Source organism: Arthrobacter sp. zg-Y750, assembly GCF_020907365.1.
In the GTDB taxonomy this organism is placed as follows: Bacteria; Actinomycetota; Actinomycetes; order Actinomycetales; family Micrococcaceae; genus Arthrobacter_B.
This window is the reverse complement of the sequence record NZ_JAJJOC010000016.1, coordinates 225526-281398: the sequence shown is the minus strand read 5'-3', so window position 1 is coordinate 281398 and position 55873 is coordinate 225526. Positions and strand designations below refer to the sequence as shown.

The 55873-nt window shown below is 67.0% G+C and carries 53 protein-coding genes (2 of these 53 running past the window's edge); 25 read left to right on the top strand and 28 right to left on the bottom strand.

The window, feature by feature from the left end:
- The 3 genes in view from LOC57_RS12200 to LOC57_RS12190 are tightly spaced (at most 23 nt apart) and all read left to right on the top strand, a layout consistent with a single transcriptional unit that may run on beyond the window.
- A protein-coding gene (locus tag LOC57_RS12200) for a long-chain-fatty-acid--CoA ligase (RefSeq protein ID WP_229960018.1) crosses the window boundary here: on the top strand, window positions 1–1292 show its 3' portion. 484 nt of this gene lie to the left of the window's left edge; 1292 of the gene's 1776 nt are visible here — the last part of the coding sequence; the start codon falls outside the window, past its left edge; its stop codon occupies window positions 1290–1292.
- A gap of 16 nt (window positions 1293–1308) precedes the next feature.
- Window positions 1309–2472: an AI-2E family transporter gene (locus LOC57_RS12195; RefSeq protein ID WP_227913481.1), complete on the top strand. Its 1164-nt coding sequence runs from the start codon at window positions 1309–1311 to the stop codon at window positions 2470–2472.
- Window positions 2473–2495: 23 nt separating this feature from the next.
- Window positions 2496–3071: a helix-turn-helix domain-containing protein gene (locus LOC57_RS12190; protein WP_227913480.1), complete on the top strand. Its 576-nt coding sequence runs from the start codon at window positions 2496–2498 to the stop codon at window positions 3069–3071.
- Here LOC57_RS12190 and LOC57_RS12185 read toward each other — a convergent pair.
- The gene (locus tag LOC57_RS12185) at window positions 3068–4750 is read right to left on the bottom strand and encodes an FAD-dependent monooxygenase (RefSeq protein ID WP_229960016.1); all 1683 of its coding nucleotides are present in this window, start codon (window positions 4748–4750) and stop codon (window positions 3068–3070) included. The genes LOC57_RS12190 and LOC57_RS12185 overlap by 4 nt on opposite strands.
- Window positions 4751–4906: 156 nt before the next feature.
- On the opposite strand from LOC57_RS12185, the gene speB reads away from it, so the two are divergent.
- The 4 genes from speB to LOC57_RS12165 all read left to right on the top strand — a co-directional run bounded on the left by speB (window position 4907) and on the right by LOC57_RS12165 (window position 9844).
- Window positions 4907–5875, top strand: coding sequence for an agmatinase (gene speB / locus LOC57_RS12180; RefSeq protein ID WP_229960014.1), 969 nt, complete (start codon window positions 4907–4909; stop codon window positions 5873–5875).
- On the top strand, window positions 5872–7542 hold the full coding sequence (locus LOC57_RS12175; protein ID WP_227913477.1) for a thiamine pyrophosphate-binding protein: 1671 nt from the start codon (window positions 5872–5874) through the stop codon (window positions 7540–7542). The genes speB and LOC57_RS12175 overlap by 4 nt, the downstream gene beginning before the upstream one ends.
- Window positions 7543–7637: 95 nt before the next feature.
- Window positions 7638–8156 (top strand): MarR family winged helix-turn-helix transcriptional regulator, encoded by a 519-nt coding sequence (locus LOC57_RS12170; RefSeq protein WP_227926727.1) that lies wholly within the window; start codon window positions 7638–7640, stop codon window positions 8154–8156.
- 41 nt (window positions 8157–8197) lie between these two features.
- A complete protein-coding gene (locus LOC57_RS12165) occupies window positions 8198–9844 on the top strand; it encodes an MDR family MFS transporter (RefSeq protein WP_231700795.1) in 1647 nt (548 codons plus the stop codon).
- Window positions 9845–9856: 12 nt separating this feature from the next.
- Here the strand turns inward: LOC57_RS12165 and LOC57_RS12160 are convergent, their stop codons facing one another.
- The 6 genes from LOC57_RS12160 to LOC57_RS12135 all read right to left on the bottom strand — a co-directional run bounded on the left by LOC57_RS12160 (window position 9857) and on the right by LOC57_RS12135 (window position 16037).
- Window positions 9857–11119, bottom strand: coding sequence for an FAD-dependent oxidoreductase (locus tag LOC57_RS12160; RefSeq protein ID WP_229960012.1), 1263 nt, complete (start codon window positions 11117–11119; stop codon window positions 9857–9859).
- Entirely contained in the window at window positions 11056–11790 is a 735-nt protein-coding gene (locus tag LOC57_RS12155; protein ID WP_229960010.1) for a class I SAM-dependent methyltransferase, read from the bottom strand. The genes LOC57_RS12160 and LOC57_RS12155 overlap by 64 nt, the downstream gene beginning before the upstream one ends.
- Complete coding sequence (locus LOC57_RS12150) at window positions 11787–12983, bottom strand: type III polyketide synthase (protein ID WP_227913472.1); 1197 nt, start codon at window positions 12981–12983, stop codon at window positions 11787–11789. The genes LOC57_RS12155 and LOC57_RS12150 overlap by 4 nt, the downstream gene beginning before the upstream one ends.
- 65 nt (window positions 12984–13048) lie before the next feature.
- Window positions 13049–14719: a RecQ family ATP-dependent DNA helicase gene (locus tag LOC57_RS12145; RefSeq protein ID WP_229960008.1), complete on the bottom strand. Its 1671-nt coding sequence runs from the start codon at window positions 14717–14719 to the stop codon at window positions 13049–13051.
- 54 nt (window positions 14720–14773) lie between these two features.
- Window positions 14774–15553, bottom strand: a complete 780-nt coding sequence (locus LOC57_RS12140; protein ID WP_227913470.1) for a cytochrome c oxidase assembly protein — start codon at window positions 15551–15553, stop codon at window positions 14774–14776.
- On the bottom strand, window positions 15546–16037 hold the full coding sequence (locus LOC57_RS12135; RefSeq protein WP_229960006.1) for a DUF2243 domain-containing protein: 492 nt from the start codon (window positions 16035–16037) through the stop codon (window positions 15546–15548). The genes LOC57_RS12140 and LOC57_RS12135 overlap by 8 nt, the downstream gene beginning before the upstream one ends.
- Window positions 16038–16116: 79 nt before the next feature.
- Between LOC57_RS12135 and LOC57_RS12130 the strand changes: the two genes are divergently transcribed.
- Window positions 16117–16410, top strand: a complete 294-nt coding sequence (locus LOC57_RS12130) for a DUF503 domain-containing protein (protein WP_227913468.1) — start codon at window positions 16117–16119, stop codon at window positions 16408–16410.
- A gap of 53 nt (window positions 16411–16463) precedes the next feature.
- Entirely contained in the window at window positions 16464–18956 is a 2493-nt protein-coding gene (locus LOC57_RS12125; protein WP_229960004.1) for a Tex family protein, read from the top strand.
- Window positions 18957–19012: 56 nt separating this feature from the next.
- Here LOC57_RS12125 and LOC57_RS12120 read toward each other — a convergent pair whose 3' ends face one another.
- The 3 genes from LOC57_RS12120 to LOC57_RS12110 are packed head-to-tail and all read right to left on the bottom strand — an operon-like array spanning window position 19013 to window position 20501.
- Window positions 19013–19273, bottom strand: coding sequence for a hypothetical protein (locus LOC57_RS12120; RefSeq protein WP_229960002.1), 261 nt, complete (start codon window positions 19271–19273; stop codon window positions 19013–19015).
- Between the two features lie 28 nt (window positions 19274–19301).
- Window positions 19302–19991, bottom strand: a complete 690-nt coding sequence (locus tag LOC57_RS12115; protein ID WP_227913465.1) for an HAD family hydrolase — start codon at window positions 19989–19991, stop codon at window positions 19302–19304.
- Between the two features lie 48 nt (window positions 19992–20039).
- Window positions 20040–20501 (bottom strand): very short patch repair endonuclease, encoded by a 462-nt coding sequence (locus LOC57_RS12110; protein ID WP_229960001.1) that lies wholly within the window; start codon window positions 20499–20501, stop codon window positions 20040–20042.
- 127 nt (window positions 20502–20628) lie between these two features.
- On the opposite strand from LOC57_RS12110, the gene LOC57_RS12105 reads away from it, so the two are divergent.
- Window positions 20629–20865 (top strand): YegP family protein, encoded by a 237-nt coding sequence (locus LOC57_RS12105; RefSeq protein ID WP_227913463.1) that lies wholly within the window; start codon window positions 20629–20631, stop codon window positions 20863–20865.
- 80 nt (window positions 20866–20945) lie between these two features.
- Here the strand turns inward: LOC57_RS12105 and LOC57_RS12100 are convergent, their stop codons facing one another.
- The gene (locus LOC57_RS12100; protein WP_227913462.1) at window positions 20946–21089 is read right to left on the bottom strand and encodes a hypothetical protein; all 144 of its coding nucleotides are present in this window, start codon (window positions 21087–21089) and stop codon (window positions 20946–20948) included.
- A gap of 190 nt (window positions 21090–21279) precedes the next feature.
- Between LOC57_RS12100 and LOC57_RS12095 the strand changes: the two genes are divergently transcribed.
- From LOC57_RS12095 to LOC57_RS12085, 3 genes are all read left to right on the top strand, one after another.
- On the top strand, window positions 21280–22950 hold the full coding sequence (locus LOC57_RS12095) for an FAD-binding dehydrogenase (RefSeq protein ID WP_229959998.1): 1671 nt from the start codon (window positions 21280–21282) through the stop codon (window positions 22948–22950).
- Window positions 22951–23063: 113 nt separating this feature from the next.
- A complete protein-coding gene (locus tag LOC57_RS12090; protein ID WP_229959996.1) occupies window positions 23064–23747 on the top strand; it encodes an FMN reductase in 684 nt (227 codons plus the stop codon).
- 98 nt (window positions 23748–23845) lie between these two features.
- Window positions 23846–24763, top strand: coding sequence for an NAD(P)-dependent oxidoreductase (locus tag LOC57_RS12085; RefSeq protein WP_229959994.1), 918 nt, complete (start codon window positions 23846–23848; stop codon window positions 24761–24763).
- Between the two features lie 35 nt (window positions 24764–24798).
- On the opposite strand, the gene LOC57_RS12080 is transcribed toward LOC57_RS12085, so the two are convergent.
- On the bottom strand, window positions 24799–25251 hold the full coding sequence (locus LOC57_RS12080; RefSeq protein WP_227913458.1) for a MarR family winged helix-turn-helix transcriptional regulator: 453 nt from the start codon (window positions 25249–25251) through the stop codon (window positions 24799–24801).
- A gap of 64 nt (window positions 25252–25315) precedes the next feature.
- Window positions 25316–28630 carry a DEAD/DEAH box helicase gene (locus LOC57_RS12075; protein ID WP_229959975.1) on the bottom strand — a complete coding sequence of 1105 codons (3315 nt, stop codon included), beginning with the start codon at window positions 28628–28630 and terminating at the stop codon, window positions 25316–25318.
- A 149-nt stretch (window positions 28631–28779) separates the two neighbouring features.
- Between LOC57_RS12075 and LOC57_RS12070 the strand changes: the two genes are divergently transcribed.
- Window positions 28780–30474, top strand: coding sequence for a hypothetical protein (locus LOC57_RS12070; RefSeq protein ID WP_229959973.1), 1695 nt, complete (start codon window positions 28780–28782; stop codon window positions 30472–30474).
- Window positions 30475–30496: 22 nt separating this feature from the next.
- Here LOC57_RS12070 and LOC57_RS12065 read toward each other — a convergent pair whose 3' ends face one another.
- Window positions 30497–31372 carry a sulfite exporter TauE/SafE family protein gene (locus tag LOC57_RS12065; protein ID WP_229960086.1) on the bottom strand — a complete coding sequence of 292 codons (876 nt, stop codon included), beginning with the start codon at window positions 31370–31372 and terminating at the stop codon, window positions 30497–30499.
- A gap of 123 nt (window positions 31373–31495) precedes the next feature.
- Complete coding sequence (locus LOC57_RS12060) at window positions 31496–32932, bottom strand: DUF2252 domain-containing protein (protein ID WP_229959971.1); 1437 nt, start codon at window positions 32930–32932, stop codon at window positions 31496–31498.
- Window positions 32933–33064: 132 nt separating this feature from the next.
- Here LOC57_RS12060 and LOC57_RS12055 point away from each other — a divergent pair, with 132 nt between their 5' ends.
- Complete coding sequence (locus tag LOC57_RS12055) at window positions 33065–33643, top strand: GNAT family N-acetyltransferase (protein WP_229959969.1); 579 nt, start codon at window positions 33065–33067, stop codon at window positions 33641–33643.
- 3 nt (window positions 33644–33646) lie between these two features.
- Here LOC57_RS12055 and LOC57_RS12050 read toward each other — a convergent pair whose 3' ends face one another.
- Window positions 33647–34432: an alpha/beta fold hydrolase gene (locus LOC57_RS12050; RefSeq protein ID WP_229959967.1), complete on the bottom strand. Its 786-nt coding sequence runs from the start codon at window positions 34430–34432 to the stop codon at window positions 33647–33649.
- A gap of 257 nt (window positions 34433–34689) precedes the next feature.
- On the opposite strand from LOC57_RS12050, the gene LOC57_RS12045 reads away from it, so the two are divergent.
- Window positions 34690–35553: an NmrA/HSCARG family protein gene (locus LOC57_RS12045; RefSeq protein WP_227913452.1), complete on the top strand. Its 864-nt coding sequence runs from the start codon at window positions 34690–34692 to the stop codon at window positions 35551–35553.
- 9 nt (window positions 35554–35562) lie between these two features.
- On the opposite strand, the gene ppk2 is transcribed toward LOC57_RS12045, so the two are convergent.
- Complete coding sequence (gene ppk2 / locus LOC57_RS12040; RefSeq protein WP_229960084.1) at window positions 35563–36525, bottom strand: polyphosphate kinase 2; 963 nt, start codon at window positions 36523–36525, stop codon at window positions 35563–35565.
- 281 nt (window positions 36526–36806) lie between these two features.
- Here ppk2 and LOC57_RS12035 point away from each other — a divergent pair, with 281 nt between their 5' ends.
- A complete protein-coding gene (locus LOC57_RS12035) occupies window positions 36807–37811 on the top strand; it encodes a GmrSD restriction endonuclease domain-containing protein (protein ID WP_229959965.1) in 1005 nt (334 codons plus the stop codon).
- 187 nt (window positions 37812–37998) lie between these two features.
- Here LOC57_RS12035 and LOC57_RS12030 read toward each other — a convergent pair whose 3' ends face one another.
- Both LOC57_RS12030 and gluQRS read right to left on the bottom strand, forming a co-directional pair.
- Window positions 37999–39783 (bottom strand): glycoside hydrolase family 15 protein, encoded by a 1785-nt coding sequence (locus LOC57_RS12030; RefSeq protein WP_229959963.1) that lies wholly within the window; start codon window positions 39781–39783, stop codon window positions 37999–38001.
- A gap of 35 nt (window positions 39784–39818) precedes the next feature.
- Window positions 39819–40739 (bottom strand): tRNA glutamyl-Q(34) synthetase GluQRS, encoded by a 921-nt coding sequence (gene gluQRS, locus LOC57_RS12025; RefSeq protein ID WP_229959961.1) that lies wholly within the window; start codon window positions 40737–40739, stop codon window positions 39819–39821.
- Window positions 40740–40878: 139 nt separating this feature from the next.
- Between gluQRS and LOC57_RS12020 the strand changes: the two genes are divergently transcribed.
- Complete coding sequence (locus tag LOC57_RS12020) at window positions 40879–41163, top strand: hypothetical protein (RefSeq protein WP_227913448.1); 285 nt, start codon at window positions 40879–40881, stop codon at window positions 41161–41163.
- Window positions 41164–41176: 13 nt separating this feature from the next.
- Entirely contained in the window at window positions 41177–41542 is a 366-nt protein-coding gene (locus LOC57_RS12015; RefSeq protein WP_227913447.1) for a hypothetical protein, read from the top strand.
- A 29-nt stretch (window positions 41543–41571) separates the two neighbouring features.
- On the opposite strand, the gene LOC57_RS12010 is transcribed toward LOC57_RS12015, so the two are convergent.
- Window positions 41572–42957, bottom strand: a complete 1386-nt coding sequence (locus LOC57_RS12010) for an amino acid permease (RefSeq protein WP_229960082.1) — start codon at window positions 42955–42957, stop codon at window positions 41572–41574.
- A gap of 321 nt (window positions 42958–43278) precedes the next feature.
- Here LOC57_RS12010 and LOC57_RS12005 point away from each other — a divergent pair, with 321 nt between their 5' ends.
- On the top strand, window positions 43279–44154 hold the full coding sequence (locus LOC57_RS12005; RefSeq protein ID WP_229959959.1) for a DUF4352 domain-containing protein: 876 nt from the start codon (window positions 43279–43281) through the stop codon (window positions 44152–44154).
- A gap of 51 nt (window positions 44155–44205) precedes the next feature.
- On the opposite strand, the gene LOC57_RS12000 is transcribed toward LOC57_RS12005, so the two are convergent.
- The 4 genes from LOC57_RS12000 to LOC57_RS11985 are packed head-to-tail and all read right to left on the bottom strand — an operon-like array spanning window position 44206 to window position 46017.
- The gene (locus LOC57_RS12000; protein WP_229959957.1) at window positions 44206–44643 is read right to left on the bottom strand and encodes a VOC family protein; all 438 of its coding nucleotides are present in this window, start codon (window positions 44641–44643) and stop codon (window positions 44206–44208) included.
- A 2-nt stretch (window positions 44644–44645) separates the two neighbouring features.
- Window positions 44646–45137, bottom strand: a complete 492-nt coding sequence (locus LOC57_RS11995; protein WP_229959955.1) for an SRPBCC family protein — start codon at window positions 45135–45137, stop codon at window positions 44646–44648.
- Window positions 45137–45643: an SRPBCC family protein gene (locus LOC57_RS11990; protein ID WP_229959953.1), complete on the bottom strand. Its 507-nt coding sequence runs from the start codon at window positions 45641–45643 to the stop codon at window positions 45137–45139. The genes LOC57_RS11995 and LOC57_RS11990 overlap by 1 nt, the downstream gene beginning before the upstream one ends.
- Window positions 45640–46017, bottom strand: a complete 378-nt coding sequence (locus LOC57_RS11985; RefSeq protein WP_229960080.1) for an ArsR/SmtB family transcription factor — start codon at window positions 46015–46017, stop codon at window positions 45640–45642. Before LOC57_RS11985 ends, LOC57_RS11990 begins: the two co-directional genes overlap by 4 nt.
- 201 nt (window positions 46018–46218) lie before the next feature.
- Here LOC57_RS11985 and LOC57_RS11980 point away from each other — a divergent pair, with 201 nt between their 5' ends.
- The 5 genes from LOC57_RS11980 to LOC57_RS11960 all read left to right on the top strand — a co-directional run bounded on the left by LOC57_RS11980 (window position 46219) and on the right by LOC57_RS11960 (window position 51108).
- Window positions 46219–46629 (top strand): hypothetical protein, encoded by a 411-nt coding sequence (locus tag LOC57_RS11980; RefSeq protein WP_229959951.1) that lies wholly within the window; start codon window positions 46219–46221, stop codon window positions 46627–46629.
- Window positions 46630–46701: 72 nt separating this feature from the next.
- Complete coding sequence (locus LOC57_RS11975; RefSeq protein WP_229959949.1) at window positions 46702–47571, top strand: MBL fold metallo-hydrolase; 870 nt, start codon at window positions 46702–46704, stop codon at window positions 47569–47571.
- 69 nt (window positions 47572–47640) lie between these two features.
- Window positions 47641–48906, top strand: a complete 1266-nt coding sequence (locus LOC57_RS11970) for an NRAMP family divalent metal transporter (protein ID WP_229959947.1) — start codon at window positions 47641–47643, stop codon at window positions 48904–48906.
- Window positions 48907–49040: 134 nt separating this feature from the next.
- The gene (locus tag LOC57_RS11965; RefSeq protein ID WP_229959944.1) at window positions 49041–50258 is read left to right on the top strand and encodes an NRAMP family divalent metal transporter; all 1218 of its coding nucleotides are present in this window, start codon (window positions 49041–49043) and stop codon (window positions 50256–50258) included.
- 25 nt (window positions 50259–50283) lie between these two features.
- Window positions 50284–51108: a putative hydro-lyase gene (locus tag LOC57_RS11960; RefSeq protein ID WP_229959942.1), complete on the top strand. Its 825-nt coding sequence runs from the start codon at window positions 50284–50286 to the stop codon at window positions 51106–51108.
- 41 nt (window positions 51109–51149) lie between these two features.
- Here LOC57_RS11960 and LOC57_RS11955 read toward each other — a convergent pair whose 3' ends face one another.
- From LOC57_RS11955 to LOC57_RS11940, 4 genes are all read right to left on the bottom strand, one after another.
- Window positions 51150–51812, bottom strand: coding sequence for a GntR family transcriptional regulator (locus LOC57_RS11955; RefSeq protein WP_227913437.1), 663 nt, complete (start codon window positions 51810–51812; stop codon window positions 51150–51152).
- Between the two features lie 91 nt (window positions 51813–51903).
- Entirely contained in the window at window positions 51904–53649 is a 1746-nt protein-coding gene (locus LOC57_RS11950; protein ID WP_229959940.1) for an acetyl/propionyl/methylcrotonyl-CoA carboxylase subunit alpha, read from the bottom strand.
- A complete protein-coding gene (locus LOC57_RS11945) occupies window positions 53646–55523 on the bottom strand; it encodes a carboxyltransferase domain-containing protein (protein ID WP_229959938.1) in 1878 nt (625 codons plus the stop codon). Before LOC57_RS11945 ends, LOC57_RS11950 begins: the two co-directional genes overlap by 4 nt.
- Window positions 55520–55873, bottom strand: partial view of a LamB/YcsF family protein gene (locus tag LOC57_RS11940; protein ID WP_229959936.1) — the 3' portion only. It continues 405 nt past the right edge of the window; 354 of the gene's 759 nt are visible here — the last part of the coding sequence; its start codon lies off the right edge, out of view; the stop codon is at window positions 55520–55522. The genes LOC57_RS11945 and LOC57_RS11940 overlap by 4 nt, the downstream gene beginning before the upstream one ends.

The window sequence follows — 55873 nt, the reverse complement described above, 5'->3', positions numbered from 1 at the left end:
CAATGCCCCTGTCCAACCGGATCGCGCTGAAGCTGCCGGTCCCCAAGGCGCGTAAGGCCCGCGCGGCGCTGACCGTGGACACGAAGCCCCGCAGCGGGTCCCGGAAGGTGCTCACCTGGAAGACCCTGCTGAACAACCGGCCGCTGCGCCGGCGGTATCCGCGTCCCGCGGCCGGTGACCTTGCCGCCATCCAGTACACCAGCGGCACCACGGCAGACCCCAAGGGTGCCATGCTCCTGCACTCGAACCTGATGGCCAACGCTGCCCAGGGTGTCGCGTGGGCGTCGGGCCTCCGGCTCGGCGAGGAAACCTTCTACGCCGTGCTGCCCATGTTCCACGCCTACGGGCTCACCCTGAGCTTGACCTGCGCCATGAAGACCGGGTCACGGCTGGTCCTCTTCCCGAAGTTCGACGAGGACCTCACCCTGCAGGCGATGAAGAAGTCCCCCGCCACGTTCCTGCCGGCGGTGCCGCCCATCTACGACCGGCTGGCAGCCGCGGCAGCAGAACAGGGCGTCTCGCTGCGCGGCATCAGATTCGCTATTTCCGGGGCCATGAACCTGCCCCTGGAAACGGTCGAAACCTGGGAAGCGGCCACCGGCGGACACCTCATTGAGGGCTACGGGCTGACCGAAACTTCCCCGGTTGCCCTGGGCAACCCGTTTAGTCCTTCCCGGAAGCCGGGCACGGTGGGTGTGCCGTTCCCGCTGACGGATATCCGTGTTGTGGACCCCGAAAACCCGGCCATGGACGTTGCCCAGGGCACGCCCGGCGAACTGCTGATCCGCGGACCGCAGGTGTTTGACGGTTACTGGAACAAGCCCAAGGAAACGGAAGCGGTCCTGCTCAACGGCGGCTGGTTCCGGACCGGCGATATTGTCTCTGTGGATGAGGACGGGTTTGTCACCATCCGCGACCGCATCAAGGAACTGATCATCACCGGCGGCTTCAACGTCTCACCCTCCGAGGTGGAGGAGGCGCTGAAGCGCCACGACTCGGTTGAGGACGCCGCCGTGGTTGGACTGGCCCGCTCAGGCGGCGGCGAGGATGTGGTTGCTGCAGTTGTGGTCAAGCCCGGAAGCGGCTTCAACGCCGAAGGGTTGCGGACCTACGTCCGCAACGAGCTGGCCGCCTACAAGGTCCCGCGCCGCATCGTGGAGATCCAGGAGCTACCCAAATCCCTGATCGGCAAGGTCCTGCGGCGCCACGTCCGCGACAACCTGCAAAACGGCGGCCACCCCGCCACCCCAGACGAAGGTACTGCCCCCACCAACGCCCAGAACAATGCCTGAGCGGAAAAGAGCGGACATGAGCGCATCACAACCGGACCAGACGGAACGGCACCCCGACCACACCAGGCCTGCCCGGTACTGGAGCGGCGCACTTGGCCATGCCGGCCAGCGCTCTGCCCAGATCCTGTTGATCCTGCTGCTGGTATCCGTCGCCGTGTACGGGCTGATGCAGATCACCCTGGTGGTGATCCCGGTGCTGCTGGCCCTGATCCTGGGTGCGGCTATTGCCCCGTTCGTCAACTGGCTGCGGCGGAAGGGCTGGCCCAGCGCCTTGGCCACAGGCCTTTCCTTCCTGCTCCTGCTGGCCGTCTTCGGCGGACTGATCACCGGGATTGTCTTCGCCATCCGCAGCGAATGGTCCTCACTGGTGGATCAGGCCGTGCAGGGCTTCGAAAAGCTCTATGACTTTGTGGAGAACGGGCCGCTGCCCATAGATGACAACATGCTGCGCAGCGCGCGTGACAGTGCCATTGACTTCGCCACCAGCAGCACCGTCAGCAACGGCGCGCTTGCAGGCCTCTCCGCAGCCACGTCCTTCGCCACCGGTTTCCTGCTGATGGCCGTGGTGCTGTTCTACTTCCTCAAGGACGGGGACCGCATTTGGGCCTTCTTCCTGCGGCTGTTCCCGGACGACCGGCGGGACAAAGCCCGTTTGTCCGGCTTCCGGGTCATGGAAGTGCTGGGCGGCTACATCCGCGGAACCGCCATCGTGGCGATGGTTGACGCCGTGTGCATCGGTGCGGCCCTGTTCTTCCTGGGTGTGCCGCTGGCCCTGCCCTTGACCGTCATTGTTTTTGTCGGGTCGTTCATTCCGCTGGTCGGTGCCACGGCGGCCGGTGTCTTTGCCGCGCTGATTGCCCTGGTGGCCAACGGTCCCGTGGTCGCCCTGATTGTGGTGATCGTGATCATCCTGGTGAACCAGCTGGAAGGCAACTTCCTCCAGCCCGTGGTGATGGGCAAGTCGCTGAGCATCCATGCCCTGGTCATCCTGCTGGCGCTGACCGCCGGCACCATCCTCGCCGGCATCATCGGTGCCATCTTGGCTGTCCCCATCGCCGCCGTCGGCTGGGCCGTTATCAAGGTGTGGACGGGGGAGGACACCGGCGAGGACATCGAAGAAGCCGGTGAGATCCCAAACCCGGAGGACCAGCCCGAAATGGAATCGGCCGAAAAGCACTGACCCGGAAAGGATCCGCGCCGACCATGAAGGCCCTGCCTGTAGAACCGAGCAACGCACCGGTGGCCATCGGCGTGCGGATCCGTTCCGCCCGCCAGGCGCGGAGGATGACCATCGGGCAGGTGGCTGAGGCCACCGGCCTGACCAAGGGATTCCTCAGCCGGGTGGAGCGGGACCTCACCTCGCCGTCCGTCGCGTCATTGCTCACCCTGTGCCAGGTGCTGTCCATCTCCATCGGCGAGCTGTTTTCCGCGCCGGAGACCCACGTGACCCGCTGGGACGAGGCCCCGAAGATTCACTTGGGCGGGGAGGGCATTGAGGAACGGCTGCTCACCGCGCGCACCGAGCGCCGGGTGCAGATAGTGCGCTCCGTCATTGAACCGGGCGGTTCCGGGGAGGCGGACCTCTACTCGGTGGACTGCGACGTCGAGGTGCTGCACGTGGTCCAGGGCACCTTCGAACTCATCCTGGGGCACGAGTCCATGGAACTGGGCACGGGCGACACCGTGACGTTCCCCGGGCGCGAGCCGCATTCCTGGCGCAACCCGTCCCGGGAAGAAACCGTTGTGCTCTGGACCCTGGTCAGCCCCGGCGGTTCCTAGGCGCTGACAGCGGTGCTGTCGGCGGTCCCGGTCAGGTCCTCGAGGTATTCGACGGCGCTGCTTAGGTCCCGGCCTGCGGAACGGTAGCCCACATAGCCGTCGGGGCGGACCACGAGCAGTTCGGCCCGGCGCGGGCTGAGGCCCAGGCGGTGGAACGCCAGCCCGCTGACATCCTTGATGATGCCGGCGTCGTCCGCAATCAGGCTGCTGCCGGCGGTGAGCTGCCGGACGTTCAGCAGGCCCGCGAGCTGCGGCAGGGCAGCGGCGAGCCGCGCCGGTGCGTCCTGCGGCCAGCCGGGCCCGCAGAGGAGCACGGAGAAGCCGGGCGTGGCCAGGAGGTCCTGCAGCCGGCGCTCCCGGTCCTGGTAGATGACGTCGGCGTCGGGCAGCCGGTCACCGGGGCGGGGTCCGCGGGACAGCGCTGCCGGGAACCGTGAGGCTCCGGAGTCCACCACGCTGCTGCCGCGGTAGTTGACATTCAGCTGGGACATGGAGCGGAAGAGGCGGGAGCGCAGCCCGTCCCAGGCCATGGCCTTGGGGGCGACGGCGGGCAGCAGCTTGGTGCGGGGGAGCTTCTTCAGGCCGTTGCGGCTGGTGGCCAGCTTGAAAACGCGGTCCGTGGTGGAAACGACTTCCTGGCCTACGGGCCGCCGCTCGGCGTGGTAACTGTCGATCAGCTCTTCGCTGGCCAGTCCGCGGGCACCCAGTGCGAGCTTCCAACCCAGGTTCAGGGCGTCCTGGATGCCGGTGTTCATGCCCTGCGCGGCCACGGGGGAGTGGACGTGTGCGGCGTCGCCGGCCAGGAACACGGAGCCCCGCTGGAAGTATTCCGCCATCTGGTGCGACAGCCGGAAAGTGCTGATCCACTTCGGATCGCGGACGGTCAGCTGTCCGTGCGTGAAGGTGTCCGCCATGCCCTGGAGGGTTTCAAGCGTTGCCGGACGATGCGGCGGCTTGATGCCGATCATCCGCCAGGTGGCCGGTCCGCCGAGCGGGAACAGGAACAGGAAACCGTCTTCGGTGGGGTAGGAGTGCACCGTTTCGGGTTCGGCGCCGTCAATTTCGACATCGGCCAGGATGAAGGTGTCGGGGTAGGCCCCGCCGCGCCAATCCATGCCGGCCTTGGCACGGACGGTGCTGTCGGCCCCGTCTGCGCCGACAACGTAGCGCGCACGGATGCGTTCGATTCCGCGGTCCATCCGCTGGATCTTGGCTTCCATGCCGGCAAAGGGATCCTCGGGGTCCAGCCGCTCCAGGTCCTGCAGTTCCGCTCCGCGTTCAATCCGTACGCGGCGGGAGAGCAGGTACTGCGTCAGGATCCGTTCGGTTTCCGTCTGGGACAGGAACAGCAGCTGCTGGAAAGCAGTATCGTCCATGCCGGTGTCGAACAGGTCCACTTCCAGCGTTTCCTCGGGCAGGTGCAAGTGCAGCTGCCGGACGGGACGGCCGGCTGCCGCCAGTTCAGCGCTGACGCCGAAGGGCCGCAGTACCTCCAGCGTGCGGGGCTGGATGGCGATGGCACGGGATTCGGTGCCCGGGCTCTGCCGCCGGTCAATGATGCGGAAGCTCGCGCCGAAGGCGCTGAGTTGGGCGGCGAGCGCCAGCCCCGTGGGGCCCGCGCCCACAATCAGGACGTCGACGTCGTAGTTCGGGTCTGCGCTGTTATCGTGGGCCGCCATGCCTTCAGCCTAGTCTTGACCGCGAGCGCAGTTCCACTTTAGCCTTTCGGTAAACATTTGATTACCTGCGGATAACCGCGGGTAACCGCCGCACACAACCGCCGCACACCACCACCGCACCGGGGCAAGGACGCCCCGGGGATCCCGGAGACACCCATGGATGAGCTTCCCCGCGTCAGCGCCAACGGCAACACCGGGCCGGTGGACGCGGCGCGGATCCCCCGGTATGCCGGAGCGGCGACCTTCGCGCGCCTGCCGCGCCTGGACCAGGTGGACCGTGCCGAGGTGGCCGTGGTGGGGGTTCCCTTCGACAGCGGGGTGTCCTACCGGCCGGGGGCGCGTTTCGGCGCCAACCACGTCCGGGAGGCCAGCCGCCTGCTGCGCCCCTACCACCCGGCGCTGGATGCCTCGCCGTTCGCGAACCTGCAGGTGGCCGACGCCGGCGACATGGCCGTGAATCCCTTTGACATCAACGAGGCCATCGAAACCATCCAGCAGCACGCGCTGGACCTGACGGCGTCCGGAAGCAGGCTGCTGACCCTGGGCGGTGACCACACCATTGCCCTGCCGCTGCTGCGTGCAGCATCCGAACGGGCCGGGCAGCCGGTGGCGCTGCTGCACTTTGATGCCCATCTGGACACCTGGGACACCTACTTCGGCGCCGAATACACCCACGGAACGCCGTTCCGCCGGGCGGTGGAGGAAGGCATCCTGGACACCGAGGCAATATCCCATGTGGGCACCCGCGGGCCCCTCTACGGCAAAAAGGACCTTGAGGAGGACCGCCGGTTCGGGTTCGGCATTGTGACCTCTTCGGATGTTTTCCGGCAGGGGGTGGATGAGGTGGTGGACAGGCTGCGCAGCCGCATCGGCACCCGTCCGCTGTACGTGTCCGTGGACATTGACGTCTTGGACCCGGCCCACGCGCCGGGCACCGGCACTCCGGAAGCCGGCGGCATCACCAGCCGGGAACTGCTGGAGATCCTGCGCGGACTGCGCGGCCTGAACCTGGTGGGCGCCGACGTCGTCGAAGTAGCTCCCGCCTACGACCACGCCGACATTACGGCGGTGGCCGCCTCGCACGTGGCCTATGACCTGATCACCCTGATGGGACTGTCCGCATGAGCGCCGACGCTGCCGCCAACCCTTCCGCTGCGTCCTCCGCACCCGTGCGCAACGGCGGGGACCTGGTGGTGGAAACCCTTGAAGCACTCGGTGCCACCACGGTCTTCGGGATCCCCGGCCAGCACGCCCTGGGCCTCTTTGACGCGCTGTCCCGCTCCCGGCTGGAGTTCATCTCCTCCCGGGTGGAGAACAATTCGGCGTTCGCCGCCGACGGCTTTTCCCGGGCCACCGGGCAGGTGGGGGTGCTGTTCCTCTCCACCGGGCCGGGCGCGCTGACCTCCCTGGCCGGGCTCCAGGAAGCCTATGCCACCGGTGTGCCGATGATCGTGGTGGCCAGCCAGCTTCCCATTGACGGCCTGGGCGCCCGCCGTCGCGGCATGCTGCACCAGCTTGATGACCAGAAGGCATCGGCGGCCAACGTCACCAAGAGCCAGCGGCTGATCCAGCACGCCTCCGGCATCCCGTCCGCTATCCAGGATGCGTGGACCGAGGCCATTTCCGCACCGATGGGTCCGGTGTGGATCGAGGTGCCGCAGAACGTGCTGCTGAATCCGGTGATGGTTCCGGCCGTGGAAGATGCGCTGGCCGAGCCGTTCGACAACCCGCCGCGCAGCGAGCTGGTGAAGGAGGCTGTCCGCTGGCTCGGTGTTGCCCGGCGTCCGGCAGTTATTGCCGGCGGCGGCGTGCGCCGCAGCGGCGCCGAAGCCCAGCTGCTCTCCATTGCCGGGAAACTCCATGCCCCGGTGATCTGCACCCCCGGCGGCAACGGAGCCTTCCCCTGGAACCATCCGCTGTCGCTGCAGTCCTGGGTGGAGGACCGGCACACGACGGACGTGCTGGAGGACGCCGACGTCCTCCTGGTCATCGGTTCCTCCCTGGGCGAGGTGACCTCCAACTACTTCACCATGGCTCCGCGTGGCCGGATCATCCAGATTGACGCCGAGCCCCGGGTGCTGGAGTCCAACCGGCCGGCACTGGGTATCCGGGCCGACGCGCGGCAAGCACTTCAAGCACTGGACCAGGCGCTGCCGCAGGCCGCCGTCCTGCCGGACTGGCACGGCCAGGCGGCGGAGGACCTGGTGGCCGAAACCCTGGCGCGGGTGCAGTCGAGGCTGGACAGCCAGGATCTGGGCATGGAGCGGCAGTTCATGGCAGATATCCGGGCGGCCGTACCCGAGACGATGCAGACCTACTGGGATATGACCATTTCCGCCTACTGGGCCTGGAGCTGCTGGGACGCTAAGGCCGGGGCCTTCCACTCCGCCCAGGGTGCCGGCGGGCTGGGCTACGGCTTTCCGGGGGCAATTGGCGGAGCCGTGGGGCTCGGGGAACGGGTCCTGGCAGTATCCGGGGACGGGTCGGCCATGTACTCAATCGCGGAACTGGCTACCGCCCGGCAGCATCACCTGCCGGTGACCTGGCTGATCGTGGACGACGGCGGCTACGGCATCCTGCGCGAATACATGGAGGATGCCTTCGGCAAGGCCACCGCCACGGAGCTGGCCGGGCCCGACTTCGTCAAGCTGGCCGAATCGTTCGGCGTCCCGGCCCGCCGTTGCGCTCCCGGCGGAATCCGTACGGCCCTGGAAGAATCTTTCGCTGCGGAAGGCCCCAACGTGGTGGTGGTGGAGGCGCGGATAGGCCTCTTTGCTCCCACCCACCTCTGACATGACACAAAGCGGTTTAGTTAGTTGACCTAGGTAAACAATGTTCGTATAGTTGCCTAGGTCAACTATCAATATTGTTTCGGAGGCGGCCTGCTTTGCCCGTACAGCAACACACGGCAGAAGAGCTGGTTCGCAGTGTTTTTGCCCTCCAGCGTTCGCTGCGGGCCCTCACCCACCACAGCATCCTCGACGGCGGTCCCGGCATCGCGCTGCAGGGCGTCATGCGGATGATCGGCGAAGACGGTGAGCTGCGCGCCACTGAACTGGCCGCGAAACTGGGAATCGGCGCCGCTGGACTGAGCCGGCATGTCGCCGAACTCGAGGAGCTCGGGTACGTCCACCGCCGCCCCCATCCGCAGGATCGCCGGGCCAACCTGATCCGCCTCTCCGAACTGGGGGAGTCCGTCCTCGCCCAGTCCCTGAACCGGCGGGCCGCCGTCCTGCAGCAGACGCTGTCGGAGTGGTCCGAGGAACAGGCCCAGCTGGCCTCCGAGTCCATCGGGGCGCTCTCCGAATCCCTCCTTACCTCCATCCGTACGGCCGCGCCGGGCACCACCGGCCCCGCCGTCGGAACCTCCACACACCTATCTCCGCAGGAGCAAGCAACTAAGTGAGCGAAACAAAAACCGCCCGGAAGAAACACGTCCCCGGGGAAATGAGCCACCGCCAGATCCTCCAGGCCCTCACCGGCCTGCTCGCCGCACTGTTCACGGCGATGCTGAGCACCACCATCGTGGCCAACGCGCTGCCCACCATCATGGGCGAGCTGCACGGCACCCAGACCGACTTCGCCTGGGTCGTCACCGCCGCACTGCTGGCCAACGCGGTCAGCACACCCATCTGGGGCAAGCTCGCTGACCTGTTCAACAAAAAAGTACTGGTGCAGCTGAGCATCATCGTCTTCGTGGCCGGCTCCGTGCTGGCAGGGTTCTCCGAATCCATGCCGCTGCTGCTCACCGCCCGGGTAATCCAGGGCCTGGGCATGGGCGGCCTGACTGCCCTGGCGCAGGCGATCATCGGCTCAATCATCCCGCCGCGCGAGCGCGGCCGGTACTCCGGGTACATGGGTGCGGTCATGGCCGTCGCCACCGCCGGCGGCCCGCTGCTGGGCGGCTTCATCGTAGACAGCCCGCTGGGCTGGCGCTGGACCTTCTTCCTCTGCGTCCCGCTCGCCGTCATCGCGCTGATCCTGCTCCAGTTCACCCTGCGCCTGGAACACGTGCGCCGTCCGGCCCGGATCGACTGGCTCGGATCCATCCTCCTCACCGCCGGTGTCTCCCTGCTGCTGATCTGGGTTTCGTTTGCCGGCAAGGAGGACTACTACGAGTGGGCCTCCTGGGAAACCGCCGCCATGGTGGGCGGCTCCGTGATCCTGCTGGCACTGCTGGTCCTGGTGGAGTCCAAGGTTTCCGAACCCATCATCCCGCTCAAGATCATCAGCCAGCGCACCACCGCGCTGGCCATCCTGGCCTCCGTGGCCGTGGGTATCGCCATGTTCGGTTCCACCACCTTCCTGGGCCAGTACTTCCAGTTGGCCCGCGGCTTCAGCCCCACCGAAGCCGGACTGCTGATGCTGCCCATGATCGCGGGCAACCTGCTCGGATCGGTCGGTTCCGGCCTGCTGATCACCCGCTTCGGTAAGTGGAAGCGCTTCCTGGTCATCGGCACCATCCTGGTCATCATCGGCACGGCGCTGGCCGGCACCATCGACCATGAAACCCAGATGGTCCTGGTCAGCCTGTTTATCTTCGTCCTCGGTGTGGGCATGGGCCTGCTGATGCAGAACCTTGTCCTTGCAGTCCAGAACACCGTCAAGGTCACGGAGGTTGGCTCGGCCAGCGCCTCCATCGCCTTCTTCCGCACCGTCGGCGGCGCCATCGGCGTTTCCGTGCTGGGTGCCGTGCTCTCCAGCTCGGTCAGCCGCCGGGTGAGCGAGGAACTGACCAACGCCGGCATCCCGACCAGCGGGGGCACCACCGCGACGCTGGACCTTGCCCAGCTGCCGCCGCAGATCCAGGAATTCTTCCGCATCGCATATGCCGAGGGCACCGCGGACATCTTCCGGATTGCCGCTGTAGTCTCCGTGGTTGCGCTGGTGGCCGTGCTGTTCATCAAGGAGCAGGCCCTGCGCCGTACCCTGGACGTCAAGCCGACCACCGGCAACCCGGTGGAACCGGGCCTCACCGGCGGTACGGAAATACTCCAGACCGGGGCCATGTCCGCCGTGCAGGCTGACGATGTCCAGGCCAAGGACACCATGGCAACGGACGCCCCCGCGGAGGATGCCGCAACCCGGAAGTAACTCCCGCGGCACCTACTGCATGGTGAAACGCCGTGCCACCGCGTTGCCCAGCGCCGGGACCTGGAACACCCGTTCCAGCCCGGCGTTGCGCATTGCCAGCACAGGTGCCGGCAGCGGCCGACCCAGGACCATGTTGGTCCGGGCCTGCGCGGAGGCAATCACCGCGTCGCGCCGCCGGCGCCGTTCAAACTCCCGCAGCTCCGCTCCCACCGGCCGGCCGCGCAGGGACGCGGCAATCAGCGGGGCCAGGGCGGCGGCGTCGAGCCAGCCCAGGTTCATGCCCTGCCCGCCGATGGGACTGATCTGGTGGGCGGCATCGCCCACCAGCACGGTCCGGCCGCGGACCAGCCGGCCCGCCCTGCCGATGCGCACGTCGAAGGCACTGAGCATCGAGTTGGCCCCGGCATCCAGCCGGTATCCGGTGCGGCGCAGAACCACGGCGGCCAGCATTTCGGCCGTGGCACCGCGCTGCAGGCAGTCGGTGTGGGCCACCCACCGGCGCAGCCCGCCGGGCAGGGGAAAGGATTCCACGATTCCCTCCGGCTCCAGATACAGCACTCCCAGCGGCCCGTCACCGGTGTGGTCCGGAAAGTCGCCCATCAAATAGGTATCGGCAAGCTGCCGGGAGGACCAGCGCGTGCCAAGCGCGGTGCGGACGGCGGACCGGGCGCCGTCGGCCGCCACCAGCAGGGATGCCCGCGTGTTGAACGGCTTCCCGCCGGAGCGGCCGCAGACCCGGACGCAGCGTCCGTCGTCGGTAAAGGACTCCACCCGCGCGCCGCGTACCAGCGCCGTTGGGTCCAGGGCGCGCAGGCGTTCCTCGAGCAGCTCCTCGGTGCGGATCTGCGGCAGCGTCAGGACAAACGGATACTGTGCCGAAGCGGCGGCGAAATCCAGCCGGGCAACCGTCCGGCCCGCGCTGCGGGCCTCACCGTGGGTGATCCGTACGCCTTCGGCGGTCATGGCATCGGCGATTCCGGCCCGGGCGAGGGACGCCAGGGCCGGCGGGTGGACACCGATGGCACGCGAATGCCGGCTGCGCCCGGTCCGCTGTTCCAGTACCTGGACGGTGATGCCCGCCTGCAGCAGCAGGACAGCCAGATAGGCTCCCACCGGTCCGCCGCCCACAATAACGACGTCGGACGCCGCCCGGGGAACGTGTGCTGCGGTCGCCTGCGGCGCCGGGGCGGGGGAGAGCTGGTGCACCGTGATCAGGACTCCCTGGCCAGCGCCGGGATCCGGGACGGCGGCGGATGGACCAGCAGGTTCTGCCACGGCCGGTGCTGCACGCCCTGCCAGCCGGCCGGAGTTACCTCCGCCAGTTCCGCCGCCGTGAAACTGCGCCGGATGGAGGTCAGCCCGTCCCGGCGGATGAATGAGCCGGGGAAAAACGGCCAGGTCCCCACCGAAAACAGCACGTACGCCCACCGGCTGCGCTCAATGTCGCTGTGCAGAATCAGCCTGGTGGCGAGTTTTTCCGAATCGGCCAGCAGGGCCTCCAGTTCCCCCGCACCGAGGTGATGGAGCATGTGGTTGGAGATCACGACGTCGTAGGACCGACCCTCCGCAACCAGGTCGGAGCTGAATGCCTGCCGGTAGGCGAGCCCCGGCACCGGGGGGCGGGCCGAGGCGAAGGCGTGCGCCCGCGGATCCGGGTCGATCGCCGTGATGTCCAGCGCGAAGCCGTCCCGGCGCGCCCAGCGGGCAAGGCAGCGGGGCACGTCCCCGCCGCCGGAACCGATATCCAGCAAACTCCCGCCGCCGCTCTCCCGGAACAGCGGGCGCAGGTACCGGACGTAGTTGCGCCGCCATCCCGATACAACGGCGTTGATCAGCCAGAAGCGGGCGTAGGTGCGTTCCAATTGCCGGGGATCGGCGTCGGGCCGGTCCATTTCTTCCACGGCATCCACGGCGCGTTCAGCCAGACACGGGAGCACACCCGTCATGCAGGGACGCCTACCGCCGGCTGCTCAGCGCGTTCTCCGGCCACCGCTGCCGCCGGCTGGACCGGCACGCCGACCCGGGTGAACAATCCTGTTTCCACGGTCAGGCCCGGGCCGAAGGCCATGGAACAAATCCGCTCGTTGCCACCTGCAGAGGGCAGATCCAGGATGCGTTTGAGGACAAACAGCACCGTAGCGCTGCTCATGTTGCCCACTGTGCGCAGCGTTTCCCGAGCCGGGAACAGCTGTTCCTCGCTCAGTTCGAGCTTGGCCTCCACCTTGTCCAGGATGCTGCGGCCACCGGGATGGATGGCCCAGTGCTCGATCTCCCGGTACGGCAGAGTTCCCAACGAATCGTCGTGGGCGAGCAGCGGGTCAAGGGCGCCGACAATGTGGTCGTCGATGATGTGCGGAACATAGGTGCCCAGCACCATCTCGAAGCCTTCGTCGCCGATGTTCCAGGCCATGGCTTCCTCACCCACCGGGGTAAGGATGGTCTCGAAATGGTCCAGTTGGATGCCGGGGCCCTCGGGCAGGTCATCGCGGGCAGTGATCACCGCGGCGGCGGCGCCGTCGGCAAAGAGCGAGGACCCCATGATGGCATCGGGGTCATTGGAGGTGCGCACATGCAGGGAGCAGAGTTCGGCGCTGACCACCAGCACCACGGCGCCGGGATCGGCCTCGCAGAAGGACTTCGCGGCGCGCATGGCCGGGAACGCGGCATAGCAGCCCATAAAGCCCAGGTGGTATCGCTGGACGGAGGGGTCCAGCCCGAGCGCCCGGACCACTTTGTAGTCCGGGCCGGGGTTGAAGAACCCCGTGCAGGAGACGGTGATGACGTGCGTGATGTCCGCCGCCGTCACTCCCGGGGCGGCCGCCAAGGCCTTGGTTGCGGCCTCGATGAAAAGCTTGGTGGCCTGCACTGCGAAAATGTCGTTGCGAACCTTGGTGCTGGGCTTCAGCAGCAATCCGCTGCGGGCGTCGTAAAACACCGGATGCTCGGAGGTGTCGGTGAGGGACAGCTCGGCCAGTGCCGTGCGGCGGGTGTCGATGGCCGCGGAATCGAAGCAGGTGCGGACCAGCCGTTCACCCAGCCGGGTCAGGCCCGGCTGGGTGGCGAAGCAGTCACGGACTTCAGTCTGCACCAGCACAGTGGGGGGAATTGCAGTTTCCAAGGACCTGAGGGTAACCGTCATAGTCCATTCTTAGGGGACTGTGACCCGGCACACAATGGTTGGAGTGCTGCAAAGGTTGCCGTGGGCTACTGGTTTAGCGGCTGCAGCAGGTCCTTTTCCAGTACAAGGTCCACCGACAGGGTCTTGTAGCCCTCCGCTTCAAAAAGCACCGTGACGGTCTCATCCTCGTAACTCATCACGACGCCGGGTCCCCACTCGGTGTGCGTCACCGGGGACTGCAGCGGGAACGGGAGGTCCGCCGCATCGTCCGGGGACAGCTCGGCCAGGTCTTCCGGGGCGACGTCCGCCGCGGCAGCGGCCTTTTCGCAGTTGTCGCAGTTCCCGCAGGGATCGGGCATATTCTCCCCGAAGTAGCCGAGCAGGAACTGGCGGCGGCAGCCCGAGGTCTCGGCGTACTGCCGGGCCATATCCACCCGCGACTGGTCGATGTTCTCGCGCCGTTCGGCGTACTCGGCGGCGGCGGATACCGCCTCGTCCGGGCTCATGGTGCCTGCCTTGTAGCCCTTTTTGCTGGCTGTGACGGCCCCGGCCTCGTACAGCAGGTTCAGCAGGCCAGCGAGTTTCCGCGCGCTGAGGTTCAGTGTTTCCCGCAGCCGGGCCTGGCTGATGGTGCCGTTCTGTGCCCGGAGCACCGCGAACAACTGCCGCAGGTCGTCGTCGCTGGGCCGGTTGCTGGCAAAGAAGCGACGCAGGCCCAGGTCCTCCGGCCGGTAGTGCAGGATGGCGGTGGCGGGTTTGCCGTCCCGTCCGCCCCGGCCGATTTCCTGGTAGTAGCTGTCCACTGAATCCGGGATCCCGGCGTGCACCACGTACCGGACGTTGGGCTTGTCGATGCCCATGCCGAAGGCCGTGGTGGCCACCACTACGTCCAGTTCGTCAGCCAGGAACCGGCGGTGGACGTCTTCCCGTTCCCCGGACGGCCGGCCCGAATGGAAGGCCGCTGCCCGCAGGCCCGCCTTTTCCAGGTCCTCGGCGTATTGCTCGGCTTCCTTGCGCGTTGCCACGTACACCAGGCCGGGGTGTTCCAGGTCCGGAACACTGTCCACCACGGCGCGCCGCTTGTCCTCGGACTCCACGTGCATGCGAACCGCCAGGTGCAGGTTGGGCCGGTCAAAGCCCTGGGCTATCAGGAACGGGTCCTTCAGCTGCAGGACGCCGGCAATCTCGGTGCGCACCGGCGGAGCGGCGGTGGCAGTGAGGGCAACCACGGGTTTCCCGAGGGTCTGGACCAGGGCGCCGAGTTGGAGGTAGTCCGGCCGGAAATCATGGCCCCACGCAGAGACGCAGTGCGCCTCGTCGATGACCAGCAAGGACACATCCAGGCTCTTCAGGCGTTGTGCCACGTCCTCCTTGGCCACCTGTTCCGGCGCGAGGAACAGGAACTTGGCCCGCTGCTCCTCATCCGGGTCCTCAACTGCGGCCCACGCGTCGTTGATCTGGGCTTGGGACTGACCGGAGTTCACTACATACGCACGGGTGCGGCCCGCGGCAGCGTTAATGGCGTCTGCTTGGTCGCGCTGCAGTGCGACCAAGGGAGAAATAACGACGGCGACACCCGGCAGGGCAAGCGCCGGAACCTGGTAGACGGCGGATTTGCCGTGTCCGGTAGGCATAACGCACAGGACATCCCTGCCCTGGGCTACGGCGGTCATGGCTTCGAGCTGCCCTTCGCGGGGCGTCTCCCAGCCGAAGACCTCCGACGCTGTCCGGATCAGGGTTTCCCTGGTGACGTTCATGAATGACCCTTCAGCGAACCGAACCGGCCAAAGCCGGTATTCAACTTAGTAAGCTTACTGAGGACCGGATATGGATGCGATTCGTGCCCGTGGGCGGGACCACTGGAACCACTGGCGGCATAGGAGCAGAACCAGCACCAGTTCCAGGACCGCACCGCCGTAGTACATCACCAGGGCGCCCTGTTCCGCCGCGGTCGCGCTCACGCCGGGCGGCGGATCAGCATAAATGCCCTTGGCCAGGATGTTGTGCGCGGCAATGGACAGGACCAGCACAATGGCCCGCAGCCGGTAGCCGGCCCGGTGCGGTGAGGGATCCCGGCCGATGATGGCGGCGGTAAACAGATACCCCGCAGCGAGCAGATGGAACGTCACCAGCCAGTGCACCGGCATGGACTCCTGCATGGCCTGCAGCAGCGGGGTGCGGAACATCAGGAACATTCCGCCGGTATTCAGCACGGCCGCGGTAACGGGGAAAGCCAGGAAACGGACAAACCTGCTGCGCAGCAACCGGGACAGCCGCCGGGCCGGAAAGACGTCAAGGCTGCGCAGCGCGAGCGTGAAGGGACGGGACAACACCAGCAGCAGCGGCGAGACCATCCCGGCCAGCAGGTGGGAGAAGCTGAGTATGGCGAAATCCGTATGCGCCAGTTCGGCCAACGGGTTCAGCACGGTCACCAGGACCGCCCCCACGCCCAAGGTGAAGCACAGGGTCCGGTACCAGGGCCAGCTGCCCGAGCGCGGCGAGAGCGCTCCGGCCCAGTAGGCCACCAAGGCAGCAACCGCGGGGATGAAGAACAACGTCTCCGCGGCGAAGCCTCCGCCGTGGTTATGCATCGGCCGTGGTTTCTGCCATGCCCGGGGGAACGGCGGCACGGGTACGGTACGTCAGCCATGCGCCGGCAACGATCAGCAGCACCGCCACCGAGTTCCACACGGTGTCATAGGCCAGCAGATCCACCTCGTACCGGATCTGGTGCAGGCCCATGAGTTTGTGCTGCACGGTGCCGTCATACAACTGGAAGGCTCCGGCGCCGAGCAGGACACCGCCAATCCAGCGCGGCCACAGGAGCTGGTGCCAGCGGCGGAGGTCGGCGAACAGGAACAACCCGGCCACCACGGCAAACCAGCCAAAGGCGTGGAACAGTCCGTCCGAGAACAGGCCCACCGAGGTGGTGGAGCGGTCATAGAAGTGGTGCCACTGCAGCAGTTGGTGGAAGACCACTTCATCCATGAAGGCAGCCAGCCCAATTCCAAACAGGAGACCGGAAACCAGATTGCGTGGGCGGGGAGACCTGCGGGTGTGGTGCTGCGTTGCCATCTTTTGAACATAACACCGACCGGGCGGCGGCTGCAGGCGTGCGTGACAAGGCCGGTGCGCTGCGGCAAGGATGGATACCATGTGGATCGGCGCGCTGGAACTGGACCTGCTCCTGGGGGATGTGCATTCGCTCAAGGGCAAACGCTCGGTGGTGCGGCCCATCCTCGCTGAGCTGCGGCGGAAGTTTGACGTCTCCGCCGCGGAGGTCGGGTCGCTGGACCTGCACCGCCGCTCGGGTTTGGGTGTAAGTGTGGTGTCGGCGGACAGGTCGCATGTGGTGGAGGTGCTCGATGCCGCGGAGCGACTGGTGGCGGCCCGGCCGGAAGTGGAGCTGTTGAGCACCCGGCGCCGGCTCTTCACCGAAGAGGACTAACCGCCCCGGCCGGCCGCTCGCCACAAGCGGGTGCATGGGGAAGAATTGGGCGGGTGAGTCTAAGCAGCGTAGAACCCGTCGCCCACCTATCCGCATCGGACGAGCAGGTCATTGCCCAGCTCGCCTCGGAACTCGGCGTTGCGCCGTGGCGGGTCCGTGCTGCCGTGGAACTGCTCGACGGCGGTGCCACGGTGCCGTTTATCGCCCGGTACCGCAAGGAGGCCACCGGCACCCTGGACGACGCACAGCTGCGGGACCTGGATGAGCGGCTGCGGTACCTGCGCGAACTGCAGGAACGGCGGCGCACCATCCTTGAGGCGATCGATGCCCAGGGCAAGCTGACCCCGGAGCTGAGGGCCGCCGTCGTCGGGGCTGAAACCAAGTCCCGGCTGGAGGACATCTACCTGCCTTACCGGAGCAAGCGGCGCACCAAGGCGCAGATTGCCCGGGAAGCGGGACTGGAACCGCTGGCGGATACCCTGCTGGCGGATCCCGGCCGCGTGCCGGAAACCGAGGCAGCAGCGTACGTGCGCGACGGCGTGCCCGACGCAGTAGAGGCGCTCGCCGGCGCGCGGGCCATCCTCATCGAGCGTGTGTCCCAGGATGCGGACCTGCTGACCGAGCAGCGCGAGAAGCTGTGGCGGCAGGGGCGGATGCGCTCGCAGGTCCGGCCCGGCAAGGAAACCGAAGGCCGCAAGTTCACCGACTACTACGACTTCTCCCAGTCGCCCTCCGGGATGCCGTCGCACCGGGTGCTGGCACTGCTGCGCGGGGAGAAGGAGGGCATCCTGGAACTGGCCCTGATCGAGGGGGACCCGGCGGATGCCGAGGCGCTGGCCGGCGCGCGGGCCCGTTATGAACGCTCGGTGGCCGCGCGCCTGGGGGTAGCGGACCGGGGGCGTCCGGCGGACGCCTGGCTGATGCAGACGGTACAGCTGGCCTGGCGGCGGATCCTGGCGAAGTTGTCCGTGGACCTGCGCGTCCGGCTGTTCACCGACGCGGAAACCGAAGCGGTCCGGGTCTTCGCTGCGAACCTGCGTGATGTGCTGCTGGCCGCGCCCGCCGGCAACAAGGCCACTATGGGCCTGGACCCGGGCCTGCGCACCGGGGTGAAGGTGGCCGTGGTGGACGGCACCGGCCAAGCGGTGGCCACCGACACCGTGTACCCGCATGCCCCGGCGCGCAGCTGGGACGAGGCCCTCGCAGCCCTGGCCGGGCTGGTGAAAGCGCACGGGGTGGAACTGATTGCGATTGGCAACGGCACGGCATCGCGTGAAACGGACAAGCTGGCCGCCGAACTGATCAAGCTGGTGACAGGCGTGCGCAAGCTGGTGGTCTCGGAAGCCGGAGCATCGGTGTATTCCGCATCCGCGCTCGCTTCTGCTGAATTGCCCGGCATGGACGTTTCCCTGCGCGGTGCCGTGTCCATTGCCCGCCGGCTGCAGGACCCGCTGGCCGAACTGGTGAAGATTGATCCCAAGTCCATCGGAGTGGGCCAGTACCAGCACGACGTGACGCCGGCCAAGCTGGAGCGCGCCCTGGATGCGGTGATCGAAGACTGCGTGAACGCGGTGGGCGTAGACGTGAACACCGCGTCGCCGTCGCTGCTGGCACGGGTGGCCGGCGTCGGGCCGCTGCTTAGCGAAAACATCGTGGCCCACCGGAACGCAAACGGTCCCTTTACCCGCCGCCGGGACCTCTTGAAGGTGCCGCGGCTGGGGGCAAAGGCGTATGAGCAGTGCGCCGGGTTCCTGCGCGTGAGCGGGGGATCGGAGCCGTTGGACGGCACCAGCGTCCACCCGGAGTCCTATCCGACTGCCCGCAGGGTCCTGACCGCCGCGGGTGCCACCATGAGTCCGTCCGGGGCGTCCCTGGACGGCCTGGATCCGGCGGCGTTCGTGGACGATCACGTGGGCCTGCCCACCGTCCTGGACATCATTGCCGAACTGCGCAAACCCGGACGCGACCCCCGCCCGGCCTTTGAAACAGCGGCCTTCTCCGAGGGGATCGAGAAGATTTCGGACCTGCGGCCGGGCATGGTCCTGGACGGGGTGGTCACCAACGTTGCCGCCTTCGGAGCCTTTGTTGATGTGGGCGTGCACCAGGATGGATTGGTGCACATTTCCGCCATGTCCACCACCTTCATTTCCGACCCACGGGAAGTGGTTAAGTCCGGGCAGGTGGTCAAGGTCAAGGTGATGGAGGCGGATCCGGAGCGCAAGCGGATCTCGCTGACCCTGCGGCTCGACGACGACCCTGCAGACCCGGCCGGGAGCCGGCCGCGGCGCGGGCAGGGAACGCAGGGACAGGCATCACAGGGACAGGCATCACGGGGGCAGGGCCCGCGGGCAGCAGTGCCCGCGCCGGCAGCGTCCCGCCCGGGGCCGGTTTCGGCATCATCACCAAAGGCCAAGGCATCCGAGAAGGGCGGCGCCAAGGCCACAGCCCAGGCAGCTCGGAAGGGTGCAGCGCGGGTTAGCAGGGCAGAACCGGCACCGGGCGGTGCCATGGCCGATGCCCTGCGCGCCGCCGGCCTGTTGAAGTAGGCCGGCAGCGGGCTGGCAGCGGAGCCCGATCCCTGAGCCCGATCCCGCTGGGAGGATCAGCCGGCGTCGCCCGGCCGGTCCTCATCCAATCCGCCGTCCAGTTCCGCGTCCCGGGGGTCACCAGACGCGGGCACCGTACCCGCGGCATGCGTGCCCTGGTCATCGCGGATGTTGCCGGCGGAGTGGGCCTTGTGGCCCGGAGTGCGGGGTTCGCCGGTGGGGCCGGGCTGGGGCGCGCTGGGACCGAGCGGATCTTTTGCGCCGTTCGCCGGTCCCTCCGAATCTGCCCGGCCGTGTTCAAGGGGTTCGCGAGCCATGAGGGGTCCTTCCTTGGCTGGGGTGGTCCTAGTCCTGGAGCAAGGTGCGCAGGAGGCTGTTCTCCAGGTCCGCAAGCAGTGCCCGGGGGTTCTCATAGATTTCTTCGGCTCCTGCTTCGAGCAGTTCGGCTTCGCTGGTGCCGCCGCAGGTGAGGCCGATGGTGGGAATGGAAAGCTTGCCCGCTGCCTTCACGTCCCACACCGAGTCACCCACAAAAACGGTATTTGCCGCTTCCAGTCCGCCGGACTCCAAAGCTGCTTCCAGAATGTCGGGGGAGGGTTTGCTGGCTTCGGCATCCCCGGAGCTGGTCGCACCGCTGATGGCCGAATCGGCGTCGATAACGGTGCGCAGGAACTTTAGTTCAGCTTCGGATGCTGACGAGGCCAGGACTACGGTGAGGTCCTTATCCGCGCAGGCCTTCAGGAGGTCGCTGGCACCGTCGAAGGAACGCAGTGCGGGCCACCACGTAGAGAAAATGGCGCCGTGTGTGGCGTCCATTTTTTCGTCCTCGTCCTTGTTGCGGTCCTCGCCCAGCAGATGTTCCACGAGCTTGTCCCCGCCCATGCCGATGGCCCGGTGAATGGCGGACATGGGCACATCGTGCTCCATTCGGCGGAAGGCCTGCCACCAGCAAACCGCGTGCAGGTAGTTGGAATCCACCAGGGTTCCGTCCACATCAAAAAGGACGCCCCGTTTGCCGTTAGCCGAACTGCCCATGCCTGCCGCCTCCGTAGTACTGGTTGCTGTAGATGTCTGTGGTCGAGTCTAGTGCCGTGTCTCGGGGCTCGGGGCCGGTGCTGCCCCGGGCGGGCCCAGAAAACGGCGCAATTGCTGCTCCAGGACACTCCGGTCACGGAGTTCGCACTCCCAGACCACCAGGGCCTCCCAGCCGGCCGCTGCCAGCCGGTCCCGTGCTGCGGCGTCGCGCTCCACGGTCCGGTTCCGCTTGGCCGCCCAGAACTCGCTGTTGGTTTGCGGAGCGTGCCGGCCGGCCGGGCAGGAGTGGAAATGCCAGAAGCAGCCGTTGACGAACAGGACTTTGCGGCGCCCGGCGAACACCAGGTCCGGCTTGCCGGGAAGGCGTGTTTGGCCGAAGCTGCCGTGCAGCCGGAACCGGTAGCCGGCGGCGTGCAGGAGGCTGCGCACCAGCAGCTCGGGCTTGGTGTTTTTGCTGCGGATGCGCGACATATTGCGGCTGCGCTGTTCGGGGCTGACGGTATCGGCCATGGTTCCAGTGTAGGAACCGGTTTCAGTTTGGTTTCAGGCTACGCGGATTTAGGGGAGGGGGAGTTGCAAAGCCCTAAGGTGGCTTACTATTAGAGGCACTGATAGACCCCTTACAAGGAGGTAAGTGATGTCGGGCTACTTTAAGCTGGTGGACGCCCACGAAGGCAGCTACCGGATCAAGCTCATTTCCGGCGACGGAACGTTGATGGCTGTGTCCACCACCTTTGACACAAAGCAGGACGCAGCGGCAGGAATTGCGCAGCTGCGGGAAATTGCCGGAACGGGCCCCGTGGTGGACCAGAGCCATGATGCAGATGTGCTGGACGCTGCGAAGAACTCAGGACGCAAGGCAGCGGCGAGTTAAGTTAACGAAGACACGGAACAGGCCCCTGCGCCTCCCCAAAAGGAGGTGCAGGGGCCTGTTCCGTGTCTAGGGTGTCCCGCTCAGCTCTGCCCTTCGTCGCCTTCGGCGGCTTCCTGGGAATGTTCGCGCTGTTCGTTCTGCTTCGTGCTGCTATCGCCCTCGGAGGCCTCCTGGCCGTGGGTCCGGTTGGAGTCCTTCTCCTCATTGGCGCCCTGTTCGCTCATGCGATTCTCCACTTCTTTCCTGGCCGGCACCGGCAGTCGCCGGTTCTCCTAGGAGCGGCCCTACCCTCCAGTCTAAGAACCGCGGTACGGATGCAACAGGTTGGGCTCATCCGGTGCGCCCCATGAGGGCGCCGGACACCGTGCCAAGCAATGCTGGCCTGTACCGGGTGCTGCCGGTAGCGTGAGCCGGATGCAGCCAAAAGACGCAGACGTCATTGTTGTTGGTGCCGGACTTGCCGGCCTGGTAGCCACCGCTGAACTGGTGGATGCCGGGCGCACGGTGATCCTGGTGGAACAGGAAGGCCAACAGAGCATAGGCGGACAGGCCTGGTGGTCCTTCGGCGGCCTGTTCCTGGTGAACTCGCCCGAGCAGCGCCGGCTCCGTGTACGGGATTCCGTGGAACTGGCCTGGCAGGACTGGCAGGGCACCGCCGGCTTTGACCGCGAGGAAGACTTCTGGCCGCGTAAGTGGGCCGAGGCCTATGTGCATTTCGCGGCAGGGGAGAAACGGGCCTGGCTGCAGCAGATGGGGCACCGGCTCTTTCCCGTGGTCGGTTGGGCCGAGCGCGGCGGGTACGGTGCCAGCGGGCCGGGCAACTCGGTGCCGCGCTTCCACATCACCTGGGGGACCGGGCCGGGAATCACCGCGCCGTTCGAGGCCAAGGTGCGCGACGGCGTCGAACGCGGCCTGGTGCGCCTGGCGTTCCGGCACCGGCTCGATGACCTTGTCCTCACCGGCGGCGCCGTGACCGGTGTGCGCGGCACAGTGTTGGAACCAACGACGGCGGAGCGGGGCACTGCGTCCTCCCGGGCAGCCGTTGGGGATTTTGAGTTCAGCGCATCCGCAGTGGTGCTTACTACCGGCGGGATCGGCGGGGACCACGACGCCGTCCGGGCAGCATGGCCGGACCGGATGGGACCGGCACCGAAGAACATGCTCAGCGGCGTGCCCGAACATGTGGACGGGCGCGGGATCGGCATTGCGCAGGCGGCCGGCGGGCGGGTGATCAACCCGGACCGGATGTGGCATTACGTGGAAGGCATCCGCAACTGGAATCCGGTGTGGAAAAACCATGGCATCCGGATCCTTCCCGGCCCCTCGTCACTGTGGCTGGATGCGGCCGGGGACCGGCTGCCCGTGCCGCTTTTCCCGGGGTTTGACACCTTGGGGACATTGGAACACCTGCGCCGCACGGGCTCCGACTACAGCTGGTTCATCCTTAACAAGGCCATCATCCGCAAGGAATTCGCCCTCTCCGGTTCCGAACAGAACCCGGATCTGACGGGAAAGTCCATTCGGGATGTGCTGAAGCGGGCCACAGCCGGAGTGCCGGCCCCGGTCCAGGCCTTCCTTGACTATGGGGAGGACTTCATTACCGCCAATTCCGTGGAGGAGCTGGTGGCGGGAATGAATATGCTGGCCAAGGATTCCTCCGCACAGGGCGAGGCGCCCCAACTTTCCGCGGACGCGGTCCGGCGTGAAATCGAGGCCCGTGACCGGGAGATCCGGAATCCCTTCAGCAAGGATTCGCAGGTGACGGCCATTGGCGGTGCCCGCACCTATCTGGGTGACCGGCTGATCCGCACGGCCGCCCCACACCGGATCCTGGACCCCAAGGCCGGGCCCCTGATTGCCGTACGGCTGTCGGTGCTGACCCGCAAGACCCTTGGCGGGCTGCAAACCGATCTGGAGTCGCGGGTGCTGGGCCAGGACGGCGCGCCGGTTCCGGGGTTGTTCGCAGCTGGGGAGGCCGCGGGCTTCGGCGGCGGCGGAATGCACGGGTACCGGTCCCTGGAGGGGACGTTCCTGGGCGGCTGCCTCTTTAGCGGCAGAGCTGCCGGGCGGGCTGCCGCCGGGTAGCTGCCGGGCCTCCGTCGGCATCGGTACCGGACTGCCAAGGCGCCACCCGGAGGAATAAGTGGTGTCGGACCGGGGTTGACCACTACATGCAAACGCATGTGGAGGAGGACCGGATGGTTGATCTTGTTGTGGTTTCGGGTGGCTTGGGCGTTCCGTCCTCGTCACGGATGCTTGCCGATTCCCTGGCTCAGGCGGCACGGGAGGAGATTGAAGCACGGGGCCGTCAGGTGACGGTCTCCACATTCGAACTCCGCGAATACGCCGTTGATATAGCCAACACCATGGTCACCGGTTATGCGCCGCCAAAATTGGAAGCCCTGATCAGCAAGCTGGTGGCCGCAGACGCGGTCGTGGCAGTGACGCCGGTCTTTACGGCGTCCATGAGCGGGCTCTTCAAGTCCTTCTTCGACGTCATCGACAACAAATCCCTGGACGGCAAACCGGTCCTCATTGCGGCCACCGGCGGCAGCGCCCGGCATTCCATGGTGCTGGATTACTCCATGCGGCCGATGTTCAGCTACCTGCGGGCACGGGTTGTCCCCACGGGTGTGTATGCCGCCCCCGGGGACTGGGGTGCAGGCGAAGCAGGTGCCGGGCCCCTGGATGACCGGGTGCACCGTGCCGCAGGGGAACTTGCCGCGCTGATGGGGAACGTCCCCGGAGGTACGGCCCAGCAGTCCGGGAACTCACAGCCTTCCCCGGTCTCCCAGCCGGCTCCCTCCCCGCGCGAAACCGCCCAGCAGTTGCCGGCGTCGCTGCCGTTCGAAGAGATGCTCGCGCAGATCCAGCGCAAGTAAACCGTTCGGGACCACAAACCGATCCGGCACCTGCCGGGGCGGTAGGTGCCGCGCCTATACTTCTGGGACTGTCAGCTCACGCGGAACGGGGTCCGTTCATGGAACCGAGCGTTGTTATCCTTCCGGAACCTAGGGACTACCTGGTCAATGCCGTGCAGGCCGGCGGCGGAGTGGTTGCACCGCTCTCGGAGGCAACCAGGGGGCTGGTCCTGACCGAAGGGCTGTCCCAGGATGCCCTGGAAACGGTCTTGGCCGAGCATCCCGGCATAGCGTGGATACAGCTTCCCCTGGCCGGGGTGGACCAGTACGAGGACCTGATGCAGCGCAACCCCGACCGCCAGTGGACCAGCGGCAAGGGTGCGTTCGGCCAGCCGGTGGGGGAGTTCGCCCTGGCGCTGGTCCTGGCCCTGCTGCGATCTGTGGATACCTTTGCCCGGGCGCAGAGCTGGGGCAAGCCGCAGGGCACCTCGCTGCACGGAAAACGCGTGGTGATTGTGGGGGCCGGAGGTGTGGGCAGGGAAATCCTTCGGCTGGTGTCGGCGTTCACCGAACACATCACCATCGTCCGCGCGCACCGCCAGCCGGTACCGGGGGCGGAGAAAACCGTCACCGACGAGGGTTTGGACGACGCCCTGCGGGAAGCCGATGTCCTGGTGCTCGCAGCACCCATGACGGCAGGAACCGAGCATCTGCTGGACGCCCGGCGGTTGGCCCTGCTGCGGCCCGACGCGTTCCTGGTGAACATCGCCCGCGGCCCGCTGGTGGAAACCGCGGCACTGGTTACCGCCCTGGCGGAAGGGAAACTTGCCGGGGCGGCACTGGATGTCACTGATCCGCAGCCGCTGCCGGACGGGCATCCCCTCTGGTCCGAACCCCGGGCTTTGATCACGCCGCATACCGGGGAAACACAGGACATGATCCGTCCGCTGTTCACTGCCCGGGTGGAGCGCAACGTACGGAACTTGGCGGCGGGGTTTGTCTTGGAGGGACTGGTGGACGTCCGCGCCGGTTACTAGGAACGCACGTTGCTAGGAGCGAATGTCCGCCGGACTCAGGTATCCACCCTCGGCCCGGAGGCGACGTCGCCGTCCCAGCCCAGGTTCCGGGCCATCCGTTGCAGCACTGCCAGCAGGGCGGTGTATTCCTCGGCGGCGATATCCTCCGTCATCAGCTGCCGGATCCGGTCCACGGCGCCACGCAGGTTCTCCAAGCTGCGGCTGCCCAGATCGGTGAGCTGGTACTGGCCGTCCTCAAGTGCCACCCAGCCGGACTCGCGCAGTTCTTCAATGAGTTCTTCGGAAGTGCCGGCCTCCACAGCAGGGAAAAACGGCCGCAAACCGTCCGACAGCTGTTTCTGGGTGGCCGGGCCATCCACCAGCAGGTTCATCATCTGCCACTGCCGGCGGGTGACGCCGTGCTCTTCGAAGCTGGCACCGAACTGGTCATCAACCAGCTGGTCGACAAGCTTGAGCCAGAATCCGATGGGACGCTCCTGAGTGGCCATCACTCCACTGTACAAATCAATGCCCGTCCCGGGAAGGACATGGGGCGGCCGGGGACCGCAGCACCTATTGCAGCAGAGCCCGGATGTCCTCGGCTGTGAGCGCTGAACTGAAAACGGCGTCGTCGTCCATCACCGAGGTGAACAGCTTCGCCTTCTGCTCCTTCAGCGCCATCACCTTCTCCTCGATGGTGTCCCGGGCGACCATCCGGTAGACCATGACATTGTTTTTCTGCCCGATCCGGTGGGTGCGGTCCACGGCCTGGGACTCGGCTGCAGGATTCCACCAGGGATCGAGCAGGAAAACGTAGTCCGCCTCGGTCAGGTTCAGGCCGAACCCGCCGGCCTTGAGGCTGATCAGGAACACAGGTGCCTCGCCCTCCTTGAAGGAGGCAATCAAGTCGGCACGGTTGCGGGTGGAGCCGTCCAGATAGGCGTATTTAATGCCTGCCTCATCCAGCCGTTCCGCTGCCTTCTTCAGGAAGGAGGTGAACTGGCTGAAGATCAGCGCACGGTGGCCTTCAGCGGTAATGTCGTTGAGCTGCTCGAACAGCACATCCAGTTTGGCTGACGGGATGCCTTCGTATTCCTCCTCCACCAGGGAGGCATCCAGGCTGAGCATGCGCAGCAGGGTCAGGGACCGGAAAACAATCATCCGGTTCCGGTCCATGTCCTGGATCAGGCCCATGAGTTTCTGGCGTTCGCGCTGCAGATGCGTCTCGTAGATCTTCCGGTGTTTGGGGTGCAGCTCCACTTCAAGGACCTGTTCCTGCTTCTCTGGCAGGTCCTTGGCGACTGCTTCCTTGGTACGGCGCATCAGCAGCGGCCGGATCCGGCTGCGCAGCCGGGCCAGCAGGTCGGGGCTGTCACCGCGCTCGATGGGCCGCTGGTATTCGTCCGCGAACTTGCGCGCAGACGGGAACAGGCCCGGGGCCACAATGGCGAACAGTCCCCACAGTTCCATCAGGTTGTTTTCCATGGGCGTGCCGGTGATGGCCAGCTTGAACGGCGCCGCCAGGTCCCGGGCACACTGGTGCACGCGGGTTGCGCGGTTCTTCACGAACTGCGCCTCATCCAGGATCAGCCCGTCCCATTCGGTCTTCCGATAGGCGGCGAAGTCCAGCCGGAACACGGCATAGGAGGTGATGACGACGTCGGCGCCTGCCACCACCTCGGCCAGCGGCACCTTGGACTTGGCAGTGGTGTCGCCCACGGTGACTACCTTCAGGCCCGGCGTGAACCGCGCCGCTTCGGATGCCCAGTTGGGCACCACCGAGGTGGGGGCAACCACCAGGAACGGACGGACCGGCTGCCGGTCCTGCTGCTCCCGGGATTGCTTTTCGCGGGCGTGGGCCAGCAGGGCCAGGGTCTGCAGGGTCTTGCCCAGGCCCATGTCGTCGGCGAGGATGCCGCCCAGGCCGTGGTCCCAGAGGAACGCGAGCCAGTTGAAGCCTTCATGCTGGTACGGGCGCAGGTCCGCCTGCAGACCCGCCGGCAGCGGCACCGGGTCCACGCTCTTCAGGTCCAGCAGGGCGGACACCGATTCCCGCCAAGCTGCGGCTTCCTCGGTTTCTTCCGCGAGCTCTTCCAGCTCCGCCCACAGCCCGGCCTGGTAGCGGCTGATCCCCAGTTCCCCGGTGTCCCATTCCTGCAGTCCCTGCGCCTCGTTGATCAGGGCATGCAGGTGCTCGAACTCTGGGCGGTCCAGGGACAGGTAGGTGCGGTCCACCAGCAGGAGCTTGGTTTTGCCCTGCGCGATGGCCTTGAAGATATCCGCGAACGGCACCAGCCGGCCTTCCACGGTGACCATCACGGACAGGTCGAACCAGTCCCGGCGTTCAGTTTCCACGGTGGTGATTTTCAGCTTGGGTGCTTCGAGCAGTTCCCGGTAGTCCGGGCGTTCGCCGAAGATGTCCACCCGCAGGCCCTCGATCTTTTCCAGGTCGGGAAGGACATGCTCGGTGAATTCCGCGGCTTCGATGCCGCGCAGGGTGCGGTTCCGCGGCACTGCGGACATGGTGCTGCCGGCTTCTGCCAGCAGCACGCCCTCGGCGGGGATATCGCGGTAGGTGGTGTCGGCGTCGTCCGCCGTTGCGGCTTTGCCGGTGAGCGGCAGCCGGGTCACGGTGCTGCCGTGCCGGTATTCCCACTCCCAGCCCAGCACCAGTTCATCGTCGGCGCCGAATGACGCCGACAGGACCAGCACCGGCGGAGATATTTCGGGAAACTCGACGGATTCATCGCTGCTGGTGACGGGCAGGACCTGCCGCAGCCGCGGATAGAACTTCTCCAGGAATACCGGGGCGTCGGCTTTGGGAACCGTGACGGGAGCTCCCTGCAGGAGCAGGCCCTTGTCCTGTTCGGTCAGGGTTTTGGCGGTGGGCGCCAGCGTGACGGTGTTCTGCGCGGACCGGACGTAGATGCCGTGGCTGCCGATAATGCCGGCGGCTTCCAGGGGAACCGGAGTGCCGTCGATTTCCAGGGTGGGCAGCAGCCGCAGCGGAGCCGGTGTATCGCCGCCGGCCGCACGGACGTCCAGGGACAGTACGGCCAGTTTGCCCACCCGGATGTCCATGTCTTTCTTGCTGCCCACAAACGGGATCCCCAGCCGTGAAGCTTCCTCCAGAAGCTGCCAGAGCAGGGGATTGGCGAAGTCGTCCAGGTACAGCCAGGAGTCGTTCTGCCCGAAGTAGCTCACGCCGTTGGAGCGGTGCAGGGCCGGGAACTGGGAGAACCAGCGGTGCTGGTCCGGGTCCAGCCGCAGGCCGTAAGTCTGATAGCTGATGTTGCTCCAGGCCAGATTGTTCTTGACCCAGTTGCCCTTGGTATTGCGCACCACCGGCCGGACCCCCAGGCGGAAGGGAGTGGCCCGGTGCCGGCTGCGCGGCGCCGGCGCACCCCAGCGCGAATCAGCAGCCGCCACTACGTTGCGCAGTTCAAATTGCAGTGCCAGCGGAGTGGTTTCGGCGGGCCGTGCTGCTCCGGCCAGGTCCGCGTCAATGAGGGTCTGCAGCGACTGCTGCCAGGCCGGGACGGACGGGGTCGGAGCCGGGGAGGATAGTTCCTGCCGGGCCAGCAAGTGGTCCATATTGCTTTGCAGGGCTGCTGCCGCCACATGCTTGCAGTCAAAGCCCAGCGGGCAGCTGCAGTGGTTGTCCAGCAGCCGGTAATCCCCTTGGCGCTTGGCGCCGAGCTGCAGCAGGGTCCGGTAGGGAACCGCTGCGGTGCCGCGTACCTGCGCGCGCAGCACTTCGCCCTGGGCATCCCATTCAAGGGCCTGCACGGCGCCGCTCCTGGCGTAGGTCTGGCCGCGCTGGAACGCCGAGCCGCCAACCACGCGGATGACGTCGGTGACGTCGACGAGCGGGAGGGTTTCGGGCATGGTTTTATCGTCTCACGCAGCACCGACGGTTTGCGCGGCCGGCCCCGCAGGCCGGTTTGGAGCCTTCCGGGGTGTCGTGCCTACGATATTGGTAACGCGGGTCACAATGGCGTGATCTGCGTGCAAAACATCTGACGGGGGACAGTGTTGTGGCTGGACTAATCAAGAACCTTCGCTTTGCCTTCCTTGCGGCCGCCGTCGTGGTAGCGGCCAGCGCCTGCTCGGCAGATGTAGCGGAGGACCCGGCAAGCCAGGCTCCGGCGGCAACACCCTCGTCCACGCCACAACCCGCCACCGGCCCGGTAAAAGCGGAATTCGGCGGCGTGGACGCTGCCGTCGGCGGGGACCTCGGAACCATGGCAGGCGCCGGAAACACCCAGCAGTGTGCCGTGGCCGTCAATCTCCGGGTGCTTTGCTACAGCTACGGCCTGGACGGCAGTGGGGCTGATTCCCTCCTCTTTGGGGGAATCCACGGGTTTGAGCAGTACCGGGACCCCCAGGCCTTGGATAAGAACCCGCCTGCCCCGCTCCAGGGACTGCCGGCCGAGGCCCGGATCGCGACTGTGGAACCAACCGACCGGGGCTTTGTGCTCGCCTATGGGGACGGGGTTCACCATGCCCTGCTCCACACGGATTTCAATGGAGCCACCCTGTGGACCCTCGAAACCGGACGGGTGCTGGACCTGACGGTCACGGACACGGCCGTCCTGGTGTCCACTGAAGCAGGTATGCAGGCTGTTGACCTGGGCACCGGAACAGCTTCTCCGGCCAGCGGATCCGTACTGCTGGGGTACAGCTACTCCCTCTCCGAATATGCCACCTACCAGCCCGCTGCCCACGGGCTCTCTGCCGCGGACGGTGGAGCCCTGGTGGATCCCCGCCCCATGTACCAAAAAGTGCTCAACGACTGCCTGAGCGCCGACTGCCGTGAACCGGCGATCCTCCTGGCCGACGCCGGCCACGTCCTGCTTCGCGTTACCGCCGCCGACGGCAGCGGAGAAGTGCAGGCGTATGACGCCGAAGGCCGGCTGAGCTGGGTACTGCCGGGACTGCCCTCCACCGCTGCAGGTTTCCAAGGTGCGTATGTTTTCGGATTTGATGACCCTGCGGTGGGGTTGCTGGCAGTCAACGCCCAAACGGGTACCGAGATCGGCAAGGAAGCGTTGGGCGGTCACGGCGCGCAGGTGCTCGGTGTTGTCGAGGCGGGGGTCTTGGTGCGTTTTGGCATCGATCCCGTGGGGAGCTATGACGCCCGTACTGCCGTGATTCCCTTGACGGTCACCGAGGGCCCGCTGCCGGCAGTGACCGCACCGTCGCCGTCGGCCCCCGGCGGGGAGGCGGGGCTCCCTGCCGGCTGGACGCAGTACGACGCCGAGGGGGATCCGTTCTCACTGGATCTGCCCCAGGGGTGGAGCATTGCGTACGCGCCGGGCCCCGGCGATCCGGGGCCCATGCGCAGCACATATGTTGTGAAGGACGCGGAAGGGGACGAGTCTGCGAGCATCATCACGGGGATGTCCGGATTGGGCGGGGCCTGCCCGTACTTTGTCAGCGGACCGGTTCCCGAGGTCACCACTGCTTTGCCGCACCTGAACAAGGTCGCCAAGCGGGTTGGGACTGCACCGGCGTACCTGGAAACGCAACGGCAGGACAACGGCGCATTGAGCCTTGCCGTGACGGACCGGCTGCCGCATCCGAACATTTGTCCCTTGTACACGGCCGCCGAGATCGGCGGTCTGGGGGCGGTAGGGTTCACCGGCACCGTGGATCCGGAGGAAGTGGGCACAGCGAAGGAAATGCAGCTGCGCAATGTGATGCTCTCGCTGCGCCGCAGCGAGGGCTGACGGAGGGGCCGGAAGGGCAGCGTTACCGGGCTGCACGGGCGCCCTGAACAAAGGCGTAAACATTGGCCGTGAACTCCGCCGGCGCCGCCAGCCGGACCTGGCCTTCGTAGGCTCCGGCCTCCGGCGGGGCAGCCTGCCCGACGACGGCGGGCAAGCTCTGGACCGTCACCCAGGCGGCAACGAGCAAGACCAGCACGGCGAAGATCCTGCTCACCAACCGGTCATCCAGCCGGCGGGACAGCCGTGCTGCTGCCAGTGAGGCTGCCACCGCCACTGCCGCGAAGGCCAAGGTCAGCGTCCAGTCCATGCCCAGGCCGGCCAGATGCGCGGAAAACCCCGAGGCGGAATTAATGGTGATTACCGCCAGCGACGTTCCCACGGCCTGCTGCAGCGGAACCCCCAAGAACATGGGCAGCGCCGGAATGAGCAGGAACCCGCCGCCTACCCCGAGCAGGCCGGTGAGGAAGCCGACGGCCAGGCCCACTGCCACTCCGCGGAGCAGCGGACCCCGGACCGGCACGGCGGCTGGCCGGGCACCGGGAATCCTCCGCCCGGCCAGCAGCATCCTGATCCCCGCCACCACCATGAGGGCCGCAAACAGCAGCATCAGCGCATCGGGGTCCAGCCGTTCGCTCAACCCAGCACCGGCCCAGGACGCCGGAAAACCTGCAATGCCGAGTACGGCCACCAGGGTCCAGTTGATCCCGGTGTGCAGACGCGGCAGCAGCCCGGCCAGCGAGGACAGGCCCACCACAATCAGGGAGGTGGGCACGGCGTCGTCGGGCGGCAGGCCCACCAGATAGACCAGTGCCGGAACAGCGATGATGGCCCCGCCGGCACCGACCAGGCCCACCACGGTTCCCACCACGACGGCGACCGCCGCTCCCAGCACGAACATGGAGTCCACGCTCCCACGCGCGGCCCGGCAGGCACAGTAACCGCCGTCGTCGGGCCGGACGCCGTGCGATCTTATGGAGGATAGATGTGATTTAGCCGGCGGTTCGGTGTTCCCCGGGCACGGCTAAACCCCTTCCACCGCACGGAGCCGCCCGGATTGCACGGCGGAGGCGAAGGCGGAGTAGTCCTGTTCGTTTTGGGCGGCGTACCGTGCGCAGAAATCGGTGACGGCGTCGTCGAACTTTTCGCTTTTGCCCAGGTAGGCGGCAATCGCGATGGGATCCCCGGACCTGGCATGCGCCCGGGCCAGGGTCCAGCCGCAGGTGCGGGCGTAAAGCTCCATGCCGAAAGGCTTCATCGCCTCGACAACTATCGAACCCTTCATATCCCGCAGTTGGCGCCAGTAGAGGTAGCGGTTGTCCTGCACGCCCCGGGTCCAGCCCAGGAAAATATCGCTGGCTGCCTGCATCATGCGCTGGCCCTGCACCACCCGGGCACCGGGCTGCCGGTACTTGCTTTTGGGCAGATGGTCTTCCAGGACGGACCGGGTGGCTTCCTTGACCTGGAGAAACAGTGGATCACCCGAATCGCGGCCCTGCAGCAGGACGATGAAGCCCCGCGTGCCCACGCTGCCCACCCCCACTGCCTTGCGGGCGACGTCGACCACCTCGAAGCGCTCGAGGAGCCGGCGCCGATCCTCCTGCAAACTCGCCCGGTAGGACCGCAGCTGGTCCCGGATGGCGGTTTCCATTTCCTCCGCAGTCAAACCCCAGGAAACTTGGAGCTCCCGAAGGGGAACGATAACCGGCGGCTGGCTGAGAATCCGGTACGTCCCGTCCACCTCTTCAGCCAGCTTCGACTGTGCCTGCAGGCTGTCCCGGGACCGTGCCTTCCGGATGGTCTCTTCCGCCGTCTTTCGGGCGTGTTTGGCGGCCTTCTTATCCGCCTTGCCCTTGCCGGCACCCGCCGCCTGCCGGATCGTTTCCAAAATGTCCTTTTCAGCAAGGTGCGCGTACCAGATATCCATCGTGTCCATTTGGGCGAAGTCCCGCATTGCTTCCCGGTAGGACCGGACCGCTGCACGGGTCACCGTGCGGGTGTCTTCTGCGGAGAACCCGTTGTTTTGGGCTGCGATGGTGAAACTCGCGGCCATCCGCAGGACGTCATACTCGAACGGCCCCGGAAGTGTCTCGTCGAAGTCGTTCAGGTCGAACACCAACGCCCGCTCGGGGGAGGCGAAGACTCCGAAGTTGGACAGGTGCGCGTCCCCGCACAACTGGACTGTCAGGCCCGCGCGCGGCATGTCCTTGAGATCGGTGGCCATGACCTTGGCCGCGCCGCGGTAGAAGGTGAACGGCGAGGCGAGCATCCGGCCGTGCCGCACCGGCACCAGATCGGGGTCACGGGTGCGGTTTTGTGCTTCGATGAGCGCCACGGGGTCCGGGCGGCCGGAAGCGGGACCCCACCCCTGATGCGTTGAGACGGGGACCGTCCTTCGGTGGTCCTTGCCTGCTGCCGCACGTTCCGCGACGGTTGGACGCTGGGTTTGGGTGCTTTCCATGGTCGGCGACCTCTCTGCAGCGGTTCGCTGCGCCCATCGGTCAGGTCCTGCGGGGTCAGGTTACCCGTCCGCTGTCTTCCCCGACCAGCACCGGTGCGCCGCAACCTCTGCTGCCCGGGATAGTATCGCCGCGTGAACAACATCAGTGATCTGCAGAATTGGTCCGCCGCACTGCTCGCGGGCGAACGGGTCCGCTTCCGCGAGCTGCGCGAGCCGGACCTGCCGCATCTGGCCGAGTGGTGGAATGACCCCTCCCAGTCCGTCCTGCAGCAGAACCGGGTGGCCGCACGGCCGGAGGAGTCGGCGGCGGCCATGTTCCGGACCTGGAGCAAAAACGATTCACCCTCGGGGTTCGGCTACAGCATCGTGAACCCCGCCGAACGGCTGGTGGGGCACATCAGCGTCTGGGGCATCTCCGTTCCCGAGCGGATTGCCACCATGGCGATCATCATCGGTCCGGAATTCCAGAACCAGGGGATGGGCCGGGAAGCGATGCAGCTGGGCCTGCGGATTGTGTTCGAGGAAATGGGAGCGCATAAGGCGGAACTGCAGACCTGGTCCTATAACGAGCGGGCGCTGCACCTCTACACATCACTGGGGTTTATCGAAGAGGGCCGCCGCCGTGCTGCCGTGTTCCACCGCGGAGCGTTCCACGACCAGGTGCTGCTGGGCATGCTGGAGCAGGAATACCGGGCATCCGCCGCCGGGTAGCGGCTAGCGGAGGAGAGCGGGCGACGGCGCAGGGATGCTGGCCAGCCAGTCGTCCACGAGCGCCGCAACCACTGCGGGACGCTCCATGTACACGTGATGCCCCGCGGCGTCGAGCACTGCGAACGTGCCGCGCACATAGTGGTCCCGCAGCGCCAGACCGTCCTCATACCCGGTCACGTGGTCCTGCCGCCCGAAGATATGCAGCGACGGCGCCTCGAACGGTTCCGGATACGCAGCCTCCGGTTCCCGGCGCAGCGCGTAGTCCGCGGCAATCCGCTCCGTCATCTGCTGATTCGTCCCGCGAAGGCCGGGAAGGACAAACTCGTTGAAGGCGGCAAGGGTGCCCGGAGTCTGGATCACCGCTACGTCCCGGAAATCGTCGTCGACTGCATGCTCTGGAACATCTGCACGGATAACGGCGCGTGCCGGGAGCACCCGCTTGCTGTGGTCGGCCGTGAACACCGCCCCCAGAGTGGCCAGCCCGAGCACCTGGCTGCGCATCGTGTGCGCCGCATGGCGGGCGATCATGCCGCCGAATGAATGCCCGATGATCGCGAACGGCTCCTCTCCCAGGCGGTGCCGAAGTTCATTTACGACGCCGTCGGCCACGTCCTGGGCACTGGCGGCAGATCCCGGAACCGCCTGTTCGGTCCACGGCAGGTCTAGGTAGATACGCCGCCACGAGCTGCCGGCCAGCGAGGCTTCGAGGGGCAGCATGCTGCGGTGGTCCAGCTCGAACCCGTGCACCAGTACCAGCGGCCTGCCCTGTCCAACCTCATGTGCTATCACCGGATCATCCTAGGGCAGTGGCGGAAAATCCCGCGGTTCGTCCGTCCATACACTGCCCGCTTCCTCCATGGTGCGGCGCATAATCTGGTCCATGGCAGCGCGGGCGGTCTCCGGATCGCCGCCGGAAATCGCCCTCCATAACCTGCCGGTAGCCACCCGTTTGTTCCCACTCAGCGGGCGGCGTAAACCATTGAGTATTTACGGCCGCAGCCATAGCGTGACCGGAACAAACCCAGCTCGAAAAAGGAGCCGTTCCAATGTCCACTGACAATTCTGAGCTGTACGGCGTTTTCGCCGCCACCGGCAAGCAGGGGTCCGCCACTGCGCAGGCCCTGTTGGAGCAGGGTGTCCGGGTGCGGGCCCTGGTGCGGCGGCCGGAGTCTGAACAGGCCGGGGACCTGGCGGCCCGCGGCGCCGAAGTGGTCCTCGCGGACCTCGACCGGCCGGAGACACTCGGCCCGGCGATGGACGGGCTGGACGCGCTCTGGTTCATGACCACCATGAATACCCCGGACGGTCCGGCCGGGGAAGCGCCCATGGCCAAGGCGCTCGGCGACGCCGCTGTGGAGGCCGGCGTCGGGCGCCTGGTCTTCAGTTCAGTAGACGGTGCCGAGCGGAACAGCGGTGTCCCGCATTTCGACAGCAAATACGACGCCGAGCAGTACCTGCAAGGGCTGCCGATTGGCCTCACTGTGGTCCGGCCGGTCTTTTTTATGGAGAACCTGCCCTACCTCGCTGCCGTCGAGGACGCCGAAACCGTCCTGCGGATGCCGTTGCCGGACGGGATCCCGCTGCAGATGGTGGCGGTACGCGACGTCGGCCGGGTTGCGGCGGCGGCACTGCTGGATCCGGCGGACATTCCCGGCGGTGCGGTGGGGGTTGCCGGGGATGAACTGACCGGCACCGAAATCGCCAGCGTCTTGGGTGCCGCTGCCGGAATGCCTGGCCGTTATGAGGCCCTGCCATTGGAAACCCTGGCGGGACAAGCAGACTCGCAGGCAATGTTCCGCTGGTTCGGGCAGTTGCCGGCCTACCAGGGGGACTTCGAAGCCACCAACACCCTTGCCCGCGGTGCCCTGGACCTGGACAGCTGGCTGGTGTCCAACGCGGTGCGTCCCTAGCGGGCCGGGTCAGGCTCCGGCTGCGGCGTTGCCCTGCGGCCGGACCACCGGGAAGCTGCCGTGCGGCTCCTCGTCCTCCTCGAAGTGGCTGGAGGCGCGACCCACTATGAGCGCATCCGGAGCATGCGCCACGGTCTTGTCCTTGTTCGGATAATCCACCGTGTTCAGCACATGGCGCATGGCCTCCAGCCGGGCACGCTTTTTGTCATTCGACTTGATCACCGTCCACGGGGCGTCTCCGGTGTCGGTGTAAAAGAACATGGCTTCCTTGGCCTGCGTGTAGGCGTCCCACTTGTCCAGGCTCGCCAGGTCGGTGGGGGAGAGCTTCCACTGTTTCACGGGGTCGGTTTCCCGGGCAGCGAACCGGGCAACCTGCTCGGCCCGGCCCACCGAAAACCACAGTTTGTGCAGCAGTGTGCCGGAATTGACCAGCATGCGTTCCAGTTCGGGGACTTCGCGCATGAACTCCAGATACTGCGCCGGCGTGCAGTAACCCATCACGCGTTCCACCCCGGCGCGGTTGTACCAGGAGCGGTCCATCATCACTATCTCCCCGCCGCTGGGCAGGGTGCGGACATACCGCTGGAAGTACCACTGAGTGACTTCTTCGGAAGTGGGCTTTTCCAGGGCCACCACGCGGGCGCCGCGGGGATTCATGTGTTCATTGAACCGTTTGATCGCGCCGCCCTTCCCGGCGGCGTCGCGCCCTTCAAAGATGAGGAGCATTTTCTGCCCGCTCTCTTTGACCCAAAGCTGCATTTTCAAAAGCTCTATCTGCAACAGCCGCTTCTGCCGGTCATAGGTCCGCCGGCTGAGCTTGGTGTCGTAGGGGTAGTTCTGCCGCCAGGCGTTCTCATCAACCTTGATCTTGACCTTCTTGGCCTTGCTGTTCAGCTCCTGGAGCTCGTCCAGTTCCTGGGCGTAGTCCTCCGTGACGGCCACCCGCTGGCCGTTGCCCTCGGCCGCGCCCAAGCTGCGGCCATCCCGTTCGGCCAGCTGCTCGGCCAGTTCCTTAACTTCTTTGGTGCCGTTCTTGTTGGTTGCCACGACATCTCCCATGACATGTGCCCTGTGGGTGACCTCTGCCCTACGGGTTCGGTCCTTCCGAAACTACGCGCACCCGCGGGCATATTGGAAGAGGGTTCCGGCACCCCGCAGCGCGGCTCCTGCGCAGTTCGGCGCGGCTCCGGCGCGGTTCGGCACGCGGCGCGCCTGAGCCGATGCCGGGAGGCCGGCGCCGATAATGGAGGGCGATGACTTCACTACGCACCAAAGTCCTGTCCCTTCTTGCCCTGCCCGCGGTCCTGCTCGGCGCCGCCGGCTGCACCCCAGCCGCGGATGCCGGTCCAGGTGCCTCGCCGTCGGCAGCAACTGCCACGGCCACTGACACCGCTTCCGGCGTCCCGGCCCCTGCGGAGCCCGCCGCGCCGCCCGCCGCATCCGATTCCGTGGTTGCCGCCGGAACAGCGCTGGAACAGCTGACATCAATTCCGATCAAGGGCCGCGCCCCGAAGACCGGGTATGACCGCGAGCAGTTCGGCCCGGCCTGGGCAGACGTGGACCACAACGGCTGCGATACCCGCAACGACATCCTTGCCCGCGACCTGGTGGACGTGGTTTACAAGGACGGTACGCAGGAATGCGTGGTCGCGTCGGGCACGTTCCAGGATCCGTACACCGGCACCACCATCAGCTTTGTCCGCGGCAACACCACCAGCACCGCGGTGCAGATTGACCATGTGGTGGCGTTGTCCGATGCCTGGCAGAAGGGCGCCCAGCAGCTTTCCGCCGAGGAGCGCCGGATGCTGGCCAACGATCCGCTGAACCTGATGGCGGCAGACGGCCCGGCCAACGGCGCCAAGTCCGACGGCGACGCCGCCACCTGGCTGCCCGCCAACAACGCCTTCCGCTGCGAATACGTGGCCCGCCAGACTGCGGTCAAAGCCGAATACCGGCTGTGGATGACCCAGGCCGAGCACGATGCCATCGCCACCGTCCTGTCCAGCTGCCCGGAGGAGCCGGTGCCGGTGCGGGCCGGTACCGCTGCGGTGTCCACCGGAGCTGGGGCTGGTCCGGCCGCAGACGAGGCCGCCGCTCCCGCAGCGCCGGCACCAGTTGCGCCGGCGGCAGGGCCCGGCACCGGGTACGCCAACTGCGCGGCGGTCAAGGCGGCAGGGGCGGCACCCATCCGGGTGGGCGACGCCGGCTGGGACCCGAAGTTCGACCGCGACGGCGACGGCGTGGGCTGTGAGTCCTGACTCCGGGCGGCCCGCCTCCTGTACAGGCAATGCGGCCTGGCGGGCCTGTGAACCGCATCAGCTGTACAGAAGGTGCAACGGCCTCTCCGTGTGGCCGCATCAGCTGTACAGAAGGTGCAACGGCCTCTCCGTGTGGCCGCATCAGCTGTACAGAAGGTGCCCCACTAAGCCCGGGCGGGGTCCTTCGCTAGTCCCTTTCTTCGCCCAGCGTCAGGGCAGCCGTGATCAGGGCCAGATGGGACAGGCCCTGAGGGAAGTTGCCCAGGAAGGCGGAGTCTTCTTCGGCGATCATCTCGGTGTACAGGCCCACATCGTTGGCCAGCGGCACCAGCTCATCCATCAGGGTGGCGGCTTCCTCCCGGCGGCCGACGCAGTCCAGGGCCGCAGCCATCCAGAAGGCGCAGGCCACAAAGGTGCCCTCTTCCTTCTCGGCTCCGCTGAACCTGTACAGCAGGGGCCCGCGGCCCAGTTCACCGCGCAGCGCATCCAGGGTGGAGGACATCCGCTCGCCCCGGTCAAAACCGCTGATGGCGTGCAGCAGGATGGAGGCATCCAGCTGGTCGGTGCCGGGGTACCAGACGTAGCTGCCGCGTTCCTCGGACCAGCAGTTGGCATCCACCCAGTTCCGGATCCGCTCCATCTCGGCCCGCCAGCGTTCCGGGTTACCCGGAATCTGGCCCAGATCCGCCAGATGCGAAGCGCAGCTCAGCGCGTGCCAGCAGCCCAGCTTGGAGGTGGTGTAATGCCGCTCCTCATCCAGCTCCCACATTCCGGAATCGCGCCGCTGCCAGACGTCGCAGGCCAGGTCCGCGAGGTCCGCCAGATAACGGCCGGTGCCGGTGTCCAGCACATGCCCGGCGTCCACGTACATCTGGACAATGTTGAACAAGTCCCCGAAAACGCCCATCTGCAGCTGAGCGGCGGCGTCGTTCCCGTTGACCACCGGTCCGATGCCGCGCCAGCCGGGCATATCCAGCACCTCGGCGTCCTCGGCACGGCTGCCGTTGAGCCGGGTAAACACCTTCAGGTCCGAGCCCTGTTCCCGCACGCTTTTGAGCATCCCGGACACCGCCGCGTGTACTTCCTCGCGCAGCCCGAAGCGGATCATGGCGTGCAGGGTGTAGGCCGTGTCCCGCACCCAGGCGTACCGGTAGTCCCAGTTTTTGCCGCCGTGCACGTTCTCCGGCAGGGACGTGGTGGCAGCAGCGGCAATCGCGCCGGTGGGGCTGTGCAGGAGCAGTTTGAGGGCAAGGGCACTGCGTTCCACCGCGTCGCTCCAGCGGCCCTCGTACTGGAACTCCCTGGACCAGTCCTGCCAGTTGGCGATGGTGCGGTCCACGCCGCCGTCGATGGTGTCCGGGTCCGGCAGCGGCAGGGGTTCGTCGTGGGTGGAAATCACGGCCAGCAGGTGGGGTGAGCCGGCCCGGGCGGTGAAGGTGCCGCTGATGTCCCGCTCGGACGTTTCTTCCGTGCCGATGTCCCGGCCGCGGACGGCAATGGTGGTGCCCTGCACCTGCAGCACCGGGCCGTGCACCGTCTGCTGCACCCAGGGGGAGGCGGTGTTGAAGCTGCTGCCCGGGGTGACGGCCCAGCGCATTTGGACTTCGCCGTCGAGTCCCTCGATCCGCCGCGCCAGCTCACCCCACGGCAGCCGGCCGGCCACGCCGGTGTTCAGTGAGTCGGTGACCCGCACGCTGCCGGTGCCGGTGGTGAAGGTGGTGGCCAGGACGTTGGTGCCCGCCACGTAGGCGCGCTCCACGGTGAAGTCCGCCACTGGACGCAGCTCAATCTGCCCGCCGTTTTCCGCGTCCAGGAGGCGGGCGAAGGCGGGTGTGGAGTCCAGATCGGGGGTGGGGTACCAGTCGATGGAACCGTCCAGGGCCACCAGGGCCACGGTCCGTCCGTCGCCGATTGCCCCGTAGGAGCGCAGGTCCACGTAGCCGTCCGTGCGGTCCGGGTGGGACATGCTCATGTGCTGCTCCTTGCTGGTTGGGTGGTGGGGGACGGCTAGGGATTCAGCCGGGCGGTGGGTCCGGCGTTGGGCCCGGCGGTGAAGATCCAGGGTTCCCTGGGCAGGCTCGCCGGGTTGAACTCGGCCAGTGCCGCCTGGAGGTTTCCGGGCAGGCCCAGGGAGGCCAGGATCAGTTCACGGGCGGCGTCCTCGTCCATGCCGGCGGCGGCCAAATCGGGAAGGGTCACGGCGCCGTCGCGCTTGGCCAGCCGCTGCCCGGCGGTATTCAGGGCCAGCGGCACATGGGCGTAACGCACCGGGGGCAGGCCGAGCAACGAGCCGAGGTACGCCTGCCGGGGCGCAGAGCTGAGCAGGTCATCACCGCGCACCACCTGATCGATGCCCTGCAGCGCATCATCGAGCACCACGGCAAGGTTGTAGGAGGGCACACCGTCGTTGCGCAGCAGCACCAGGTCATCCACGGCCGAGGTGTAGTTGCCGTGCAGCTCATCGGTCACGGTGAACTCGGGAACCTGGGCGCGCAGGCGCAGCGCAGCGGGCCGCTCCCGCCGTCGTACCGCGCGTTGTTCCTCTGTGAGGTGCCGGCAGGTGCCGGGGTAGGCGCCGGGCGGGGCGTGCGGGGCGGAGGCGGCCTCGGCTACTTCGCGGCGGGTGCAGAAGCACTCGTAGACCAGGCCGTCTGCCCGCAGTTCCGCGATTGCCTCCAGGTACAACTCCAGCCGTTCGGACTGCCGGATGATGTCCCCGTCCCAGTCCAGCCCGACGGCGGCGAGGTCACGCAGCTGCGCTGCTTCGGCACCGGAGCGGACCCGGTCCAGGTCCTCCATCCGCAACAGGAACCGGCGGCCGGTGCTGCGGGCGAAGAGCCAGGCCAGCAGGGCTGTGCGCAGGTTGCCTACATGCAGTTCCCCGGTGGGGCTGGGGGCGAAGCGGCCGGCGGCGTCGGAAGTAGGCACCCTCTCAGTCTATAAAGCCGCGCGGGCGGTCCGTGGTTCCGGGCGCTTCCGGACACCGTACCGGAGGGCTTGTGATTCCGGACCGGGGGTGTCCGCAAGGGCATGGAAAGGACCTTCGCGGCTGCCTAGCGTGGCGGGTATGGGACTCATGGAAGTGGAACTTGCCTTAGCTGAACACCGGCAGCGGACCCGGGAAATGGAGCGCTGGCACGGCTTCCGGCGGGCGGCCCGGGAACGGGCGCAGCTGGGGCCGGCCCGGGTACAGGAAGGAACAGGGCAGGAAGGGATCATGCGGCCCAAGATCGACTGGCCGGTTTTCACGCTGCGGCTCGGGCCGCTGCGGCTGGCGCTGTTCCGCACGGTCCGGTTGCCCGCGGGCACTGGCCGGGATTCACACGGGACACCCAGAGTTCTCCCGGGTTAGCCGGAGTACGGTTTTGGGCGACGAGGCTACCGCCGCTCCCGTGCTGGGCGGGACGGCGGCCCCGGTAGGGATTGATGCCATGACTTACGCGGGACGCAGCTCATCGGGTGGAAAGCGAACGACGACGTCGGGCGGCTCCCGCTGGACCATCGTGGTGGTGGGGGTGATCATGCTGCTGCTCATCATTGCCCAGGGCGTGGCAACCGGCTTTACCGGCCTGCTGGGTTCGGCGGGCCTGATCGCCCTGTGCACCGGGCTCTACACGTTCCTGACCAACCGGCCCTCCTGGCTGGACCTGCCCAACCGGATGATCGGCGGGATTCTCGCCGTGGCGGGTCTGCTCGCGTCGGCCATCGCCACCGCCATCCACTGGGGGTAGGGCTGAACCCGGAGCCGGTTACGCCCGGTCTACGCCCGGTCCGTGAGTGCGCCCTCGGTCTGGGTGGTGGACGTGGGCACCCCGGTCTCATCCGCGAGTTCGGCGCGCTTGAGCCCGTCGCCGCGCACCCACAGCCGGTAGGCAGCGAACAGCAGCACAATCCAGGCGGCGCCCACAATAAGGGCCACCCGGGTCTCCGGGATGATGCCCAGCAGCACCACAATGAAGGCCATAAAGGCCAGTGCGGCGTAGGAAGCAACCGGCCAGAACGGCACCCCGAATTCCGAGGCGGGCAGGCTCCGGCGGTTGATGTCCCGCTTCATCGCGATGTGCGAGAGCAGGATCATCAGCCACACCCACACGGTGGCGAACGTGGCGATCGAGGCGATGATGGTGAACAGCGACTCGGGCAGCAGCGCGTTGAGCACCACACCGGCCAGCAGCACCACGGCCATGGTGGCCACGGTCATCCACGGCACGCCGTTCCGGGAGATTTTGGCGAACGACGACGGCGCCTGGCCCTCCTGTGCGAGGCCGTAAAGGACGCGGCCGGCACCGAAGATGTCGGAGTTGATGGCTGAGATTGCGGCCGTGATCACCACGGCGTTAAGGATGTGCGCGGCGGCCGGGATGCCGAGTGAGTCGAAGATCTGCACAAACGGGCTGGTTTCACCGTTGATGTCCTGCCAGGGGAAGATCATCATCAGGATGCCCAGCGCGCACACATAGAAGAGCAGGATGCGCACCGGCACGGTGTTCACTGCGGCGGGGATGGCCTTCTTGGGGTTATCCGCCTCGCCGGCGGTGATGCCGATGGTTTCAATGCCGCCGAAGGCGAACATCACAATGGAGAAGGATGCCAGCAGGCCCCAGAATCCGTTCGCGAAGAACCCGCCCGAGCCGAGCATGGTCTCAAAGCCCGGGTTCGCGCCGTCGGGCAGGCCGAAGCCGAACACCACAATGGCCGCGCCGCCCACAATCATCGCGATGATGGCCGCCACCTTGACGATGGATAGCCAGAACTCGGTTTCCCCGAAAACCTTCACCCGCATCAGATTCAGTGCCGCGATCAGCAGCACCACCGCGAGGATCCAGATCCACCGCGGCACGTCCTCGAACCAGAAGCCCATGTAAATGCCGAACGCGGTCACATCTGCAATGGCGACAATGGCCATTTCAAAGGCGAACGTCCACCCGGTGATGAACCCGGCGAACGGGCCCAGGTAGCGGCTGGCGTAGTGGCCGAAGGAGCCGGACACCGGATGCCTGACGGCCATCTCGCCCAGGGCGCGCATGACCAAGAACACAGCCGCCCCGCCGATCATGTACGCCAGCAGCACGGCCGGGCCGGCCGACTGGATGGCGGACGCCGAACCGTAGAACAGGCCGGTGCCGATGGCCGAACCAAGCGCCATGAAGCGGATGTGCCGGACATTCAGCCCGCGGGCCAAGGCCTGGGTAAAGGAGGACTTCAAAGAAAACGCACCTTGGAGATTGGGGGGATCAGCCGAATAGTCGGCCTATCCATGGTACGCCCGCCGCCGGCACGTCCATTTTCGAGGCTGGCGAGGGCGGGTGCGGTGTTCAGCGCCGATGGCCCCCCGTCCGGGCAGCGGGGATAACCCCTCGGGCAGAAATGTCAGTGCCGGAAGATACGTTTTGCGCGGGAACGAAATCGGACCCTGGCGCGGGTCAAACCGCGCTCAGTACGTACTCGCAAAAATGGGGAGAAAACCATGGAGAACACCGCATATACACCTAACCCGCCGGCGGGGCAGCCGGCTCCCGGGCAGGGCGCACCCGGCCCCGGATTCGGAGGCCCCGGATTCGGCGCTCCCGGGCCCGGCAAGCCCACCAACCCAGAAGCTGGCAAGGGCCTGGCGATCACCGCCCTGGTCATCGGGATCGTTTCCCTGCTGCTGTGCTGGGTGCCGTTCGTGAACAACCTGGTCTTTGTCTTGGGCCTGATCGGGCTGGGCTTCGCCATCCCCGCCCTGGTCATCGCCGTCAAGAACCGTTCCCGCGCCAAGGGCATGTCCATTGCCGCATTGATCCTTGTGGTGCTGTCCCTGGTGGGCGTGCTGGCAACCCAGGCCTACTACGGCCGGGTGCTGGACGACGTCGCCGAGTCCATCGAAGACGGGGCCGACGGCGTCGTCGACACCTCCGACGAGGAGCAGGAAGCCGCAGCAACAGACGCGCTGGCCATCGGCACGGCAGCCACGGTGGGTGACTACAGTGTCACCGTGACCGGAGTCAACACCAACGCAGTTGACGCGATCATGGCAGCTAACGAGTACAACGAAGCTCCTGCAGGCCAGTACGTGCTGGTGGACCTGGCCGTGGAATACTCCGGGGACAGTGAGGGCAACCCGTGGATTGACCTGTCCACCAAATTCATTGGGTCCGATGCCCGGCAGTACGATTCCACCACCTGCATGGCAACCCTGCCCAACCCGGCCTACAACGTTCCCACCCTGGAAAAGGGCGGCGCCGGCACCTTCCAGATCTGCATGGATGTCCCGGCCGAAGCGCTGTCGGATGCCAAGATCTTCGTCCAGCCGACGTTCACGCTCAGCGACAACGACCGCGCGTACTGGAAGGCGCAGTAGGCGAACGGCAGGGCTTCCCGGTTGGGGAAGCCCTGCCGTTCAGACCAGCGCTCACTGCTGCTCAGAGCCGTAGCTGATGCGTGCCCCCGGCGGAATCAGCGGGGAGCCCGCACGGACCTTCATTTCCTGCACGGTCCAGGAGTTGCCGTCCGGATCCGCGAAGCCGAAGAAGGTCCCGCCGTCGCGCTCGTCGAAGACGGTGACCTCGCTCGCGTCGACGCCGCGGTCCAGCAGTTCCTGGCGGGCCAGCTGTGCATCCGGGACCACCAGTTGCAGGCCGCGGAGGGACCCGGGAACCATGCCCTGGCCGGCTGCACCGTCGCCCACGAGGATCGAGCAGCCGGAGCCGGGCGGAGTCAGCTGCGCGAAGTTCATCTGGTCGTTTGAAGTCTGGTGGTCCAGGTTAAAGCCCAGTTGGTCGCGGTAAAACGCTATTGCCCGGTCCTGGTCACTGACCGGGACAACCACCAACTCAAGAGTCCAGTCCATGGTTATGCCTGCCTTCCGATTCCGACGGATGAGAGCAGGGCATCCAGTTGGTCATAACCGTCAGACATGCCATCTTCCATGCCGTTGTCCAGGAAGCCGTCGCGGGCTTCCACCGACGGATAGAGCGAGCGTCCGGTGAGCCGGCACCGGCCATCGGGCAGCGCCGTGAAAGTACTGTATTCAAGCGTCACCACCTCCGGAGTGCTCTCAAACTCGAAGGTCTGCAGCACAAACTCGTCCTGGCGCACCGTGTGGAAGACGCCGCGGAAGGCGTACTCGTCCTCGCCCCTCGAGTGCACAAAGCGGTACGCGCCGCCGGTGCGCGGTTCGAACTGGTCAATGCGCGTGGCCACGTCCTTCGGTCCGATCCACTGGGCAAACAGCTCGGGATCGATATGGGCGTTAAAGACGGTGCCTACCGGGAAATCGAACTCACGGGAAAAATCCATAACGGGCTCGCCGGCGGGCGCGTTCAGCGTCAACGGGTTGCTCATCATGCGCCCCTTCCCTGCAGCGCCTCCGGCTGCAGCTGGGCCAGGAGCTCGTCCATCCGGTCAAAGCCTTCCGCAACTCCGGCTTCCATGCCGGAAGCGGCCATCCCGTCCCGTGCCTCCATGGAGGGATAGACGGAATGTGCCGTGATCCGGGTCCGGTCGCCGTCGAGCGCCTCAAGCGTCATGAATTCCAGGCTGGTGATGTCCGGATAGCCGGAGAACTCGAAGGTCTGGATGGCGGCTTCGTTCTCCCGCACGGTGTGGAAGATGCCCCGGAATTCGTAGGGCACCCCGTCCGGGCCGGTGTGGATGTAGCTGTAGGAGCCGCCGGTACGGAAGTCGTAGTGGTTGATGTCCATTTTCATTCCGCGCGGTCCCAGCCACTGGACCAGCAGGTCCGGCTCCGCATAGGCCCGGAAGACCTGGTCTACGGGATAGTCCACTTCGCGGCTGAAATCGATGAACGGAACGCCGTCGGGGACGGTGAGCTGCAGTGCGTTGGTCATGGGGGATCCTTTGCCTGCGGGCCGCCTGTCGCTGCGGCCTGTGCGCGAAGCACGGCATCAAGGCTGCGGAACTGCTCCTCGCGGACCAGCCGGTACTGGCCGATCCAGGCGGTGAGCGCCTCCAACCGTGCGGGGTTCAGGTGGACGGGCCGGCGCTGCGCGTCACGGCTACGCGTGACGAGCTTGGCATGCTCGAGGACCTGGATGTGCTTCGAAACCGCCTGCTTGGAGATCTCGAAGGGTTCCGCCAGTTCATTGACCGTTGCCGGCCCCTTGGAAAGCCGGGCAATGATGTGCCGCCGGACCGGGTCTGCCAGGGCCAGGAAAGCCTGGTCCAGGTTCTCCGATGAGGTGTCATCGCCAAGTGGGTCCATGCGTTCGGTCAGCTTCTGTGTGTCCGTAGTGGTGCTGGTAATCAAGGTGCCGGTTGTTCAACCTTGCGGTTGATTACGAAGCTACGCGCGGGCCGGACAGCAATCAAGAGCTTTGGCGAAAAACGTTGAAGGACATGGGCCGGCAGGTAGTGTGGGCCGCGCGGGCGCACGGTCCTGCTGGAAACGTCACGGGGGTGGGGCATGGATTATCCAAGCGGGCACGAAGAAACGAGCGGATCGGGGACATCGGTCGCCAGGGCTGATCAAAAGCGCCTGCGGGGCAGCGATGATCCCGCAGTCCGTCCAGGCTCCGGCATTCCGGTGGACGCAGGGATGAAGGGCCTGCTAATCGTGGGCAACCTGCTGTATCTCCTCGCGGCCGTTCCGGCCCTGTTCATGTTTTTCGTTGCCACTGATTACTCGGAGGCAGCCAACGGGCCGGTCTGGCTCTTGCTAACCGCGGCGCTGGCCTGGCCGGTTGCCTTAGTTGTCTCCTGGGTTCTCTTCCTTTGGTTCCACCGCAAGGGTGCAGATTGGCTGGGTGGCCTTCTTTTCATGACCGTTTTTGGATTGTGGGTGATCCTGGCGTTTTCCAACCCCATGATGGCCTGATTCCGGCAGCATGAGAGTCGCGAGCGCAGCACCCGGGTTAGGGTGGTGGCGCATGCCGGAGAGGAGAGAACCGTGAAACGAGCCGGATACACCCTCACCGAACCGGCTGCAGGAATCTTCTTTGTGCAGGGACCGGCGTCGAACTGGATCATCCTGCGGGAGGCTAAGCGGTTCACCCTGGTGGACGGCGGCTACCGCGGCGACCTGCCACTGGTCCTGGCCTCCATCCGGGAAGCGGGCCTGGCGCCGGACGACGCCGTCGCCGTCCTCATCACCCACGCCCACGTTGACCACACCGGCGCCGCAGCACATTTCGCCCAGCACTACGGCACCCCGGTGCTCTGCAGTTCCGGCGAACTAAACCACCTGCGCGGCGAGGAGAAATTCTCCGTGACTCCGCTGCAGATAGTGCGGCGGGCCTGGCAGCCCCGGGTTTTCCGCTGGGCGGTGCACGTGCTGCGGTCGGGGGGAGCGGCAGGACACCCCGCGCCGTCGGCGGCGGCCTGGGACGATGCGCTGCTGGCGGGTCTGCCCGGCTCTCCGGTCGCGGTCCCGACGCCGGGACACACACCCGGGCACACCGCCTTTTACCTGTCCCGGGCCAAGGCCGTGATCACCGGCGACGCACTGGTCACCGGCCACGCGATCAGTGCCTGGAACGGTCCCCAGCTGCTGCACCCCATGTTCCACCACGACGGCGCGCGGGTAGACAGTGCGCTCGCGATCCTTTCGAAACTGGATGCCTGCCTGCTCCTGCCTGGACACGGTCCCGCCGTCCGGACCGGCATCCGCGAGGCGGCGAATACCGCCTGGCGGCAACGGGCGACGTCGGTCAAGGCACCCCGGCCGGTGCTGCTTCCTGGCCGGAAGGGCGGCCTTGCGGGCGAGCCGACCTACGGACGGGTGGAACATTCCGGCACTGCGGTGCCCGGGGCGGAATAGCTCTTCCTGCCCTTCAACCGGCCGCCGTACACTGGCGGCGGAAACGCACCCCCGTGGAACGGACAGGCCATGGATGAGCAGGTTACCCCCAATGATCCGCCAGCCGCGGGAGCGTCGGCACGCTCCGGGGGTAAGCGGGGGCGGAAACCGGCGGACCCGAAGCGGGCCGCCATCCTGGGGGCCATGTTCCTTATGGCCACCAGTGCCATCGGCCCGGGCTTCATCACGCAGACCACGGTCTTTACGGTCCAGCTGGGTGCGGCGTTCGCCTTCGCCATCCTGGTCTCGATCCTGGTGGACATTTGCGTCCAGCTGAACGTGTGGCGAATCATCGGCATTTCCGGCCTGCGGGCCCAGGTGCTGGGGAACAAGGTCCTGCCGGGGGCCGGCTGGGTACTGGCCGCCCTGGTGTTTGTCGGCGGACTTGTGTTCAACATCGGCAACGTGGCCGGGACGGGGCTGGGCCTGAACGCCATGCTGGGGCTGGAACCCCGGATTGGAGCGGCGATCTCGGCCGTGCTGGCCATCCTCATTTTCCTGTCCAAACGGGCAGGCCTGGCGCTGGACCGGGTGGTGGTGGTCCTCGGCGCGGTGATGATCGCACTAATGCTCTACGTGGCCGTCATCGCCGGACCACCGGTGGGCAGCGCCCTGAAGAACACGGTGCTGCCGGACACCGTGGATTTCCTGGCGATCACGACCCTGATCGGCGGCACGGTGGGCGGCTATATCACCTACGCCGGGGCGCACCGCATGGTGGACTCGGGCAACTCGGGGCTGGAGAACATCCGCCCCATCACCCGCGCCGCACTGCTGGGCGTGATCGTCACCGGCGTGATGCGCGTGCTGCTGTTCCTTGCCGTCCTGGGCGTGGTGGCCGGCGGTGCAGTGCTGACCGGCAGCAACCTCGCTGCGGACGCCTTCCGGGTGGCGGCCGGCGAGATCGGGATCCGGCTGTTTGGCGTCGTGTTCTGGGCCGCGGCGCTGACCTCGGTCATTGGTGCGTCCTATACCTCGGTTTCCTTCATCACCAAGCTCACCACCAGCACCCGGACACGGAACCTGCTCACGGTAGCCTTCATCGCTGTCTGCACGGCCGCCTACCTGCTCGCCGGACAACCACCGCAGACGCTCCTGGTGTTTGCCGGGGCCTTCAACGGGCTCATCCTGCCGCTGGGCGTCGCCATCCTGCTGTGGGCTGCTTGGCGGCGCAGCGATCTGCTTGCCGGCTACCGGTACCCTCGCTGGCTGCTGATTGCCGGGGTGCTGGCCTGGCTGCTGACCCTGTATCTGGGCTGGAACTCGCTCGCGGGGCTGATCGACCTTTGGGCCTAGGCGCAACCGACGTGTAACCCCGGTGTTAACAATCCCCGGATCGTTCAACAAAACGCTTGCGGATTGTTGAACAACCTTTAGACTGCTGGAAGCCCTTGTGGCCCACCCCACACCTTCCAGCGATCGGAACCAGCATGGACAGCACGGCCACTAAGGCAAAGGTCCGGCCCAACGCCAAGCGCACCGCACTGCTCGGTGCCATGTTCCTGATGGCCACCAGTGCCATCGGACCAGGATTCATAACCCAGACCACGGTCTTCACCGTCCAGCTCGGCGCAGCCTTTGCCTTCGCCATCCTCGTTTCAATCCTGGTGGACATAGCCGTCCAGCTGAATGTCTGGCGGATTATCGGGGTTTCCGGCCTGCGCGCCCAGACCCTGGGCAACAAGGTCCTTCCCGGCGCCGGCTGGGTCCTTGCCGGGCTCGTCTTCATCGGCGGACTGGTGTTCAACATCGGCAACATCGCCGGCACCGGCCTGGGCCTGAACGCCATGCTGGGGCTGGACACCAAAATCGGCGGCGCCATTTCCGCCGCCGTCGCCATTTTCATTTTCCTGTCCAAAAAGGCAGGCCTCGCCCTGGACCGGATTGTTGTGGCCCTGGGCGCGGTGATGATCCTGCTGATGCTCTACGTAGCCGTCAGCGCCGCACCGCCGGTGGGGGAGGCATTGAAGAACACCGTAATGCCCGCGCAGGTGGACTTCCTGACCATCACCACCCTGATCGGCGGAACCGTGGGCGGGTACATCACCTACGCCGGCGCGCACCGGCTGCTCGACTCCGGCACCACCGGCCCCGGCTACGTGAAGGACATCACCAAGGTCTCGCTGCTGGGCATCATTGTCACCGGCATCATGCGTGCACTGCTGTTCCTGGCCATCCTGGGCGTCGTCGCCGGCGGAGTCACTCTGGCCGGCGACAACCTCGCCGCCGACGCCTTCCGGCATGCCGCCGGGGAAATCGGGCTGCGGATGTTCGGCATTGTCTTCTGGGCCGCGGCCCTGACCTCAGTGATCGGCGCGGCCTACACCTCGGTGTCCTTCGTGACGACGCCGGAAACCAAGGACCGCACGCGCAGCTGGATTACGGTTGGCTTCATCGCCTTCTGCACCGCCGTCTACCTCCTGCTGGGCCAGGCCCCGCAGACCCTGCTGGTCTTCGCCGGCGCGTTCAACGGGTTGATCCTCCCGCTGGGCTTCGGCATCCTGCTGTGGGCAGCATGGCGGCGCCGTGACCTGCTGCAGGGATACGTATACCCCAAGTGGCTGCTGATCATCGGTGTGCTGGCCTGGGCGCTGACGCTGTTCCTGGGCTGGAATTCCCTGTCCGGCCTCGCCAAGCTCTGGCAGTAACCAACTCCGGAAAGGACAGCCGACAATGGAGACTCCCACCGGCATTACCGCCTCGCCCACCGTACCTCCGCACCCCGCCGGCCTGGCCCCGGCGGAAGCCCGGGCGCTGTTCCGGAATGGACTGGTCACCCCGACGGCGGGCTGGTCGGCCGGCTATGCACAGGCCAACCTGATCATTGTGCCCAAGGAACAGGCCTTCGACGTCCTGCTCTTTGCCCAGCGCAACCCGAAGTCCTGCCCGATTCTGGGCGTGCTCGACGCCGGTGAAACCGCCGGCCCGCTGCTCGCCGGCGGCGACATCCGCACCGACATCCCCCGCTACACGGTGTATGAAAACGGTGTGAAGGTTGCCGAACCCACTGATATCAGCGGGTACTGGCGTGATGACCTGGTGACCTTCATTGTCGGCTGCAGCTTCACCTTCGAGGCCGCCCTGCAGGAGGGCGGGATCCGGGTGGCTCACATCGACCAGGGCACCAACGTGCCGATGTACCGCACCTCGGTCCGCTGCGAACCGGCCGGGTCCATGGCCGGACCGCTGGTGGTCTCGATGCGGCCCGTGCCGGCCTCGCAGGTGGCCGACGCCGTGCGGATCACCTCCCGCTACCCGGCGGTGCACGGCGCTCCGGTACATGTGGGCAACCCGGCCGAGATCGGCATTGCGGACCTGGGCCGGCCGGACTTCGGGGATCCGGTGGAGATTGCCGAAGGCTACGTTCCGGTCTTTTGGGCCTGCGGCGTCACCCCGCAGGCCGCAGTGATGGAATCCAGGCCCTCGCTGGCCATCGGCCACGCACCCCGCCACATGCTCATCACGGACGCCCGGGACAGCTCGTACCTGGTGCCCTAGCCCTTCCCTCGTTGCGTCGGCTGGGTACCCGCCCGCTGCACCTACGGGTGCATGTGTGCGAGCAGCTCCGCCTCGGCGGTATCCAGGTAGGACTGCAGCACCTTCGCAGCCTTGGCGCGTTTGCCCGTGCGGAGCAGCTCCACCAGGCGGGCGTTCTGCTCCACGTAGGTGGAGTGGAAGTCCGGCTGGCTGCTCATGGCGTGGAAGACCAGGCGCATTTCGGCCAGCACCCGGCCCATGACCTGCTGCAGCTGCTCGCTGCCTGACATTGCAACAAGTGCCTGGTGGAAGGCCTGGTTGGCGGCCGCCATTTCGCCTACGGCCCCGCGCTCCTTCGCGCCCCGGGCCCGGGCGATCACGGCGTCGAGCCGGTCCAGGTCCAGTTCCGGACCCCAGAGAACGGCCGAGGGTTCCAGCATCCGCCGGACCCGGTAGATTTCCCGCACTGCGTCCGCGCCGGGGGCGGCCACAAACACGCCCCGGTTGGGGTACCGGGTGACGGCGCCTTCAATGCTGAGCATGGTGAACGCCTCGCGCAGCGTATTGCGGGAGACCTGCAGCGACGCGGCCAGCTGCTGTTCGGAGAGCTTGGTGCCGGGCAGCAGTTCTCCGGCGGCAATGCTGCTGCGCAGCACATCGGCCACCCACACCGTGGTGTTGGCGTGGTCGGCTCGCTCGGTGGCTTCCCCCAGGTTCACAGGCATCTCCCTAATCTAGCCGGACGGCGGCGGTGCCGCCGCCAGAGGCGGAACCCGGAGAACCGGCCGCTGGGGGACGGCCGATCCTCCGGAGCTTTTAGGGGCGGATCTCGCCCAGGGCGTCACCGCGTCCGACGGCGGTGCCCGGTTCGGTCGCAGCCCGCGTGAAGCTGCCGGCCCGGTGGGCGCGGACGGTGGTTTCCATCTTCATCGCCTCCAGCACGGCAACCGGATCGCCTTCGGCCAGCTGCGCGCCGTCGTCGGCCACCCATTTCACCAGGTTCCCGGCCATCGGCGAGGCGAGCACAGCCTCGTCCGCCGCCGCGCCGGCACCGCCGGACCCGGCAGGCGCAGCGGCAGTGCCGCCGCCGGCGCGCAGCGCGTTCAGCAGCGCGGCCGGCACGCCCAAGGCCACGGCCTTGCCGTCGACGTCGATGGTCAGCGTTTCCCGTTCGGCGCCAGGCAGTGATGCGGCGATTTCCGGGGACGCGGCCAGCGGTTCGGCGAATTCGGACTCGATCCACGTGGTGTACACACCCAAGGCGTCCTCCCGGGTGAAGGCCTCGGAGCGGACCACTGCCCGGTGGAACGGCACCACGGTAGGCACCCCGCGGATCACCAGCTCATCCAGGGCCGCGCGGGCCCGGCGCAGCGCCTGCGGCCGGTCCTCGCCCCACACGATCAGCTTGGCCATCAGCGAGTCATACTCGGCGGGCACCACGGACCCGGACCGGACGCCGGAATCCATCCGGATGCCCGGACCCGTGGGCGGTTCGAAGGCTTCCACCGGGCCGGGGCCGGGCAGGAACCCGCGGGCGGGATCCTCGGCGTTGAGCCGGAATTCGAACGCGTGCCCGTGCGGCACCGGGTCGGAGGTGTTGGACAGCGGCAGCCCGTCGGCAATGCGGAACTGCTCGCGGACCAGGTCCACGCCGGCGGTTTCCTCGGTGACGGGGTGCTCCACCTGCAGCCGGGTGTTCACTTCCAGGAAGCTGATCAGCCCGTCCGGGGAGACGAGGTATTCCACGGTGCCGGCACCGGTGTAGCCGGCTTCGCGGCAGATGGCCTTGGCGGAGGCATGGATGGTGGCGCGCTGCTCTTCGGTGAGGAACGGGGCGGGGGCTTCCTCCACGAGTTTCTGGTTCCGGCGCTGCAGCGAGCAGTCCCGGGTGCCGACGACGACGACGTTGCCGTGCGTATCAGCCAGCACCTGGGCCTCCACGTGCCGGGGCTTATCCAGGAACCGTTCGGCGAAGCATTCACCGCGGCCGAAGGCGGACACCGCTTCGCGGACCGCCGATTCGAAGGCGTCCTCCACATCTTCGAGCCGACGGGCAATCTTCATGCCGCGGCCGCCGCCGCCGAACGCCGCCTTGATGGCCACCGGCAACCCGTGTTCCTCGGCGAAGGCACGGACCTCTTCGGCACTTTGAGCCGGGCCCTTCGTTCCGGGCACCAGCGGGGCACCGGCGCGGACGGCGATCTCGCGGGCAGTGACCTTGTTGCCCAGGTCGCGGATGGCCTGCGGGGAGGGACCGATCCAGGTCAGCCCGGCGTCGAGCACAGCCTGCGCGAAGTCCGCGTTCTCGGACAGGAACCCGTAGCCCGGGTGCACGGCATCCGCGCCGGCCCGCCGGGCAGCGTCGATCAGTTTGGGGATGTTCAGGTAGGTGTCCGTGCTGGCGGAGCCGTGCAGCGGGTAGGCCTCGTCCGCGATGAGGACGTGCAGCGCGTCGGCGTCGGGGTCCGAGTACACGGCAGCCGAGGCGATGCCGGCGTCGGAGCAGGCGCGGGCCACCCGCACGGCAATCTCGCCGCGGTTGGCTATGAGGACCTTCTTCATGGGGTTCCTTCCGTGAACAGCCCGGCGGTTTCCTCCGCGGACAGCGGGGCCAGGGTGTCGGGGTTCGAGAAAACAAAGCGCACCGGGTGCCCGGGCGGCAGTTGGGCGGCCACGGGCAGATCCTGCGGCACGACGACGGCGATCACCGGGTAGCCGCCGGTGACGGGATGGTCGGCCAGGAACAGGACGGGCAGGCCCGACGGCGGGACCTGCAGCGAGCCCGCCACCACGCCTTCGCTGGGCAGTTCCCCGTCCCGGATGCGTTCCAGCGGGGCGGCGTCCGGGTCCTGCGGGTCGGCGGCCAGCCGCACACCGATCCGGTTGGACTCGTTGGTGGCCAGCCAGGTGTGTGCGGTCAGGGCAGTGGCGGCGTCGGGGCCGAACCAGTCCTGCCGGGGGCCGGCCGTGACCCGCAGCAGGGTGGGGGTGCCGCCGTCGCCCAGGCTGCCGGGCGCGGTGCCTGTCGGCAGGGAAGAGGGTTCAGCGGTGCCCACCGGTGCTGCGACGGACACTTTCCCGACGGGCAGGACGGTGCCGGCCTCGAGCGGTGCCGGGCCGATACCGCTCATCGTATCGGTGCTGCGGCTGCCCAGGACCGGGTCCACGGCCACGCCGCCGCGGACGGCCACATACATACGGACGCCGCGGAACGGGGTGCCCAGGGTCAGGGTTTCGCCGTCCAGCAGGGCAAAGGGGGTGTCCAGCGGTGCGGGCCGGTCCCGCTCGCCGCCGGGGGAAACGACGGCGGCCGGGACCTGCGCCCCGGACAGGGCTAAGACCGTGTCCCCGCGGGATGTCAGCTCCAGCCCGCCGAGAAGGTTCTCGATCACGGCAGCGTCGGCCGGATTGCCGACCAGGCGGTTCGCCTGCCGGGCGGAACGGGTATCCGCGGCACCGGCTATGGAGACGCCAAGGTCCGCATAACCGGGGCGGCCGAGATCCTGGATGAGGGACTGGAGGCCGGGCGCTTTGACTGCGAGGGAGGGGTGGTTGGCTTGGGTGGGCGGGGACACCTCATCGTCCCTTAGCGCTGCGGATCCACCCTCCTCCTCGCAAGCTCGGAGAGGGGACCCTGATCCTTCGCTGCCTCGTCGTTCCTCGGTCGGCGATGCGGGACTCACGAGGTGTCCCAGCCCCTCGTTCGTTCCCTCGCTCGCGGGAGACGCCGGGTCTTCGGTGCCCGTGCTCGGAGCCTCGGCCTGAGGACTTGAAGTGGTGGTGATCAATTCACGGACGGGATGGAAGATTACTGAATCGCCAGGACGGATGAGAGCAGGGTTTGGGCGGGAGAGGTCCCATAAAGGGGCGTTGGTATGGCCGATAAGTTGCCAGCCGCCGGGAGAAGTGCGGGGGTAGATGGCTGAATAGTCGCCGGCCAGGGCCACGGAGCCGGCGGGGACAGCTTTGCGGGGCGAAGTGCGGCGGGGGACGTTCAGGGCAGGGTCGCCGCCCACCAGATAGGTGAAGCCGGGGGCGAAACCGCCGAACCCGGCGGTCCACGCTGTGCCGGTATGGGCGTTGACCACCGCCTTTTCGGAGAGGCCGGTGAGTTGCGCCACCTCGGCCAGGTCCTCGCCGTCGTACACCGTTTCGATGGTGACCGTGCGGGCGTCCGGCAGCTCGGCATGGGAGAAGTCCAGGTTCTCCAGCAGTGCGGCAGCGGCGACCGTTTCGCGGCGGCCGGCGAACCGGACCAGCACGGTCCCGGCAGCGGCCAGCGCGTCCACCTGTCCGGGCAGCGGACTGGACTGCAGCTGTGCGTGGAGGGCGACGACGTCGGCCAGCGAACCAAGCTCAACCAGCAGCGCCCTCGTCCCGGCGGGACGGATGCCGCGGATGTGCCCGCCCGCGTCCGTCGCCACGGGGGAACTCATACGAAACTCTGGATGGTGACGCCGGCCTCTTCGAGCCCGGCACGGACGGCCCGGGCCATGGCCACGGCACCGGGGGTGTCACCGTGCACGCAGATCGATTCAGCGGACATCGGGATCTCGGTGCCGTCGACGGCGGTGATGACGCCCTCCGTGGCCAGGCGGACCATGTTGGCGGTGACCTGGCCGGCGTCGTGGATCACCGCGTTGGCTTCGCGGCGCGAGACCAAGGTGCCGTCGGGGTTGTAGCTGCGGTCGGCGAAGGCTTCGGTGACGCCGCGCAGGCCGGCGTCGGCGGCGATGTCCAGGGCCACCGCACCCGGGAGCAGGAGGACAGGCAGGTTCTTGTCGAA

Excerpts from the sequence above, each read along its gene's own strand:
- LOC57_RS12020 (WP_227913448.1), top strand. The coding sequence starts at position 40,879 with ATGGGACTCATGGAAGTGGAACTTGCCTTAGCTGAACACCGGCAGCGG.
- LOC57_RS12060 (WP_229959971.1), bottom strand. The coding sequence starts at position 32,932 with ATGGAAAGCACCCAAACCCAGCGTCCAACCGTCGCGGAACGTGCGGCA.
- speB (WP_229960014.1), top strand. The coding sequence starts at position 4,907 with ATGGATGAGCTTCCCCGCGTCAGCGCCAACGGCAACACCGGGCCGGTG.
- LOC57_RS12100 (WP_227913462.1), bottom strand. The coding sequence starts at position 21,089 with ATGAGCGAACAGGGCGCCAATGAGGAGAAGGACTCCAACCGGACCCAC.
- LOC57_RS12085 (WP_229959994.1), top strand. The coding sequence starts at position 23,846 with ATGGAACCGAGCGTTGTTATCCTTCCGGAACCTAGGGACTACCTGGTC.
- LOC57_RS12095 (WP_229959998.1), top strand. The coding sequence starts at position 21,280 with ATGCAGCCAAAAGACGCAGACGTCATTGTTGTTGGTGCCGGACTTGCC.
- LOC57_RS11960 (WP_229959942.1), top strand. The coding sequence starts at position 50,284 with ATGGAGACTCCCACCGGCATTACCGCCTCGCCCACCGTACCTCCGCAC.
- LOC57_RS11985 (WP_229960080.1), bottom strand. The coding sequence starts at position 46,017 with ATGGACCCACTTGGCGATGACACCTCATCGGAGAACCTGGACCAGGCT.
- LOC57_RS12075 (WP_229959975.1), bottom strand. The coding sequence starts at position 28,630 with ATGCCCGAAACCCTCCCGCTCGTCGACGTCACCGACGTCATCCGCGTG.
- LOC57_RS11995 (WP_229959955.1), bottom strand. The coding sequence starts at position 45,137 with ATGAGCAACCCGTTGACGCTGAACGCGCCCGCCGGCGAGCCCGTTATG.
- LOC57_RS11980 (WP_229959951.1), top strand. The coding sequence starts at position 46,219 with ATGGATTATCCAAGCGGGCACGAAGAAACGAGCGGATCGGGGACATCG.
- LOC57_RS12115 (WP_227913465.1), bottom strand. The coding sequence starts at position 19,991 with ATGGGCAGTTCGGCTAACGGCAAACGGGGCGTCCTTTTTGATGTGGAC.
- LOC57_RS12120 (WP_229960002.1), bottom strand. The coding sequence starts at position 19,273 with ATGGCTCGCGAACCCCTTGAACACGGCCGGGCAGATTCGGAGGGACCG.
- LOC57_RS12155 (WP_229960010.1), bottom strand. The coding sequence starts at position 11,790 with ATGACGGGTGTGCTCCCGTGTCTGGCTGAACGCGCCGTGGATGCCGTG.
- LOC57_RS12165 (WP_231700795.1), top strand. The coding sequence starts at position 8,198 with ATGAGCCACCGCCAGATCCTCCAGGCCCTCACCGGCCTGCTCGCCGCA.
- LOC57_RS12000 (WP_229959957.1), bottom strand. The coding sequence starts at position 44,643 with ATGGACTGGACTCTTGAGTTGGTGGTTGTCCCGGTCAGTGACCAGGAC.
- LOC57_RS11945 (WP_229959938.1), bottom strand. The coding sequence starts at position 55,523 with ATGAGTTCCCCCGTGGCGACGGACGCGGGCGGGCACATCCGCGGCATC.
- LOC57_RS12045 (WP_227913452.1), top strand. The coding sequence starts at position 34,690 with ATGTCCACTGACAATTCTGAGCTGTACGGCGTTTTCGCCGCCACCGGC.
- LOC57_RS12145 (WP_229960008.1), bottom strand. The coding sequence starts at position 14,719 with ATGAACGTCACCAGGGAAACCCTGATCCGGACAGCGTCGGAGGTCTTC.
- LOC57_RS12110 (WP_229960001.1), bottom strand. The coding sequence starts at position 20,501 with ATGGCCGATACCGTCAGCCCCGAACAGCGCAGCCGCAATATGTCGCGC.
- LOC57_RS12005 (WP_229959959.1), top strand. The coding sequence starts at position 43,279 with ATGGAGAACACCGCATATACACCTAACCCGCCGGCGGGGCAGCCGGCT.
- LOC57_RS12080 (WP_227913458.1), bottom strand. The coding sequence starts at position 25,251 with ATGGCCACTCAGGAGCGTCCCATCGGATTCTGGCTCAAGCTTGTCGAC.
- LOC57_RS12190 (WP_227913480.1), top strand. The coding sequence starts at position 2,496 with ATGAAGGCCCTGCCTGTAGAACCGAGCAACGCACCGGTGGCCATCGGC.
- LOC57_RS12150 (WP_227913472.1), bottom strand. The coding sequence starts at position 12,983 with ATGACGGTTACCCTCAGGTCCTTGGAAACTGCAATTCCCCCCACTGTG.
- LOC57_RS12030 (WP_229959963.1), bottom strand. The coding sequence starts at position 39,783 with ATGAGCATGTCCCACCCGGACCGCACGGACGGCTACGTGGACCTGCGC.
- LOC57_RS12010 (WP_229960082.1), bottom strand. The coding sequence starts at position 42,957 with ATGGCGCTTGGTTCGGCCATCGGCACCGGCCTGTTCTACGGTTCGGCG.
- LOC57_RS11990 (WP_229959953.1), bottom strand. The coding sequence starts at position 45,643 with ATGACCAACGCACTGCAGCTCACCGTCCCCGACGGCGTTCCGTTCATC.
- LOC57_RS11955 (WP_227913437.1), bottom strand. The coding sequence starts at position 51,812 with ATGCCTGTGAACCTGGGGGAAGCCACCGAGCGAGCCGACCACGCCAAC.
- LOC57_RS12105 (WP_227913463.1), top strand. The coding sequence starts at position 20,629 with ATGTCGGGCTACTTTAAGCTGGTGGACGCCCACGAAGGCAGCTACCGG.
- LOC57_RS11950 (WP_229959940.1), bottom strand. The coding sequence starts at position 53,649 with ATGAAGAAGGTCCTCATAGCCAACCGCGGCGAGATTGCCGTGCGGGTG.
- LOC57_RS12175 (WP_227913477.1), top strand. The coding sequence starts at position 5,872 with ATGAGCGCCGACGCTGCCGCCAACCCTTCCGCTGCGTCCTCCGCACCC.
- LOC57_RS12065 (WP_229960086.1), bottom strand. The coding sequence starts at position 31,372 with ATGTTCGTGCTGGGAGCGGCGGTCGCCGTCGTGGTGGGAACCGTGGTG.
- LOC57_RS12195 (WP_227913481.1), top strand. The coding sequence starts at position 1,309 with ATGAGCGCATCACAACCGGACCAGACGGAACGGCACCCCGACCACACC.
- LOC57_RS12140 (WP_227913470.1), bottom strand. The coding sequence starts at position 15,553 with ATGCATAACCACGGCGGAGGCTTCGCCGCGGAGACGTTGTTCTTCATC.
- LOC57_RS12135 (WP_229960006.1), bottom strand. The coding sequence starts at position 16,037 with ATGGCAACGCAGCACCACACCCGCAGGTCTCCCCGCCCACGCAATCTG.
- LOC57_RS11970 (WP_229959947.1), top strand. The coding sequence starts at position 47,641 with ATGGATGAGCAGGTTACCCCCAATGATCCGCCAGCCGCGGGAGCGTCG.
- LOC57_RS12130 (WP_227913468.1), top strand. The coding sequence starts at position 16,117 with ATGTGGATCGGCGCGCTGGAACTGGACCTGCTCCTGGGGGATGTGCAT.
- LOC57_RS11965 (WP_229959944.1), top strand. The coding sequence starts at position 49,041 with ATGGACAGCACGGCCACTAAGGCAAAGGTCCGGCCCAACGCCAAGCGC.
- LOC57_RS12090 (WP_229959996.1), top strand. The coding sequence starts at position 23,064 with ATGGTTGATCTTGTTGTGGTTTCGGGTGGCTTGGGCGTTCCGTCCTCG.
- LOC57_RS12035 (WP_229959965.1), top strand. The coding sequence starts at position 36,807 with ATGACTTCACTACGCACCAAAGTCCTGTCCCTTCTTGCCCTGCCCGCG.
- LOC57_RS12185 (WP_229960016.1), bottom strand. The coding sequence starts at position 4,750 with ATGGCGGCCCACGATAACAGCGCAGACCCGAACTACGACGTCGACGTC.